We start from the raw sequence: 57,671 nt of genomic DNA on the forward strand, positions 1-57,671 counted from the left end.
TTCTTGTTCACTTCGATCCGCACGTACGGGTTCGTCGCCGAGCCCGTCGCGTGACAGATCACGACCTTCTCGTTGCCGTTGCCCGGGTTGCCTGGACCGGTCGGGCAGACCCCGTTCGGAGGATTCACGATGTCACCTGCGTGATCGCCATGACCGTTCAGACCGTTCTTGTTCACTTCGATCCGCACGTACGGGTTCGTCGCCGAGCCCGTCGCGTGACAGATCACGACCTTCTCGTTGCCATTGCCCGGGTTGCCATTGCCCGGGTTGCCATTGCCCGGGTTGCCATTGCCCGGGTTGCCATTGCCCGGGTTGCCATTGCCCGGGTTGCCATTGCCCGGGCCGGCCGGGCACGTGTCAGACGCAGGGTCCACCAGATCCTCAGCATGATCCTCGTGACCATTGAGTCCGTTGACGCTGACCTCGATCAGAACGAAAGGATTTGTGGCCGAGCCCGTAGCGTGGCAGATGAAGACTTTCTCGTTGCCGCCGCCGTTGCCGCCGCCGTTGCCGCCGCCGTTGCCGCCGCCGTTGCCTGGAGGAACTTCACCCGGAGCACCACCACCGCCGCCGTTGCCGCCGCCGCCGTTACCGCCGCCACCATTGGCCGGAGGCTCGACCGGAGCACCACCGCCACCATTGCCGCCGCCACCGTTACCACCGCCACCATTGGCCGGAGGCTCGACCGGAGCACCACCGCCACCATTGCCGCCGCCACCGTTACCACCGCCACCATTGGCCGGAGGCTCGACCGGAGCACCACCGCCACCATTGCCGCCGCCACCGTTACCACCGCCACCATTGGCCGGAGGCTCGACCGGAGCACCACCGCCACCATTGCCGCCGCCACCGTTACCACCGCCACCATTGGCCGGAGGCTCGACCGGAGCACCACCACCGCCGCCGTTGCCGCCGCCGCCGTTGCCGCCGCCACCGTTGCCGCCGCCACCGTTACCACCGCCACCATTGGCCGGAGGCTCGACCGGAGCACCCGGCGGAGCGCCACCAGGGTTCGGATTGCCACGATCACCGGTGTCGGTGATCGTGCCCGAAGGACCGGGTTCCGCTGATGCTGGTGCCGCAGTGAAGAAGACTCCACTGGAGACAAGAGCGACGGCGGAACCTGCAGCGAGTAAACGATTACGATTGATCATCAGAATCTCCCACCAAGGACCGGAAGGCTCTCCGGAGAGCCTCGGAGAGCCGGGAGCCACTCCCCCGCAGGAGCTCCTACGCCCATGTCACACCCGCTAAATCTCGGGGGTAACCTCTGTGACGGAAGACACGTAGGTCCAGTTGGAGGTCGAGCACATTGCCCCTGGAAGGAAGTACAGAATGCGGATATTGGAGTAGCGTCGACGCAACGACGGGTAGGCGCTACTCGGGACGCGCGGCATCCCCGCCCGTAGGTTTGATGTGTGGGCAGTGCCCACAAATGGAGTCGGCGGCGCTTGGCCTTCCTGAGACCGAGGCCGTCCCCAGCCGCCGCCGGCTCCGTCCACTCTTCCCACCCTGAGTCCCCGGGGGCTGAGGTGGACCAGGAGATGCCCTTTCCCCACCGGCCCGCTTTCCGCATATCGCCGACGCCGCCCAGCGCCACCCTCTGAATGCTTCCCATCGCGTGCTGGTGCCGTGAGGTGGAACGCAGGACGACGCCGACCACGGCTCGAACAGGTCTGCGCCCGCGGGAGTGACGGGTAGGCTCATTACACCGTCCCGTACACTGCTGCCGGCCACTGCGCGCGTCCGGTGGAATCACTGAGGAATTGAGCCATGACAGCGGATACTCCGTTTCGCATTCTCGCCGTGTGCACTGGCAACATCTGCCGATCACCGATGGCTGAGCGCCTCCTGCAGAGCGCGCTCACCAGGATTGCGCCTGGCGAGTTCGAGGTGTCCAGTGCAGGCACGGGCGCCCTTGTCGGCAATCCCATAGACCCTCAGGTTGCCGGCTTCGTTCGCGTCTTCGACGCGGATTCCGAAGGCTTCCGCGCCCGGCAGCTGGAGGAGCGGCTTCTGGACGGCAAGGACCTCGTCCTTACCCTGACGCGCGACCACAGGAGCCGCGTCATCGAGATGGCACCCTCATTGCTACGCAGGACGTTCACGCTCCGCGAGTTCGCGCGTCTTCTCAACGACCTCGAGGGTGACCCTTCATTGACCGGCCCGATGCGCTGGCGCTCGATCATGCCCAAAGTGGTTCGGGCTCGCACCATCCACCCGTCCGATCCAAGCCACGACGACGTCGTCGACCCCTACCGCCGCCCAGATGCCGTGTATCAGCAGATGGTGCGCGAGCTGGTGCCGGCTGTGAAAACCCTCGTGGACTGGGAATACAACCACCGGTTATGACGGCACCAGCTGACGCCGACGGGAGTCGCCACTAGGCGGGCGCGTGGAACTTCTGCTGCGCGTCGACGAGGCCCTTGGTGATCAGCATCTCGACGGCGTCGGCGGCGTCGTCGAGCAGGAACGGCAGTTCCTTTTTCTCCACGGTGCTGAAATCCTTGAGGACGAAGTCGGCGGCGTCCTGGCGCCCAGGCGGGCGCCCGACACCAACGCGCACACGGTAGTAGTCCTTGGTGCCGAGGGCCTTGCTGATGTCGCGCAGGCCGTTGTGCCCGCCCTCTCCCCCGCCGTACTTAAGCTTCAGGGTGTTGAAGGGGATGTCAATCTCGTCGTGCACCGCGATCACATGGTCGGGCGCGATGTCGTGGAAGCGGGCCAGCGCGGACACCGGGCCACCCGTGAGGTTCATGTAGGTGAGGGGCTTGGCGAGGACGAGCCGCGGCCCCCCGATGCCGAGGCGTCCCTCGAGCGTGAGCGCCTGCGCCTTCGAGGACGTGAAGCGGCCGCCCAGCCGGCCCGCGAGCAGGTCGAGGACCATCTGCCCTACGTTGTGCCGATTGCCGGCGTAGCCGGGCCCGGGATTTCCGAGCCCGGCTACGAGCCAGGTGTCAGTGGACACCGTGCAGATCCTGCCTACTTCTCGTCGGCGTCGGTAACGACGGCGTCGGCATCCGCGTGGGACGCCGTGGCGCCCTCGGAGGTGCCCTCGGTGGCGGCGTCGGACTCAGGCGTCTCGCCGAGGTCCTGCTCGGTCTCTCCGGAGAGGTTGACGACCAGGGTCTCGGGATCGAGGAGAAGGGTGACGCCCGAGGGCAGCACGATGTCCGAGGCGAAGACGTGCTGGCCCGCCCTGCGTCCGGCGATGCTGACGGTTACGGTTTCGGGCAGGTTGGTCGCGTCTGCCTCGACGAGGACAGTGTTGGCCTCGAGGTTGACAGCGACATCAGGGGCAGCTTCGCCTTCGACGTGGACGGCGACGTCGACCTCGACCCTTTCGCCCCGGCGGACGGTCAGGAGGTCGAGGTGCTCGACGATCTGCTTGAGGGGGTTGCGCTGGATGTCCTTGACGAGGGCGAGGTGGTCCTCGCCCTCGATGTCCAGCGTGAGCAGGGCGTTGGGGGTGCGCACAGCGAGGGTGGTGGCCTTCGCGGGCAGCAGGATGTGGATGGCTTCGGCGCCGTGGCCGTACACGACGGCGGGGATCATGTTCGCGCGGCGGGCCTGGCGGGCCGAGCCCTTGCCGAACTCGGTGCGGACGTGTGCTGCGAGCTTCTGCTCAGACATGGTTTCTCCTGGACGTTGCGGCTCGTCGCACTTTGCGTGAGCACTGGGACGTTGCCGGGGCGGAGGGAACACGCGAGTGGGGCAGTCGTCTAGAAACCAAGTGCGTCGCTAGCCACCGTCGATCACGGAGTACGGCCGGAATTCGTGCAATCCGGCCCGCTCCCTCGCCTAGGCATCGCGTTCAATCCTACAGGACTGCGCGCTGTTGGCTGTCCCCCAGCCATAATGGACGAAACTCGCCGCCTGCCGTCGGCCCTTCCCGAAGGATTCTCCTGAGCTCTGCGCCGCGTCCCTCCCCCAGATACAAGGCTGTGTCCGCCGCGCTGTGTGCTGCCTGGTTACTGGCCGTTGCGCTCGTTGTCTTCTGGCCGACGCCGGTCGATCGCGCTGGCGGAGGATGGCTGCGCGGGCTGCTGCGCGACCTTCACTCTCAAGGTCTTCCCGCGGTAGTGACGTACGGTGCCGTCGAGTTCCTGGCGAACGTCGTGATGTTCGTTCCCTTCGGCGTCTTCTGGTTCATCCTTGCTCCGCGCGGCTGGCGGTGGGCTGGGCCTCTGGCCGGGATGGGGCTCTCGGCATCGATTGAAGTGGCACAGCTCCTGCTGCTCCCGCAGCGGGTTGCGTCGCCGTACGACGTGCTGGCCAATACGCTCGGCGCGCTGGCGGGGTGCACGCTGGGCTGGGTGATGCTCCTGCCCGAACGGCGACGTCATGCCGCAGGACGATAATTTCATGTGGTGTTTACGCCGGCTCGAGCCCGGCAGCCCGCGTTAGGCGGTCTCCCGGACTAGACTCGGCGTGACTGGGGATCATTACTTGAGGACAAACACATGCGTATATCCGTGATCGGTTGCGGCTACCTGGGGGCAGTACACGCAGCGTGCATGGCGAAGTTGGGCCATGACGTAGTCGGTATCGATGTCGACCCACGGAAAATCGGCGAACTGCAGGCCGGCCGCGCGCCGTTCTTCGAGCCGGGCCTGCCCGAACTGCTTGAAGAGGTACTCGCTACAGGTCGTCTGAAGTTCAGCTCCAGCATGGCCGACGCCAAGGGTGCTGAGGTCCACTTCCTATGCGTCGGCACTCCGCAGCGTAAGGGCGAGTACGCAGCGGATATGCGTTACGTCGATAGTGCCTTCACATCGCTTCTGGACTCGCTCGAGCCAGGCAACGTAGTGGTCGGCAAATCCACGGTACCCGTCGGCACTGCTGCTCGGCTCGCGGACGACCTCGCCGAACACCACCCCGACGTCGTGCTGGCATGGAACCCCGAGTTCCTGCGCGAGGGTTTCGCCGTCAAGGACACGCTGTCGCCGGACCGCTTCGTCTACGGAGTACCGGCCGGAGACCACGGGGCCCGTGCTACCGCCGCCCTCGACGAGGTGTACAGCACCCCGCTGTCGCTCGGCACGCGGCGCTTAGTTGCGGATTACGCAACGGCAGAACTAGTGAAGGCCGCAGCCAACTCCTTCCTTGCGACGAAAATCTCCTTCATCAACGCGATGGCAGAGGTTTGTGAGGTAACCGGCGCCGACGTCACGGTTCTCGCAGATGCCATCGGCATGGACGAGCGCATCGGCCGGAAGTTCCTCAATGCCGGTATCGGGTTCGGTGGCGGTTGCCTCCCGAAGGACATTCGAGCGTTCATGGCCCGAGCTGGCGAGCTTGGGGCGGACCAGGCGCTGACCTTCCTGCGGGAGGTGGACGACATCAACGTCCGACGCCGTAGCCGCACCGTCGAGTTGACCCGCACCCTGGTGGGCGGTTCGCTGCTCGGGAAGCGCATCACCGTGCTAGGCGCGGCTTTCAAGCCCAACAGTGACGACGTTCGAGACTCTCCCGCGCTGAGCATCGCGGCGCAACTACAACTGCAGGGCGCCGACGTCACGGTGACCGACCCCGAGGCCATCGAGGGTGCACGCAAACGCTTTCCAGAGCTGACGTACGAGCAGGATCTGCAGCGGGCGATGAGAGAAGCTGACGCTCTTCTCGTCCTAACCGAATGGCAGGAGTACCGAGACCTCACCCCGGCGAGGGCAGGTGCGCTCGTTCGTACGAAGAGCATTCTCGACGGGCGGAACGTCTTGAACCCAGAAGTCTGGCGTTCGGCAGGCTGGACCTACAAAGGAATCGGCACACCCTAAGTGCACGAGAGGTAGCATCAAAGCAACGCGAATCTCCCTGAGGGGCAGCCTAGTTGGACTCAACAACGCGAATGCCCCGTGATCAACAGTCTATGTACTAATCGGCGCCCCATAGGACTCCGACGCCTTAGCGAGCAACCTGCTCGCTTCAGTCAGTGCATCGAACTGCTTGAGTCGCGACTTCGCGCGATCACCGCTTGTTCCTATACTTTCCACATCTTCTAGGTTTCGTATCACAGGAACGTCGAACCAAATACCGGCAGTGCTTTGAATCTTGTCCGTATGCACGCTGCTCAGTTCATAAGGAAGCGCACCCCTCGCTGCGGATAGTATCGCGACATGCAGGCGGTCGGTAAAGACAACGTCTGCACCCGCATAAGCACTCAAGAGGTTGAGGTATTGCTCGGCGTAATTTCTACTTCCCCAAAGCAGGGACTCGCATGCGAAGTAGGAGGCGAGCTTCTCATGCTGATCGTCATCGCGTCGAACCTGAGAAGCAAAGATGATTGTTTTACCCTCGCCTCTAAAGCGTTGAACTATCCCGGTCAATAGCCTCAAATCGGGCGAGCGATCGTAGCGAAAAGACAGAAGTATGGAATTCCGTGATCCCTCATCCAAGATAGGGGTCGAGGCCAAAGCCAAATCTGGCAGGACAGAAACCGGTTTGGTCAGGAATCTTGCGGAAATTTCGTCGCGCAACGTATAAGTGGTTGAAATACTGCATAATAATCTCTCGAGAGTGGCCGCGATCTTTGAATCCCCTCGCAGAGACCGTCCAAGAGCCACGACTTCCCCTCCACCCAGTCGAACTGCGAGCGCGAGGGTACACATGACTAGGCTCTTAGCGACAGTTCTAGCACTTAGCTCTAGTAGGACTGGCCCCGGCGCAAATAGGAGATCCGCACGACGTCGGGCTATCCGCCTTAGTAGTTGGGCTAGGTATGAGCACTTGCTCGAAACAAACTTCCGGTCCTTCTGGCGCTCAAACAGCCCGAGATAACCTTGCGGCATAGCGCCTACATACAGAATCTGCTTGGGATGCTTGCTTGTTAGCAGTTTCAATGCCAGACGACGTATCTCGACATCACCAAGATTATCTGGCTGAGCCGAAATACTTGCGAAAAGATACCGCACTGAACCCTTATTGCTTGCTGTCATTGATGAAAATCTTTCTCTCCGAAGAAAAAGGCTGCTAGCAGCATCGCGCATTGCAGAACAAAGCCCAGGGACACACCTATTGCCGCCCCTACAATTCCATGATAGTAGACCCCAATGGCACAGAGGCCTAACGAGAGGACTGAAGCGGAAGCGGCGATGTAGCCAACAATCCATTCTCTATTTCCCGCCTGCAGTAACGAGGTCAGCACCGATGCGGTGGCCGCGAAAATGAGACCGGCAACGACTATCTGCAGGGGAACAATTGCAGGGACATATTGCTCTCCCAGGAGCGCAAGAACTACAGGCGGCATCAACAGCACCGCGATTCCATACAACAACACCAAGCTACCCAAGAGAAGTGATACTGGGCGCCGGATGGTTTCCACGCCTGCGCGGCCAGTTCTCACAGCGGCAGGAAGAAGAACAGCCGCGAGAGATGTAGCGAGGATTCGGAAAGGACCGATGGATCGCGCGACTACACCATAGAGACCACCGACGGCATTGCCGCCGATTCCAGTGACAATCAATGTGTCTAAGTTGCGCAGTTGCGAAGCAGCGGTATTGAACCAGAAAGGCCTGCAACGTCTGAGCACACTAGCAAGAACAGCTCCCGAGATAGGCTCCCTGGCAACCAGTCCCGCGCCAGCACCCGATCTCAGCAAGTGCCCCAGCCCAACGAGGGTTCCGGCGGAAAAGGAGACGGCGAACGACAGTAAAACAGACTCACCGATAGAGATGAGGATTATGTACACAGCTAAGGCGACTGAGCGCCTGAGCAGGAGACTCACTGCAACTACATGAGCTCGGCCGTCGGCTAACTCTAATCCTAGCCTTGTTTCAATGAGACGATCTCCACCCACCCACAAACAGATGGGGATGAGAGAGAAATAGGTACTATCATAGATCCACCCAGTTGCAAGGAAAACCGCAAGAGCTAGAAAAGTCAGCGCCCAGCTGGTGTAGGAGTTCACCCGTAGTGCAGCTGTTAGGTGAACGCTTTTGTACTCACGCGCTCTTTCCCGGATGAGATACGTAGAAACTCCCAAATCGGACACAGCTTGCGCTACAAGGACTGCGCCCGCAGTCGCCGCGATGATCGAGAACAAGGCAGGGCCGGCGTCACGGGCGATCAGTAAATAGGTAGCGGCTTGAATCATCGCTGCAGCTATACGCCCACTCGACGCCCAAGCGAATTGGCGACCAACCAGACCCTTAGCCACGAGTATGTGCCCTACTAGTTTCCGGACCTATGGTGCCTCGAGTACGGCTCGCATCGTGCCTTGCCTTGCTGAACGGAACCAGCGCCTGCATTACACCTTATCTCTCACAGCGCGAAGATACTTCGAGTGCACTCGGCGATTGATTTCTTCAGGGAATCGCTGGCTGACCTCCCGGGCGGGATTGCCGGCAACGACTGAGTAGGGAGCAACATCTCGAGTGACGACAGACCCAGCAGCAATGACGGCCCCTTCGCCTATACGTACGCCGCTTAGAACAACACTCGCCGCACCAATCCAGACGTCGTCGGCGATCTCGACGACGTCGCGACCCCTGAGTTCACGATCGCCAATCCAGGTGGAGTACAACATCGGTGTGCCCGGCTCATCCAGGGCGTGATCGTTCCTACCGACGATCTGTACGTTCATTCCAATCATTACATAGTTCCCGATCGACCCATTGACTTGGATGATTGACCCAGGCCCCACGGCTACGTCATGACCTATGGAAAGCTGGTGAGTAGACCCCACTCTCGCGCCAAGGCCAACTCGAAATCGCGACCCAACCGTAACTGGCCCGCGTACTGCTAATCGGCGTAGAGCGAATCGCACGATCCGAGCCAACGGCAGCGGAATCGCGGATCTTCGGGACTTCTGCTGCGCTGAGAGCGTTTCCTCCACTGCCGCGATCAGGCCCGAACTCATCGCTTCCGCGGAGTAACGTTCTCGAACGTCAGAGCTGATATCTCTGAGCGGGACGAGAGCCCGTTCATCCCATGCTTCAACAAGAGCAGCGGCCAACGACGAGGCGGAGTCGGACTCGAACCAGATCACTCCTCCCGTCTGAGCAAGTTCTATCTCTGGCGAATGAGGCTCATCCTTCGCTACGGCCATGGGCACACCGAACCCTAGACTCTGTGTGAGACCAAGACCAGCGAATCCGGGGGACAGCGAACAAAATGCTTCAGAGTAGATACGCCGAAGATCCGATGGTTCGTCGAGCCAGCCCAAAAATTCGACGAATTCCTCTACCCCCTCAATAACCGCTAGTCTCCGGAGCTCATGCTCCATACTTCCAGCTCCGACAATTGCTACCCGCATGTCAGGATGTGATTTGCGGGCAATAGGTAAAGCCTCAATTATCAGGTGCGGCTTTTTCTTCGGCTCGAGACGTCCCACGTATATTGCGACATCTCGATCCTGATCCCTTGATTCGCCGGGCTCAATCTCTCTAGCCAGATAAAGGGAATTAGGGGCAACATACACCGGCTGCCCGGGAAGGTCCCTTTGCGCTTTCCTTTGATCCTCATATGTGTAGGAGATCGTTCCTTCAGCCAATCGTCGCAAGGATCTCCTCAAAACGGCGCTTTTGGATGCGGAGCCAGCCTGCGGATGGATGTGTCCCCAGACCAGGGTTGGCCGCCGGAGCGCTCGCCGTGCCACTAGGACCGCGACCGCGCTCAGGCTTCGGGGATTCAAATCCAAAACTGCTAACCCCGCTGCGATCGACGGTCGCAACGATCCGAGTTGCACGAAGGCTTTGCCTCCCAGCCTCAACATTCGGATTTCCGTGAACCAACCGGAAGGAAGCCCTGTCCTGACGGAAGAATCGAGATGAGCGGAGCTTATCAGAATCGTTAGTCGGTCACCGAAATGACCCCGTATTATACGGATACATTCGGCGCGATATTTCGGCAATACAGCTAACGAAAAGACAACTGTGCTCTTTTCGTCCGTCGAGGTCTGCCTCTCCTGACCCTCACGTGATCGAGCTATCATCGGCCAAACCGCTTTCTTGTGGCCCTCGGCACGTCCAAACCGATCACGTCTTCGGCTTCGATTCGGGAGTTGGGGGGGATGACCGTATTCGGCGCGATCACCGCGGAGCGGCCAATGATTGACCCGCCCAGCACCATCGATCGCGTCGACAGCCAAGCGCCGTCCTCAACGACTACCGGCTTCGTGATTAGAGCCATGTCTGCCGCTAGAGCGTGGCTCCCCGTGGTGATGAAAGCTTCCTGTGATATGGCTACGTCAGCGCCAATAGTGACCAGATCTTGATTATGGATCCAGACACCCTCGCCCAACCAGCTTCGGTGCCCGACTGAAAGCTTCCACGGGCACTTGACACGTGTCCTAGGCCTGATTAGTACCTGATCCCCGACCCTTGCTCCGAACGCTCGAAGCGCTGCGACTCGTAGACGAGAACTGATCTGCCAGGGGTTGTGGAGAATGAGTAACTCCACCACGGCCCACAGGTACACGATGTAAGCGGGCTTGCCCCAAGCTGAACGTTCGCCAGGTGCGGCCGCGAGATTGATCACTCTGGACGTACGTTGCGTGAGTGCGTCTCCGCCGTGTTCGATCATCGAGACCTCCAATGGTGTGAAGCTGATCTGCGTCTAGCCTCGCCTAGTGTTACACCTGTGACGCAAAAAACCACCAACGTGATGATCGCTGGACTCAACTACTTCCCTGAGCAGACGGGCAACGCACCCTACACCACCGGTCTAGCAACGGGACTGCAAGAACGTGGGATCCGCACCTCTGTCATGACCGGGTATCCCCATTATCCGCTCTGGATGCGGTTCGGCGGGTATAGCGGTAGCAGCATGTCCGAAACCATTTCCGGCGTGCCCGTTCGACGCCTAAATCACTACATACCGCGGCGCCCGCGATTACTTGCACGGCTCGGGATGGAAATTTCTTTCGGTCTCCGAATGGCTCTTGCGCACTGGACCGAGTCAGATGTGATCGTCTTCGTCAGCCCCGCCTTGATTTCCTCAGCGATCGGTTTAGGTCGGGCCCGGCTAACTCGACGTAGAGCAAAAGTGGTCGTGTGGGTGCAAGATCTCTACAGCCTGGGCATGAAGGAGACCGGTGCCTCTGGCGAGATAGGGGCCCGGGTCATGCGATACATGGAATCCGTTATCCTTCGCTCGGCTGATGGAGTAGTGGTGATTCACGACCGATTCCGAGTGCATCTGGTATCGCAGCTCAAGGTGGACGTCGAAAAAGTTCAGGTGATTCGGAATTGGACCCATTTAGGACCACACTCGGTGAACGATCGACACACGATGCGGGCATCTTTTGGATGGAGCCGAGATGCGGTGATCGTTCTCCACGCTGGCAATATGGGTGCCAAGCAAGGCCTCGATAATGTGGTTCAAGCAGCGAGAGTGGCGGAACGCTCGGGCAGCCCCGTCCGTTTCATTCTGCTCGGCGACGGTAACCAGAGGAGCCGGCTTGAGACGCTCGCTCGAGGAGTTTCGACTATCGAATTCCTGGACCCACTACCTGGCGCTCGCTTCCAAGACGCACTCTCCTCGGCAGACGTATTGCTGGTAAACGAACTACCAGGGGTGAAGGAAATGTCTGTGCCAAGTAAATTGACGTCCTACTTTAGTTCAGGGGTGCCGGTACTAGCTGCGACGGATCCAGGGAGCGTTACGGCCGAAGAGTTAGCCGCGGCCCAGGCCGGCATACGCGTCGACGCCGGAGTCCCAGAGGATCTAGTGCGTGGAGCTGAGACCCTAGCTTCCGACCCGGAGACTGGGCAGCGCCTGGCAGCGAACGGACTCCGCTTCATGCGAACCGAGTTGTCGGAGGTACACGCGGTGGCAAAGTATGATCAGTATCTAACGCACCTTGCCAGCGGTGACGAACCGCTCAATCGGCAGAGACACCACGGGGACAACAATGCCTAAGCGCGCTCTAATCACCGGTATTACCGGCCAAGACGGCTCCTACTTGGCCGAACTACTTCTGGCAAAAGGATACGAAGTTCACGGCCTCATCCGCCGCGCCTCTACTTTCAACACATCTCGAGTGGACCACCTATACGTGGATCCTCACGATCCCAAGGCTAAGCTCTTCCTCCACTATGGCGACCTCAGTGATGGTTCGCGGCTGGTGACCCTCCTGGCGGACATCCGCCCCGATGAGGTGTATAACCTTGCCGCTCAGTCGCACGTCAGGGTTTCCTTTGACGAACCGGAGCACACCGCGGATACCACTGGTATGGGAACAGTCCGTCTCTTGGAGGCAGTGCGCCAAGCCGGGATCGAGACGAAGTTCTACCAGGCGTCGTCATCCGAGATGTTTGGCGCCACACCGCCACCGCAGAACGAGGAAACGCCTTTCTACCCGCGCTCGCCGTATGGTGCCGCCAAGGTTTACAGCTACTGGATCACGAAGAACTACCGCGAGGCCTACGGGATGTACGCGGTGAACGGAATCCTTTTCAACCACGAGTCACCTCGTCGCGGTGAAACCTTCGTGACGCGCAAGATCACCCGTGCGGTGGCAGCCATCAAGGCCGGCCAGCAGGAGCACGTCTACATGGGCAACCTCGATGCCGTCCGAGACTGGGGCTACGCAGCCGAATACGTCGAGGGCATGTGGCGCATGCTGCAGGCTGACGAGCCTGACGACTTCGTTCTGGCCACCGGAGGCAACTACACGGTTAGGGACTTTCTGCGCATCGCCTTCGAGCACGCGGGCCTGCACTGGGAAGATCACGTGAAATTTGACGAGCGCTACCTGCGTCCTACCGAGGTAGATGCCCTCGTGGGCGATGCCTCGAAGGCGCAGGACAAACTTGGATGGAAGGCAACTGTTCACACGCCTGATCTCGCCCGGTTGATGGTCGATGCCGATATCGAAGCACTCAAACACGCCGGACGCAGTTGGATCGATACAGTCGACCTCGACTGCTGGAAGGCATGATATGACGAGCTTCACACCCGGCGCTCTCGACCGCGACGCAGCGTTCTATATTGCGGGACATCGAGGGCTGGTTGGCTCCGCCATCTGGCGCTCCCTGGAGTCCGAGGGCTTCTCCAATTTGCAGGGCCGCAGCTCTGCAGAGCTCGACCTGAAGGACCGTGCGGCCGTCTTCGCCCATTTCGCCGAGGTGAATCCGCGCTACGTGGTCCTGGCCGCTGCCAAAGTCGGTGGCATCATGGCGAACGAAACCTATCCTGTTGATTTTCTCACCGAGAACCTGCAGATCCAGGTGAACGTGATGGATGCCGCTCTTGAACACGACGTAGAGCGACTCCTGTTCCTCGGATCTTCCTGTATCTATCCGAAGTTTGCGCCGCAGCCCATTCGGGAGGATTCGCTGCTCACCGGACACCTGGAACCTACCAATGATGCCTATGCCATCGCGAAAATTGCTGGGATTATGCACGTTCAAGCAGTCCGCCGCCAACACGGTCTGCCCTGGATCTCGGCGATGCCCACCAACCTGTACGGACCAGGCGACAACTTCTCACCGGAGGGCTCGCACGTGCTGCCCGCGCTCATCCGCCGGTACGACGAAGCGGCACGGAGCGGTAGCGAGTCGGTCACCAACTGGGGCACAGGTTCACCCAGGCGGGAGCTTCTCCACGTCGACGATATGGCTGCTGCCTGTCTCCACCTGCTGGAGCACTACGACGGGCCCGAGCAGGTCAATGTCGGTACGGGAACGGACGTCACTATACGGGAGCTCGCGGATATAGTGGCCACGGCGGTGGGCTATGAAGGCAACATCGAATGGGACACCAGCAAACCGGATGGTACTCCGCAGAAGCTCCTTGATGTGTCCAAGCTGACCGATGCCGGGTGGACCGCGACTATAAGCCTGGAAGACGGCGTTCGAGACACCGTCGACTGGTATCGTACCCACGCCTCGTCCTTGCGCGGTTAGGCTCGAGTTCTCGCGGTAGGCGGTCGACACCGTCTGTCGCACTTCCCTGTGGTGGCCCCGAAGCAGCCGCGGCTCAACGAAAAGCATCTAGAGAGGTCTCCTTTGGAGCTCAGTGATTACCTACGGATTCTGCGGCGTAGCTGGCTGCTCATCACGGCGTGCGCCCTCGTCGGGTTGCTCCTCGGTGCGGTTGCATCATTTGCTGTCAGGCCCACGTACACGGCGCAGACCAAGCTGTTCGTAGCAATACAAAGTTCGGGAAGTGTACAAGACCTGCAGCAGGGCAACACGTTCACCCAGGCGCGCGTACAGTCGTACGTGGAGACGGTGACCGAACCAGTAGTACTGCAGCCTGTGATCGAGTCGCTCGGTCTGGACGTCACGGCCGGGCAGCTGGCGAACAGTGTTTCCGCTTCTGCCGACCTGAACACGGTGATCATCACCATCGCAGCGGAAGACTCTTCCCCTGTTCAGGCTGCAGCGATCGCGCAGGCTACCGCCGACAGCCTCGTGCAATCGGTCAGTGATCTCGAGAGCACTTCAGACGAGAGCGACTCGCCGGTCAACCTCACGGTAATCACGCCAGCGACGGCACCGTCGCAGCCATCTGCGCCGAATACTCGTCTCAATCTTGCCCTCGGCCTTCTTGTAGGGCTGGCGCTAGGCGTTGGGGCGGCTGTGCTTCGGGCGATACTTGACACCCGCGTCCGAGGTGAATCCGACCTCCGGAGAATCAGCGATGCAGCACTGCTAGGGGGTATCTCCTTCGACGCTGATGCGCAGAAGAAGCCCCTGCTCACACAAGCGCCGCCGCAGAGTCCGCGGGCCGAATCCTTTCGCCAGATACGGACTAACCTGCAGTTCGCTCACGTGAGCCACAAGTCGAAATCGGTCCTGGTAACGTCGTCGCTGCCCGGGGAAGGTAAGACCACCACCGCAACGAACCTTGCTATCGCCATCGCGCAAGGCGGCCAGTCAGTTGTGCTGGTCGATGCCGATCTTCGGCGGCCCCGCGTGGATGAGTATCTTGGCCTTGAGCGAAACGCCGGGCTCACCACTGCCCTGATTGGGCGGGCTGATCTTGAGGACCTCCTACAACCGTGGGGGACCGATGAGTTGTACGTCCTCACCGCTGGTCAGATTCCTCCGAACCCGAGCGAGCTGCTGGGCTCCGAGGCAATGAAGGAATTGATCACGCGGCTTGAACGCAAGTTCGATGCCGTAATCATCGATGCACCGCCGCTGCTGCCGGTGACCGACGCCGCAGTTCTCGCTCAGCAGGTCGGAGGAGTCGTGCTCGTCGTTGGATCCTCGAAGGTGAAGCTTCCCGACCTGCAGAAATCGCTGGGCAACTTGGAAATGGTAGGGGCTGACCTGCTCGGGGTTGTCATCAACCTCCTGCCGAGTAAAGGCCCTGACGCTTACGCCTACAGTTACTACTCCTACGCTTCGGTGAGTGAGCCTGAGACGCGTAAAGTACCGGCCGCAGCGAAGCGTCCCGTTCCAAGTAACAATTCGGACTTTGACGCGCGAGTTTTTGGATTACAGTCTCAGGACAAGTGAGTAGATACCAGGGCGCTGATCGCGCCGTGCTACAGGGTATGGGGAACTGGTGTCCGAGATAGTCAAAGGTGGCGGCTGGGCGCAGCGCTACGGACGACGGCTCGCAATCGTCGATGCGGCAGTAGTTTTGTGGGCGACAGTCGGAGCGTTGATCGTACGGTTTGGGGTACCGCAGACAGAGCGCGTCGCTGCAGGTGAACAGCCCTATGTGGTCCTATCGCTCGCGCTGGCTGCAGGATGGTGGGCGATGCTGTCGCTTCGAGGCAGTCGCGAACCCATCGTGCTGGGACACGGCACCGAGGAGTACAAGCGGGTCTTCAGCGCTTCGCTCATCCTTTTCGGAATTGTCGCCATAGTCAGCTACGCGCTACAACTCGACACTGCGCGAGGTTACGTAGGAGTGGCACTGCCGGCTGGTCTAATCATGCTGTTGTTGTCCCGAGTCATCGTTCGGCGCCTCCTGCACATCGAACGCACCCGCGGTAAAAGTTCGCTCCGTGTGCTGGTTATAGGAAGCACCAGTGGAGTGCGGCATCTAGCGGGTTCGCTTCGCGCACAGCCAATGGCGGGTTACCTGCCCGTCGGAGCGTACCTTCCCGGTGTCGAATCCGACTCCAGTGCTGCGGAGAGCTTCGACCTGCCGATTGTCGGCAGGGCAGTTGAAGCGGACAGCATTATCGCTGACATTGCTGCCTTCGATCCTGACGCGGTGGCATTGTCGAGCAGCATGCAACTTGCGCCGGAGACCATCCGCGCCCTGGGCTGGGCCCTGGCAGACCTCAACATCCGACTCATCATGGCACCTGCGCTGACCGATGTTGCAGGACCGAGAATTCATACGCAGCCTGTGGCCGGCCTGCCTCTGATTCACGTTTCTACACCAAACCTCGAGAAGGGTCAGCGCTTCGTCAAGCGGACCACCGACATCCTTGGGGCAGGGCTCTTGATTGTCACACTGTCGCCGGTGCTGGCACTGATCGCCCTGCTTGTGCGGTCCGATTCGCCTGGTCCCGTCCTCTTTCGCCAGGAACGCGTCGGCACAGCCGGTCAGCGATTCGACATGTACAAATTCCGGTCCATGGTGGTGGACGCAGAATCGCAGCTGGAGCAGCTCCGCGAGAACCACGAAGGGAACGACGTACTGTTCAAGCTGAGAAGCGATCCGCGAGTGACCAGAGTGGGCAGCATATTGCGGAGGTTCAGTCTCGATGAGCTTCCCCAGCTGTTCAACGTGCTGGGCGGCTCGATGTCCCTGGTGGGCCCTCGGCCGCCGCTGGCTGCAGAGGTAGAGCGCTACGACATCCGCGCCCATCGACGACTTCTGGTCCGTCCCGGCATGACAGGGCTGTGGCAGGTCAGCGGCAGGTCGCTGCTTTCATGGGACGAGACCGTTCGGCTCGATCTCTACTACGTCGAAAACTGGTCGTTCCTCGGCGACATGACCATTTTGCTCCGCACCTTCAAGGCCGTCGTCACCCGTCACGGTGCGTTCTGATTTTCCCGACCCGCTGCATGAAGGACCTTCTTGATGACTGACGAACTTCCGACGAACCCGCGTCGAAGGCGTTCGAGCACCGCGCCGACTGTTGGCGCAAGATCGAACGCCGCAGGAGGCAACCGCGCCAAGCGGGTCCGTGTGCTGCCTGCGATGAGTTCCCTCGTGGTGCTGCTGCTCGTGGCAGTAGGTGGGTGGCTTGCGTACCGCGCTACAGAGGTACGCAGCCATCTCGAAAGCAGCATTGTTCTGTTGCCTCAACTGCGGGCAGCTCTCGTCGAACGCGACGCTGAGCGCGCTACAGAGATCACTTCTGACTTGCAGGACCACACTGCTGCAGCTCGTTCTGCTGGCACCGATCCCCTGTGGAAAGCCGCCGGCCTGGTCCCCTTTGTCGGGCAGAACTTCAGCGCCGTAGGCGAGGTCACGGTAACCGCCGACGACGTCATGAGCCGAGCGGTGGCTCCCATGGTGGACAAATTCGCGGCGCTGGACTGGAACTCGCTGACGCCTGTCGAAGGACGAATCGACACCGCTCCCCTGTCGGACATGTCACCAACCCTGTCGGCGGCGGCAAACACTGTCGAGTTGTCCTACGGTCGCCTCGAAGGAATCGACCGCACCACACTCCTCCCGCAGATTGCCGCACCGCTCGAAAACGCTCTCGAATCCCTCGAAGAGGCCCGCGGACCCATTAGTGACGCGGCTCGCGCGAGTCAGCTGATTCCCGCCATGCTGGGGGCCGAGGGCCCCCGGAACTATCTTGTCCTGGTGCAAAACAGCGCCGAGGTTCGCGCTACAGGCGGTATCGCCGGAGCGCTGGCCGTGATCACCGTCGACGACGGACGGATTTCCCTGACCGATCAGGGCAGCGCGACCGAGCTGGGCAGATTCACACCCCCACTCGAGGTCGACGCGGAACAGGAGCAGATTTACAGCGCCCGGCTGGGCGCCTATATGCAGAACGTCAACCTCACTCCCGATTTCCCCACTGCCGCCTCCACTGCCCAGCAGATGTGGCAGGACCGCCATCCAGGCTCACGCATAGACGGCGTTATTGCCCTGGATCCTGTGGTGCTGGCCAACCTGCTCCAGGCCACCGGCCCGGTGGAACTCGACGGATTCGGTGACCCTGAGGTCGACGCCCTGCTCGCTGGGACCAAGTTGCCGACCGCGCTCGACTCAACCAACGTGGTGCCCACGCTACTGTCCGACGTCTACGCGCAGATCGAGGAACCTGCCCTGCAGGACCAGTATTTCGCTGCGGTTGCCGGGAGAGTGTTCGAGGCCCTGGCGCGCTCGCAAGGCGACAGCCAACAACTGATCGAGTCGCTGGTGACCAGCGCCGATCAGGGCCGACTCTCGGTGTGGTCGGCGTCATCCGCTGAACAGGATCTGCTTGCCCAGACAGATCTGGCAGGTGCTGCGACGGGGCCCATGGTGGGCGGCGCAACTTTCGGTGCCTACTTCAACGACGGCACGGGTGCGAAGATGGACTACTACATGCGCAGGACCGCACAGCTGCTCAGGCAGTGCTCTGACGACGGGTACTCGCAGTACACGGTGAAGGTCACTTTGGAAAACACGGCGCCAGCCGATGCCGCCATGTCGCTTCCGGAGTATGTAACAGGAGCCGGTGGAGCCGGTGTGGTGCCAGGGAGGGTCCAGACCAATACGATCGCCTATGGCCCAGCGCAGTCATTCCTGCAGACAGCACGGCTGGATGGACAGGAAGTTCCACTCGGCTCCTTCAACCATGGCAATCGACCCGTGGGTGTCCTGACAACCAGGTTGGAACCAGGGGAATCAGCAACGCTCGAGGTCGACTTCACGAAGGTGGTGCAGGAAGGCGACCCGGTGCTGGACATCACGCCCACCGTCCAGGACCCCGCTGAAGTTCTTCTGCCTCTCGAATCATCGGGTCCATGCAACGATCAGGGTGAGTCCGACCTTGACTAGGTTAACAATGCGTTACATCTGTGCCGAGAGCGCTCATCCTCTTCTCGTACCTGATTGCCACTGCTAGTTTGGCAATGGAGATTCTTCGAACCAGGTAATCCAGCGTACCGATTAGAGTAGTTCGGATCGATGGTATAGGGTGCGAAGAGTAGATCCGGGGCGTTTGGGGATTGTCAGCCCGATCACTTCACCTGTTTTTCTTCGTCTCATTCTTTCTTCTGGGGAGCCACCATGAACAAGACCGCCTCCGTCCTGGCAATCGCCGGTACCCTTACCTTCCTCGGAGCAGGCGCGGCTCAGGCCGCCCCCGTCTCCATCCCCGCTTACACGCCGGATGAATCCGGCGCCGTCAGCGATGGAACCGTCGCTCCCGGTGAGACCGTGGTCTTCACCGGCCCCAACGGATACTTCACGCCGGGCGAGACCGTCAACATCTCGGTGGATCGTACCGATGGAGCGCCCGCAGCCGCTGGATTCGGCGCAGGCGGAGCAGCCGCCGCCCGCGGTGGGATAATCGTCCTCAACGCGATCGTGTTGACCGACTCCACCACGGCCGATGCCCAGGGCAGCTTTTCCTACTCCGTGAAGCTGCAGGAGGAGGGCGTCTACACACTTACCGCCGCCGCCGCTGACGGCTCCCCTGCAGAGCCCATCACGGCACGCGTCGTCGTCGATTCGAAGTTCGCTACAGCTGGTGGCACGACGGGTGGCACGACGGGTGGCACGACGGGTGGCACGACCGGCGGGACGACGGGTGGGACGACGGGTGGCACAACCGGTACTTCCGGCACCACGTCCTCGGTCAAGGGCGGGCTCGCCAACACGGGCCTCGATTCCGCAATGCTCCTCTGGGGCGCAGCGGGCATTGGTGCACTCGGCTTGGGTGCGGGCAGCATCTTCGTTGCACGCCGCCGCTCGACCGAGGCATAAGCTTCCGCTTCACTAGGTCCACAAACAATAAAAGCGGGCCGGAGCATTTGCTCCGGCCCGCTTTATTGTTTTTTCAACCGGCTGTGGGGATCTCTCAGAAAGCGCTTTAGCTGTTGCTCATATCGGCCTGCAATCCGACAATTTCTGCCAGTTCATCACGCCCAGTGATGCCGAGCTTCAGGTACATACGGTAGAGATGCCCCTCGACTGTTCTGGGTGAGACGGTGAGCATCTCGGCGATGTCGCGATTCGTTCCTCCCGATGCGGCGAGCACTGCGATTCTGCTCTCCCGGTCAGTGAGGTGGTCAAGGCCCGATCCGAACGGCATGACAGCACTCTCGACCAAGGCTTGCCGGCGCCGCAGCACTCCACAGGCGTGCCGTTGAGACTTGTGGTCCCCTTGGGCGGCAAACAGCCGCACCGCATGCGTCGATGCTCCTACTGCCAGGAGGTAGTCGCCCCGTTGCTCCGCTCGGTCACCGACCTGCGCCAACGCCCCGGCGTCGTTCTCGATCAGCGCGTACGCGTACTCACGGAGCAGCATCGCCTCGCCACCCTCGAAATGCTCGGTCACCTGCGCGAGCCGGTGGGCGTGCTGGCGTTCCCCGAACAGAACCAGGAGCTGGAGGATGTCCTTCTCGCACCCGCCGTACCCGGCGTTAGCGGCTTCATCGGCAAGGGCAGAGAGTTCTGCATCGCTCTCGTTGGCTGGCTCCAGGCGAACCCTTGCCGCTGCCGCGTATGCCGTTGCGGCCAACAGATGGGCGGCGGAACCGCGGGGAGCGAGGAGTTTAAACTCCTGATGAAGGCGTCGGCCGAGATCGACCAGGCCGAGAGCAGCTGCTGTCCAGCAAAGAAGACCGAGTGCGTACGGCAGCATGACGTCCTCGTCGGACTGGCGAAGCGCTGCGACCGCGTGGAGCAGCGTGTCGTGAGCCCTTGTGAACCTTCCGATCCGCACGTCGAGGAGGCCCTGCCATACCGCGAGCGTGCCGCTCCTGAAGAAGAAGTCCCTGCCGTCTCCGGCAGAGTAGGCGCTGATGGCCGTCCGTGCTCGGCCGTATTCCCCGCTGTGGATCAGGAGTGAGATATGACGACCAACCACTGAAGTGCGGATAGCCCCCAAGCCGAAGCGGTCTTTCCGCACCAGCTCCATCGCCTCCTCCAGGTGGTCGAGCCCTTCGACACATCGTCCGGTAGCTCCGAGCGCCTCGCCCAGGAGTGCGTGTCCCATCACTGCCTGCCGGGGTGGCAGCGGCGCGCCGAGGAGATCCCGAAGGTGCTGCTCGGACTCGACGAACGAGCCCGACAGGTTCAGGGCACGCGCGCGGAGGAGAACGATGTCGCGCAGGTTCTCCTGCACCTGGTTGTCCGAGCGGTGCGGATGCAGCCTGCCGAGGCCTTCTTCCCATGCCTCGGCGATGTCGAGGAGACCACGGGCCTGTCCGGTGGCTGCGAGCTCCAGCTGCGCGGAGAGGACCGCGGCGGCTCCGAGGGAATCACCGTCCGGAGCCATTCGGATGAGCGACCGCACGCTCGCCGCCGCAGGGGTCGCCCGCCGCAGCAGGGACCTGGCCCGCGTTGCCTCGACCGCTGCGGCGATGGCATAACCGGAGGACCGCACCGCTTCGGCAAGGCGCAGCGCCACCTGTGGCGTCGATTCCGTGCAGGCCACCCGCGCGGCGTCCAGCAGCACGCGGTCATCGACCGACTCGCCACAGTCCAGCGCCCATTCGAGCTGGGATATCCTTCCCCGCCCGAACGGCGGGAACTCCGTTCCGACCGGAAAAAGCCGGGACCGGAGGTCGGCACGCCGGCCCACCGTGACCAGTGAAGAGAGGACCGTCGCGTACAGCGGCGGATCGACCACGGCAAGTGTCGCATCCCATGGCGCAGTACGAACCAGGCCGCTCGTGAGCAGACGGCGCACCGCCGAATCCCCGGCCATGGCCGACAGCAGGACAAAGGGCGCCGCTCCGGCCAGTGAGAGTGCGTCGAGGGCGTCGCGTTCTAGGGCGGGCAGGTTGCGTAAGTCGCCTGCCACGAGATCAGCCAGGGCTGGGTCGACCCCATCCGGTTCATTGAGGAGGACGGAGATGCCGTCGCTCAGGACGAGACAGCGGCTGCGGACGGCGTGGAGGACGATCGACCGCAGGAAGAGCGGATTGCCGCCCGACTTCTCCGCGAAGTAGTCGCTCGCTCCTCGCACGATGCCTCCTCCCAGGAGATGCCGGCAGGTCGCGGCGACGTCGTCAGGCGTCAGCGGGCCCAGCTCGAAGTGGGTAAGGACTGCGTCGTCGACGAGTGAGCCCAGGTCCATCAGGTCATCTGCGGTACTCCGGGCGAACCCTAGAAGATGGATAGCGCCGGACATGACGAGCTGGGCGAGCAGATGGTTGGATTCCCGGTCCAGCAGATGGACGTCATCGACGGCGACGACGCACCGGTGGCCCTCCGACCGCGCCCGGAGTGCCGCCAGGACGGATCGGAGCACCGCCAGGGGGGTGCCCAGGCTTTCCTCGTCCACGTCGCTGAGCAGTGGTGCCAGCGCCCCGTACGGCAGCGTGGACAAGCCAGTGGTCCCCCGTACCAGGAATGGCTTCGGTAATGCACCGCCGCGCTCCAGCAGCTCCGCTGCCAGCGAGCTCTTCCCCATGCCCATGCCGCCGAAGACGATGGCACCACCGAGATCCTGCCGCTCCCGCACGTGACCGAGCGCAGCCATCAAAGGCTCGCGACCCACGAGACACGGCGTGAGCAGGTTGGTCACGGCTGCGTCCTTCCCGCTGGAATCAGGTTCACGAGCTCGGCCCGGCTGCCCACGTCCAGCTTCAGGTACACCTGGTACAGATGTCCCTCGACCGTGCGTACGGATACGCACATGCTGCACGCGATCTCCCGGTTCGTTGCTCCGGACGCTGCAGCAACAGCTATCTCCCGCTCGCGCCGCGTGAGGCCGAGCAGGCGGGATTCGAGAGTCCCCCACTCCTCGAATTCCGGCATCACCTCCCGCACCCGGCGCTGGACGTGCCGCAGCGCGCGCTTGTCGTCGGACACCAACGCCGCGTGCAGTGCGTGCCGAGCCGCTTCCTTCGCGAGGTCGTCGTCACCCATCGCTCGGGCGGATTCCATGCTGGCGATGAGGAGCTCGTAGTCCTTGTTCAGGATCCCCTTCGCAAACAACCCCGCCAACCGTGCGAACGGTCCCTGCAGGCGAGCGGCCAGGGCAGTGAGCGGCTCGACGGCGTCCCGGTCGCCGAGCCGGGCCGCCCTGAAGAGGGCGAGCAACCTCAGGACGTGCGCTTCCTGCCGTTCCCGGTCCAATACCGCAAGCCTCGTGAACACCTCCCCGCCAGCGGAGCGGGCGTCAGTATGGGATGACGACAGCACCTGGAAGTGCCGAGCGATCTGCCGGACCTTCCACGACGTACCGGCAGCGGATTCGCTCTGGCGTACGTAGTCGATCATCGGCTGCAGGGCGTGTTGTTTCGCGTAGCAGTAGGCAATTCCTGCCGCTGCCGCCGGCAGGACACCCCAAGGGTCATTGTGCCGAAGCTGGTCGAAGGTGGGAACCAGGATGCGGAGGGCCTCCGTGTCGTGACCCTGGGCCGCGCGGGTCAGCGCACGGCCCACCTCCTCGTAGGAGCTCGGCGCGCAGCATGACTCATCGGACCGCCGAAGGTCGAACTCGCGGATATGGAGGGCGCCGTGGACGTCCCCGGCGATGCAGTACGATTCCCAGATCTGGGCGTAGGCGAACTCCCTCGTACGCGCAGTCACGGTGTGGTCGAGGAGGAAGACCGCGATGGAGCGCGCGAGCTCGACCGCTGCCGACTGCTGCTCGCCCATCGACCAGGCCTCGCAGAGGATGGTGTCGATGCGGACCAGCGTGTCATCGCACAGCACTGCCGGACCGTTCTTCCGTCCGCCGAGCAGGTCCTCGGCCTCCCGGTAGCGACCCTGAAAGGCCAGCATCTCGGCGCGCGCGACGAGCACCTCGTCGTGCAGGGTGCCGGCGGTCCGTGGATCGGTGTCCAGGAGGTCCGACGCGATCGCCTCGGCACGTGCCAGCGAGTCCGGGCGCGCACCCGTCCCCGAGCGCTGACTCAGCTCGGCCTCCATCAGGAGCAGGCGGACCTCCTGGTTCGGCGGCGCCCCGCGGAACTGCTCCCGTCGCGCCGTGATCTGGGCGGCGCCGCCGTAGTCCCCCTGACCGAGCAGGGACCTCACCACCTCGAGCTGCACGGCACAGTCCCGGGGGACACCGGTGTCGGCAGGGGCAGCGAGCTCGAGAGCCTCTGCGTACTTCCCGTCGTCGTTGAGAAGCCCTGCAGCCCGAGCGACGAGGGCGGCATCCAGTGGAAGGTCCGCTTTCTGCCGCCACGCAGCGTGGTGGTGGGGGGCGAGCTGCGCCGTGTCCCATCCTCCCGTCGAAGATGTGGCGAGTTCGTAGGCGGTTTCCGCCTCTCCCGAACGCAGGGACGTCGTCACGCCGGCTTCAATGATCGGCGAGGCACACCGGACGGTGTTGTCCCGGTCCCTGCCGACGGTCAGCAACCCGGCACCCTGCAGGGAGTCGACGGCTGTCCTGCCCGTCAGCCGAAGGAGGACCGGGACGGGGATCCCGCCCGACAGCGCCACGAGGATCGACGCCGTCCTGCACGCGGGTCCGAGCGACTCGATCTGCTCAGCCACAGCGGCAGACGCCTCCCGGCACGGTGCGGCAATCCCGTCCCTGAGGATCCAGGAGTTGGAGCTTCTGATCACCAGCCCCTGCCGCCGGAGTTCGCGCAGGCAGCCCCGAACGAAGCCCGGGTACCCGCTGCTCAGCTGGTACACCCTGCGCACCACGTCGCCGGACACCGGCGCCTCCAGTTCCACTTCGGCGAGGAGCTTCGTCTCCCCGAGCGCAAGGGGTCCGATATCGCGGCGAAGGAGACTTCCTCTGCGCCAGAGTGCCATGAACGCCGGATCGGCGAGGTGGAAGTGCCGCGTCGTCAGCAGGGCCTTGCCGACGCCTTCGGCGACCAGCTGGGCCACGATCACCGCAGAGGGCGGGTCGAGCAGTTCGACGTTGTCCACCGCGAGCAGCACTGGTCCGCCCGCTGCCCTGTTGCCCAGCAGCTCCGACAAGGCCCGCACGATCGTCGCCGGATTCCTGAGGCACCTGTCGTCGACGTCGCACAGCAGGCTGTTGAGGGCGTCGTAGGCGGTGCCCGTCCTCGAGGCGAAGCCACGGATGCGGACGACGTGCAAATCCGGGCGATGCTCCTGGAGCGCCTGGTGGAGCAGCGCTGTCTTGCCGATACCGCTCGGACCAGCAAGGAGGACACCCGCAGATGCAGGGGCCTGCAGCGCACTCGCAATGACGTGCAGCTCGTCGGTGCGTCCCACGAATGAAGAGCGCGGGTCGCCGGTTCTTCGACGATCACCGGTTGTCCGGGTAAGACCTTCTGCTGCCACGGGCGCTACCGACTTCGAGTGACCCCATGAAGTCCGTACACCCGTCCTGATCCGTCAGGCGTTCCTCGTGGACCAGGACGGGTGTACGGACGGTACACGTGCTTGGTGCTGACTGACTCGCAAGCCTATCCACTCGAAGCGGCCGGAGAACCGGACCGCACTACTCGAAAGACCGTTCACACCACGTGGTTCAGATCGAACTACTCGACCCGGAGTACCTGCTACCCGGGTGCCACCCGGACTGCGACCTACGCGTTGCCGTCGAACAGGCTGGTCACGGATCCGTCGTCGAACACTTCGCGGATGGCACGCGCGATCAGGGGCGCGATCGACAGGACCGTGAGCTGCGGGAAACGCTTCTCGGACGGGATCGGCAGGGTGTTGGTCACCACGACCTCGCGGGCACCCGACTCCGCCAGACGGCGTGACGCCGGCTCGGAGAACACCGCATGCGTCGCCGCGATGATGACGTCCTTGGCCCCCGCGTTTTTCAGCACCTGGACGGCGCCGGAGATGGTGCCGCCCGTATCGATCATGTCGTCGATGAGCACGCAGGTGCGTCCCTCGATCTGCCCGACGACCTGCTTGGACACTGCCTGGTTCGGCACCGTGAGGTCGCGGCTCTTGTGCACGAAAGCCAGGGGCGCGCCGCCGAGCCGCTCCGCCCACTGCTCGGCCACCCGCACGCGGCCGGTGTCCGGTGACACCACGGTGACGTTGTCGGCATCGACCCGGGTCCGGATGTAGTCCGCGAGCAGCGGGATGGCCATCAGGTGGTCCACCGGTCCGTCGAAGAATCCCTGGATCTGCGAGGTGTGGAGGTCCACGGACATGAGCCGGTTGGCGCCGGCGGTCTTGTACAGGTCCGCGACGAGCCTGGCGGAGATCGGCTCGCGGCCACGGCCCTTCTTGTCCTGGCGGGCGTACGGATAGAACGGCGAGACGACGGTGATGCGCTTGGCCGAGGCCCGCTTCAAGGAATCCACCATGATGAGCTGCTCCATCAGCCAGTTGTTGAGCGGAGCAGGGTGGGCCTGGATGACGAAGACGTCGGTACCCCGGACGCTTTCGCCCGAACGCACGTAGATCTCACCGTTCGCGAAGTCGTAGGCCGAGACCGGCAGGAGCTCGGTTCCCAGCCAGGAAGCGATCTCCTCGGCAAGCTCGGGGTGCGCCCGCCCGGAGGCAAGCACCAGTTTCTTCTCGCCGCGTGCCGTGATCTCGCTCATGACTGACCGCTTTCCTGGGGTTCCGGGTGTTCTGCTGTGGGGGTGGCACTGGCGGCGGCGTCCGCCGAAGCGGTGCCGGGCCTTCGGGACGCTGTCCAGCCGTCGAGGTTCCGCTGGGGAGCGACACTGATGCCGAGCGCTCCTGCCGGCACGTCCTTGCGGATCACCGCGCCGGCTCCGGTGTAGGCGCCGTCCCCGACCGTCACCGGGGCGACGAAGACCGTGTTGGAACTTGTCCTGACGTGGGACCCGATGACGGTCCGGTGCTTGTTGACGCCGTCGTAGTTGGCCGTGATGTTGCCGCAACCGATATTGGTGTACTCGCCGATCTTGGCGTCACCGGCGTAACCCAGGTGTGAGAGCTTCGAGCCGCGCCCGATCGTGACGTTCTTGGTCTCGTAGAAAGCGCCGATCTTTCCCTCTTCGCCGAGGACCGTGCCGGGCCGCAGGTAGGTGAAGGGTCCGACATGCGCGCCGGCGCCGATCCGGGAGCCGCTACCGTGCGTCCGCACGACCTGCGCGCCGCTTCCGACCACGACGTCCGTGAGCGTGCTGTCCGGCCCGATGACGGCGTCACGGGAGATGACGCTTGCTCCGTGCAATTGCGTTCCCGGCAGGATGGTGACGTCCTCGTCGAGCTCGACCGTCGCGTCGATCCAGGTTGCCGCGGGGTCCACGATGGTGACACCGGCCCGCATCCAGCGATCCAGGATCCTGCGGTTCAACTCCGCACCGAGGTGGGCGAGCTGGACGCGGTCATTGGCGCCTTCCACCTGCCACCGGTCCTCCACCACGAGCCCGGCAACGCGGCCGCCATCGCCGCGGGCGATTCCGAGGACATCGGTGAGGTAGAGCTCCCCCTGCGCGTTGCTCGCGTCGATGCGGCCCAGCGCGGAGCGCAGCACCGCGGCGTCGAAGGCGTAGATTCCCGAGTTGACCTCCCGGATGGCGCGCTGGCCCTCGTCCGCATCCTTGTGCTCCACGATGCCGAGCACCGAGCCGTCGGCGGCCCTGACGATCCGGCCGTACCCTGTGGCGTCGTCGAGTACGGCGGTGAGCACCGTCACGGCGTTGCCGTCCCGAGCGTGGGCGGCGACCAGGGCGTCGAGGGTCGACGTCTCGAGCAGCGGGACGTCCCCGTAGGTCACCACGACGGTACCCTCGATCGTTCCCCGCGCGTCGAGGGCCTCGAGGGCTACCTGCACGGCTCGCCCGGTGCCCGGGATGTCGTCCTGGTCCACGAGCAGCGCCTCGGGTTCGATCGCGAGGACGTGCGCGGCCACGAGTTCACGCTCGTGACGGACCACGACGGCGAGTTCCTGCGGCGAGAGGCCCCGTGCAGCTGAGAGCGCGTGCCCGATCATGGAGCGTCCGGCGAGGGTGTGGAGGATCTTCGGAGTGCGGGACTTCATGCGCGTTCCCGCGCCGGCAGCCAGGACGATGACCGCCGCTGGCCCGCTCAGGATGTGCTGGGACGTCGTCGCGGTCTCTTCGCTCTGGGGGCTCACGAAGCGGGCACTCCTACTGTTGTCTCTGGGCGGTCCGGGATCCATCGGGGATGGGCACCGGGGCTTGCGCCGTTCCGCCCATAGGATTCGAACCTATACTCCACAGCTCCAAAGGCTGGGGTGCTGCCATTACACCAGGGCGGACCATGCGGCAGCTACACCTCCAGCGGGAGGCACGTGCGCACGGTTATCTAGTTTGCCATGGAGTTGAAAGGACAGCGGCATTTTCGTTCCGGCAACCGGGGGCGGACGGTCCAGCTAGCGGGTGGAGAGAGCAGCCTCGAAAGCGTCCCGCGCCGAGTCGCTGCTGGTGAACCGCCAGTCGGACTCCTTCCGGTAGTGGAACCAGATGAAGCCCTCGACATCGGGTTGCGCACCGAGATAGGCGACGAACTCGGTGATCCAGTCGGCCTTCGACCCGCCGGACTCGGTCGACGACGTCTCGCCGATCAGGATCGGTTTCTCCGGCGCCAGCTCGCGCGCCTGCCGGAGCCCTTCCGCGAAGAGCTCCTCGGGCGTGAGCCACCGTTCGCCCTCGCGGGTCGTACCCCAGTTGTACGCATCGAGAGCTACGACGTCGACGTAGTTGTTCCCCGGGAAGAAAGCCCGCAACTCGCCGGAGTCGCACGTCGGGGCCTGGGGGTTCCATACCCAGGAGACGTTGGTCACGCCCGCGGCCTCGAACAGGTCGTGCACGTGACGCCAGCTCTCGACGTAGTCGTCAGGCGTGTTGCCGCTGGTTCCGGCCCCCCACGGGTACCACGGGAAGTTCATCTCGTGGGCGAACCGGATCAGGACGGGTTTGTCGTACGAACGGAGCGTGTTCGCCCACTCCCACAGGTAGGGGTCATGATGCCCGTCCACGATCGTCGTCAGGCCGAAGCGGGTCTGATCCGGTCCCGCCGCCGGATCCCACGGCTCCCAGGTCAGGACGGGCGTCGCCCCCCGTGCGGCAACTGCCTCGAGCCCTGCCAGCGGAACGGGCTCGAGGAAGCTGGAGTACGCCATGATCAGCGAAGGGCTCTCGCCGATGGTGCGGGCGACCTCGTCCCACTGCGAGGGTGAACCGAAGCCGCCGTCCGTCGCGACCCCGAATGCCGGACGCTTGCCACTGATGGTCGGCGCGCCGGCTTCGCTTCCGGTGTCGGCAGCCTGGAGGCCCGCGGCGCCCTGCACCGCTTCCGGTGCCGGCGCCGGGACGCTTCTACACGCAGTGTTCCGTGCGGTGCCGGTGTCGGTGCCGGTGTCGGTTCCGGTGGCGGTTCCGGTGGGACGCTGCATGAGGACGACTATCCCCAGACAGAGGATGACCGCCGCGGTCACGGCCAGAATGACCATGCGCTTCATGGGGATGCTCCTGTCTCGGCAGGTGAAGGCCTACTCCCCCAGGATCTCGGCGGCTTCCATCCATTGTGCCTCGAGGTCCTCGATCTCGGCCTGCAATTCCTTGAGGCGGGTGTCGAGCTCGGCGATGTGGCCGAAATCCGCGTCGGCCTTCGCACCGGCGTCGTTCATCTGCTGCTGCAGCTTGCCCTTCTGTGCATCGACCTTAGTGATCTGCCGCTCGATGCGGGCGAGGTCCTTGCGGGCCTGCCGCAGCTCCGCCTCCGAGGAGCCCCCGGTGGAACCGCCACTGATGGCAGGTGACGCTGCGCTTCCGGTGGCCGTCATGGGACCCGCGGCATTGCGCAGCTCGAGGTACTGGTCGACGCCGCCGGGCAGGTCACGCAACCTTCCATCGCCCAGCAGTGCCATCTGGGTGTCCGTGACGCGCTCGAGCAGGTAGCGGTCGTGCGAGACCACCACGAGCGTGCCGGGCCAGCCGTCGAGCACGTCCTCGATGGCGGACAGCGTGTCGGTGTCGAGGTCATTGGTCGGTTCGTCGAGCATCAGCACGTTGGGCTCCCCCACCAAGAGGCGCAGCAACTGCAGGCGACGACGCTCGCCGCCCGACAGTTCGCTGACCCGCGTCCACTGCTTCTCGTTCGTGAAGCCGAGCTGCTCCACGAGCTGACTGGCGGACACCTCCTTGCCGCCTACCGCGAAGACCCGCTTCTCCGACTCGATGACCTCGATGACGCGGCTGTCGCTGACGTCGTCGAGTTCGCGTACCTCCTGGGAGAGCACGGCGGTCTGGACGGTCTTCCCCTTCTTCACTTTGCCCGCCGTCGGCTGGAGCTCTCCGTTGAGGAGCCGCAACAGGGTCGTCTTGCCGGACCCGTTGACGCCCACGAGCCCGAGGCGCTGGCCGGGCGCGAGCCGCAGCGTGATCTTGTCGAACAGCTGCCGGTCCTGGCCCTCGCCGTCGCTGATCGTCAGGCTGACGTCCTCGAGATCGAGGACGTCCTTGCCGAGGCGGGACATGGCCATCTTGCTGAGCGCCAGGGAGTCGCGTGGTTCGGGGACGTCGGCGATCAGTTCGTTCGCCGCCTCGATGCGGAACTTCGGCTTGGCGGTCCGTGCGGGGGCACCACGGCGGAGCCACGCGAGTTCCTTCTTGACGAGCTGCACGCGCTTCGATTCGACCACCGAGGCCATGCGGTCGCGCTCGGCGCGTGCCAGGACGTAGGCCGCGTAGCCGCCGTCGAAGTCGTCCACCATGGCGTCGTGCACTTCCCACGTGTGGTTGCAGATCTCGTCGAGGAACCAGCGGTCGTGGGTCACCACGAGGAGGCCGCCCTCCGTGGGACGCCAGCGCTGCCTCAGGTGCCGCGCGAGCCAGGCGACCCCTTCGACGTCGAGGTGGTTGGTGGGCTCGTCCAGCATGATGACGTCGTCGTCACCGATGAGGAGCTTCGCGAGGGCGACGCGCCGCTTCTGGCCACCGGAGAGCGACGACACCTTCGCGTGCCAGTCCACCTCGCTGACGAGGCCTCCCATGACGTCGCGGATCTTCGGGTTGGACGCCCATTCGTGGTCCGCCTGGTCGCCCACGATCGCGCGGCCGACCTCGAGGTCGCCGTCGAGCACGTCCGACTGGTCGAGGTAACCCACGGAGACGTCGCGCCGCTTGGTCACGCGGCCGGAGTCGGGGACGCTGCGCTGCGCGAGCAGTCGCATGAGGGTGGACTTGCCGTCACCGTTGCGCCCCACCATGCCGATGCGGTCGCCGTCCTCGAGTCCGAGGGACACGTTGTCCAGGATGGTGCGGGTGACGAAGGCGACGCTGAGGCTTTCGGCGCCGAGGAGGTGAGCCAAGGAGATACTGCTTTCGGTTGGAACGGTGGTGCGGTCAGGCCGCGAAGTCTGTGGCGATGCGGGCCCCGTGCGCGGGGCCGTGGACGGACGTCGCCTGCAGCCCCTCGATCCCGAGGAGGGACTCCAGTTCGGCGGCGTGGCCGGAGCTCTGGGCCAGGAAGGCGATGGTGGGACCGGAGCCGGAGACGATACCGGCGAGTGCACCGGCGGCCTTTCCCGTATCAAGGATATCGCCCAGCGCCGGAGCGAGTTCCAGCGAGGCCGCCTGGAGGTCGTTGTGGAGCAGCGGGGCGAGGCCTGCTGCATCTCCTGCTCGCATCGCTCCGAGGATCGCGGGATCGATGTCCGGCTGCGGATCGGGGATCACGCCGTCACGCAGGCGTATCTCGTCGAGCGCCCGGTAGACCTCGGGCGTCGACAGACCGTAGTCGGAGGTCACCAGGACCCAGTGGAGGGGGGTCTTCGAGATGGCCGGTGTCAGTTGGTCCCCGACCCCGAGCCCGACGGCGGTGCCCCCGACGAGCGCGAAGGGCACGTCCGCCCCGAGGTCGACAGCGATCTTCGCCAGCTCGTCACGGGAGAAGCCGCTGCCCCAGAGCGCGTCACAGGCGAGCAGGGCCGCTGCGGCGTCCGCGGATCCGCCGCCCATGCCACCCGAGATCGGGACACGCTTGGTGATGTCGAGATGGACCCCGGTCCGGCCCGGGCTGACCTCCGCCAGGAGATCAGCCGCGCGTACTGCGAGGTTGGTCCGGTCCAGCGGAATCGACGCGGCCGGCAGGTTCAGCGTGCCCTGGCCGTTGACGGTGACGGTGATGCCGTCGCCGGTCGTCTCCGTCGCCGTGACCTCCTCGTACAGGGACACCGCGAGGAAGACGCTGGCGATGCCGTGGTACCCGTCCTCCCGCGGTGGACCGACCTTCAGCGAGACGTTGATCTTCCCGGGGGCCCTGACGCGCACCGAGCGCGTACCGGTACGCATGTCGACTGTTCTGCCCGGGACCATACCCACCAACCTAGCCCACCGGCTCAGTTCGTGGCGGGCGCATCCGCTGCCACGGCTCGGGCTTCCGCGATCCGCGCGAAGGCCCCGATGTCCAGCACTTCCCCCCGCGCCGTGGGGTCCACGCCTGCGGTCCGGAGCGCCTGTTCCGCGAGGACCGGACTGCCGGCCCACCCGGCGAGCGCGGCCCGCAGGGTCTTCCTGCGCTGGGCGAAAGCGGCGTCGATGACGGCGAACACCTGCTCGCGCGTCGCCGTCGTGGCGGGCGGCTCCCTGCGTGTGAAGCGCACGAGGCCGGAGGCGATCTTGGGAGCCGGCCAGAAGACATTCATGCCGATCACGCCGGCCTTGGACATGCTCGAGTACCACGCGGCCTTGACGGAGGGGACACCGTAGGTCTTGGAGCCGGGCGGAGCCGCCAGCCTGTCCGCGACCTCGTCCTGCACCATGACGAGGCCGTGGCGCAGGGAGGGGAAGCGCTCGAGCAGGTTGAGGACCACCGGCACGGCGACGTTGTAGGGAAGGTTGGCCACCAGGGCCGTGGGCTGGTGTGGAAGCTCCGTCACGCGCAGCGCGTCCTTCAGCACGACGTCGAGTGCCGCGGCACGTTCCGGACGCCACTGGGCGATCGTGCCGGGAAGCTTCCCTGCGAGGACCGGGTCGATCTCGACGGCGACGACCCTCTCCGCGGCATCGAGCAGGCCCAGGGTCAGGGAACCGAGACCTGGCCCGACCTCGAGGACGGTCTCGTCCGCCCCGAGGTTCGCGGCAACCACGATCCTGCGGATCGTGTTCCCGTCGATCACGAAGTTCTGCCCGAGCGTCTTCGTGGGCCTGATGTCCACCTCTGCCGCGAGGCGCCGGATGTCTGCGGCTCCGAAGAGCGGTGCGGGCGGGCCGGCGGCAGGGGGAATTGTCACCGTGCCATCGTATCGGTCCGTGGAGCGGCCGTTGCCGCAGGGGCTCCCGACTAGAGGAGACCGAGCTTCCGGGCGCAGGACGGCCAGTGGCCCCAGCCACCACTCTGGCGGAGCACCTCCGCCGTCGCGATCTGCTGCTCGGGTGTGGCCTGGTTCGGCAGCGGCGCATACTGTCCACCGCCGGCTCCGATCCAGCTGGAACGGCTGAACTGCAGCCCACCGTAGTACCCGTTGCCGGAGTCGATCGACCAGTTGCCACCGGACTCGCACTGGGCGAGGGCAGCCCAAGGGCCCCCTGCAGGGGCAGGTCCGGCCGCCGACGCAGGAGCTGCCGCAGCGCCCCCGGACTGCTTCTGGCCGGCGGAAGCAGCCTCCGCTTCCCGTGCTGCGGCTTCCTCCGCCTCCCGCGCCTCGGCCTCCTCGGCTGCCTTCGCTGCTGGGTCCAGCGAGCCGACCCGGACCACGGCGGCCACCGGCTCGCGCGTCACGGTCTCCTGCACCAGGCGCCGGGACACCTCCCTGCCATCGACGCTGTCCACCGCGAAGGTCCGCGTGCGCTCGCCGTCGACGCCCTCCACGTCGACTTCCCTCTCGCCGAGGAGCAGCGTGGCGTCGTCCCTCTCGGTGACCGGGAACGTCATGGCTTCCTTCTCCGTCACGGTGGCCCCCTTCACGACGCGCGTGATCTTGAGGCCGAGGCCGTCGACGACGGCGGAGGACGCCGGGATGGACAGGCGGTCGTCGGCGCCGAGCGTGAGCCCGAGTTCGTCGAGGAGCTCCGGCAGCCACGCCACCATGGTGGTGTGCGTCGAGGTCTTGCCGTCGACGACGACGGTGACGTCCTTTTCCGTCAGCACCGTGATCCGGTTGCTGAGCGTCACGAGCTTCGTGTCCAGGGGAACCGAGACGCGGGCTGCGCCGGCCACGCCGAGTTCGACGACGAGGTCCCCGACCGTCTCGCCCGTGGTGTGGATCGTGGTCCCCGAGCCGTCGAGGAGGAGATCCACGGGGTGCGCGTGACTGACCGTGATGGTGCTTCCGTCGGTGACTGGGGAATCGAGGGCGGGGTTCACCTCGTCCTCCGCGCCCACGTGCACCTCAGCCTTGGCGAGCGCCTCGGCGACGGTACCGCCGTAGGTCTGCACGGTGCGGCCGGCGCCGTCGACGGTGAGGTGCACTTCCTTCCCCGTGCCCACGAAGGCCACGAGGCCGGCTCCGAGGGTCACCATGACCACGGACTGGCCCGTCAACCTCAGCCAGCGCTTGTGCCTGGACCTCGCCGATGTCGCCCTCGTCGCCACAGATTCCTCACGTGTTGAAGCATCCGGGCACGGGGAACCTCCGATCCGGGCTGCGGTGCACGACCAGCCCGGTGGAACTACCCGGGTCAGGGCGCACGCGAACCCGGCCCTGCGCAGCAATCTGCGCGGGCTGGAGGGGCACGACATGGAACGGTTCCCCCTGGCAGGCTGGGACCCCTCGGGGCCCTGCCTGCAGGGAGATACGTCGAATGGACGGTACTAGACCGGATGCCTTCCCCGACCCCGGCTAGTAGCTGCTAACCGTAATCGACCCGTGATTCGGCTGCAAGCACGCCGGTCGCGCGGGCACTGTGCCCCACCCCCAGCCGCTGCGGCGCTCAGTCCCAGTTGCCGTACACGGCTTCGGTGTTCGCCGTCAGCCGTGCACACAGGGCGTCGAGCGGGGTGTCCAGGATCCCGGCCATGGCACGCACGGTGTAGGGCACCGCATAGGACGCGTTCGGGCGGCCGCGGTGCGGGTGCGGGGTGAGGAACGGCGCGTCGGTCTCGGTCAGCACGAGCGCAGGGTCGGCGACGAGCAACGCCTCCCGCAGGTTCTCCGCATTCTTGAAGGTGACCGTTCCGGCGAAGGACATGTACCAGCCCTGCTCGTTGCACGTGCGGGCGAGATCCGCGCCTCCCGAGAAGCAGTGCAGCACCACACGGTCGGGTGCGCCATCCGCGAGAAGCGTCTTCACGACGTCGTCGTGGGCGTCCCGGTCGTGGATCTGCAGCGCCTTGCCCAGCCGCTTCGCGATGTCGATGTGGCTGCGGAAGGAGGACAGCTGGCTCCCGCGGCCTTCCTCGCCCGTCCGGAAGTAGTCCAGGCCCGTCTCCCCGAGCGCCCGGACGCGCTCACCGGAGGCGAGCAATTCGATCTCGGAGAGGGCGTCGTCGAGCGTCCCCGCGCCGGCCAGGAGGGGTGCTTCATTGGGATGGAGTGCGACCGCCCCGAGGAGCCTCGCGTCCTGCTCGACGACGGCCGCCGTGAAGCGCGACGACGCAAGGTCGGTTCCTACCTGTACCGCCCCCCTGACACCGGCCGCTCCAGCGGCATCCAGCGCTTCGCTGATCGACACCTCGACGGATCCTTCCCGGAAGTCGAAGTGCGAGTGGTTGTCGATCACGGGGAGAGGCAACGGCTCCGGCAGCGGCGGATACCCGCCCTTGCGCCGTCGTCGGACGGCCGCGGCGTCGCCGTCGTCGCTCGCGCCCCCTGCTTCACCCGTGCCGCCGGGGGTTGCACCGGCGTCCTCCGGCTCCCGATAGGCCGGCGGCGTCTCGCCCGGCGCGTAGGGGTGGCGGACCGATGCTGCGCTGTTACACATGGTTCAAGCCTAATCAGCACGCGGAACTTATCCCCCGGGGATCAAGTTGAGCTAGTAATCTGTTGAATCATTCAGCCCGGCCTCTGCTCCGTGCAGGACAGGCCGCGGCCGTTACCTGCGTCCCGATCGCACGGCTGTCCGGCCTGCGCTTGCCGCCGCAGCCGCACGCATGGAAGGCACCCATGGACGTCCAGCACAACATCGCCGAGGTCGCAGAGGATCTCCGGCCGGCGGCACCAGCGGACCCGGACGTTCCCGGAGCGCGATTCCACGACGTCAGCTCGCGTATCCTCCGCTCGATCGACACCGTCATCGACGGCAAGCCCGAAGCCGCGCGCCTGGCCCTCACCGTCCTGCTGGCGCAGGGGCACCTGCTCCTCGAGGACGTGCCCGGCGTCGGCAAGACGATGCTGGCGAAGACGCTCGCCCGCACGATCGACTGCACCGTCAACCGCATCCAGTTCACTCCCGACCTGCTGCCCTCCGACGTCACGGGGGTGTCCATTTTCAACCAGGATTCCCGCCGGTTCGAGTTCCGGCCCGGCCCGGTCTTCGCGAACATCGTCATCGGCGACGAGATCAACCGCGCATCCGCGAAGACGCAGTCCTCGCTCCTCGAATGCATGGAGGAGCACCAGGTCACGGTGGACGGACACACACATTCGCTCGGGGAACCGTTCATGGTGGTCGCGACGCAGAATCCGATCGAGATGGAGGGGACGTATCCCCTGCCCGAGGCCCAGCGCGACCGCTTCATGGCGCGAATCTCCATGGGCTACCCGGATGCCCGCGCCGAGGCTGCCATGCTCGAGGCCCATCAGTCGGTGTCCCCGCTCGAGGCGATCCGCCCTGTGGCGAGCGTGGCCGACATCGCAGCCATGATGCGCCAGGTCCGGGGCGTCTACGTCTCGCCCGCCGTGAAGGACTACGCGGTCGCGATCGGACGTACCACGCGCGAGCATCCGCGGCTGCGGCTCGGCGCGAGCCCGCGGTCCCTCCTGCAGCTCCTGAGGGCCGCGAAGGCGGGAGCAGCGCTCGAGGGCCGCGACTTCGTGCTCCCCGACGACGTCGCGGCGATCGCCGACGCCGTCCTGGCGCACCGGCTCCTGCTCGACCGCAAGGCCACCAGCGCCGGGGAGACGGCATCGACCATCGTTGCCGACGTCCTTGCCCGGGTACCGGTGGCCCGCGAGGCCCAGCGGCGCTGACGACCATGACGCACCCCTTCTAGCTCCGGCGGTTCCCGATGGTCCTCCTCGACAAGCTTCCTTCCCGCATCCTCACGGTGCGCGGGTGGGGCTTCGTCCTCACAGCCGTCCTGGCCCTGCTGTTCGCGCAGGTACTCGGCCGCCGCGACCTCCTGTATGTGGGCGTGCTGCTCCTGGCACTGCCGATGGCCTCGATCCTCGTGCTGAGGATCGTCAAACCCCGCTTCACCGTGAGCAGGCGCTTCCAGCCGCAGTCGATGGAGATCGGTTCGACGACGACCGTCACGTTGTCGCTGACCGCGTCCGTGGCGGGCGGCGCCAGCATCTCGATGGAGGAGCAGCTGCCCCCGCGGTTCGGACAGGCACCCCGGTTCACCTATCCGTCGCGCAATCCGACCCGGGAGGGGGTCTCCCTCTACGAGTACCGCCTGCGCTCCGCCTACCGCGGGGTCTACGGCATCGGACCGGTGACCGCCGAGTTCACCGACCCCTTCGGTCTCGGGAAGTCACGCCACGTCCTCGGGGGTGAGGATGCCCTCGTCGTCACGCCCGCGCCCGTCGAGCTGCTCGCCTCCCCGCTGTCCGGGTCCCGGGGGAACGACGGCCTGGCCGCCACGCGCCGCCAGGCGAATCCGAGCGACGACGACGTCATGACGCGCGAGTACCGGCACGGTGATTCCATGCGACGCGTCCACTGGGCCGCGACGGCGCGCCACAGCGAGCTCATGGTCCGGCAGGAGGAATCCGTGACGACACCCCAGGCGACCCTGCTCATGGATCAGCGGCACGGCAGCTTCAGCACCGGGTTCATGGCCTTCGGCGCGGACGGCAACGGGCTCTCCACCTCCCCCACGTTCGAATGGGCCGTCACGGCCGTGATGTCGATCAGCACGCACCTCCTGGAGCGCAACTACGCACTGCGCTTCCTCGACCACCACGGAGCTCCCGCCCTGCTGCACTCCCCCTCCGCTCCGTTCCCGTCGGAGGAGGAACACCAGGGCCAGGGTGCCGTCGCCGGCATCGCCGAGGGGTTGGCGGCACTCGAGCTCGCACCCGAGGGCGGTCGCCGATTCCAGACGGAGGAGCGCGCGGGCAGCACCGTCATCCGCGCGGGTGAAGCGGCGCGCCAGGCCGCCCGCAGAATCCGCCGCTCCGCTGCGGATACGCCGCAGAGCGTTCATCATGCCGCCGCATTCGGGGACGACCTGCTCGACAAGCTCGTGGCGATGCGGCACCGTGGTCCGCTCATCGCCGTCCTCGGCGTCATCACCACCGAGGAGGCGCGCTCCCTCGCCTCGGCCTCCGACTACGGCTCGGCAGCGTACGCCATCATCGTCGCCGAGCGGCCTGCTGAGTGCCAGCGGCAGCTTGACATCCTGCGCGATGCCGGCTGGCACGCCACGGCGGCCTCCCCCGCAGCCCGCCTGCCCGCGATCTGGGCCGGACTTGAGTACGCGGTCGGCCAGGCGCGCAACGGGAGCACCAACAGCTCCAGTACCCCGGGTACATCCGGGACATCTGGTACATCCGGCACCGCACCGTCCCACTCTTCCCGCACCAGGACGCACAGGGGGAACGCATGACCTCGACACTGACCCGCCCGACGCCCGCCGCCGAGGCTGCACCGCGTACGCCGCAGCGCGCCCCCCTCGCCGATCCATGGCACTGGGCCGTGACGGGTGCTTCCCTGCTCGCCGTCCTCGCCGCGGCAACCAGTTTGAACGGGGTCGTGGAACCATGGACCTGGCTTCCTCCCGTGCTCGGTACTCTCGTTCCGGTGCTGCTGGCAATGGCCCTGACCCGGACACTGCGCCTGAGCGGAGCGCTCTCAGCCCTCGTCGGCGTGCTGGCACTCGTCGGTGCGCTCACTGCCCAGTTCTTCCCGCGCCAGAGCATCGTCGGCGTGATGCCGGGGCCAGGAACGTCACGGGAACTGGGGCGGCTTCTCGCGCAGGCCGAGGAGACCGTCGTCTCGCAGGTCGCGCCCGTACTCCCGAGCGCGGGCATCTTCCTGGTCATGTGCGCCGCGCTGGGCCTGATCGCCATCATCGTGGACGTCTTCTCGACGACGATGCGCATGCCGGCCGCGAGCGGGCTGGGGCTCTTCACCGTCATGGTGGCACCGGCCATCGTGAAGCCGAACGGCGTCGGGATGGACGCGTTCATCGTCACGGTGCTCGCCTTCCTCCTGCTCCTCGCCGCGGCGCAGTGGCGCGAGAACCGCCTCGCGTCCGGCGGCGCCCGCGCCTCGTCCGGCTTTGCCGGCCGCAGCATGGCGATCGGCGCGGCGGCCCTCGCCGTGACCATCGTCCTGCCGATGTTCGTTCCGGGCTTCAACTCCGGGGCCTTCCCGCAGGGCTCCCGCATGAATGTCTGGGGCAACGCCACGGGCCTCAATCCCGCGGTCACGCTCGGCAACGACCTTCGCAATCCAACGGGCTTCGGCCGCATCGCGTACTCGACCAATTCGGATGCCCCGGTGTACCTGCGGGCCGTGACACTGGAGGACTTCAGCGGCCGCCGCTGGGAGCCCGATCAGCGCCTCGACGACCGTGAGCCGGGCGTCGCCGAGATCGGGGCGGAGCAGGGCTCCCCCAGCTCCACTCCGGCCGGCAGTACTGTCTTCACCCGCATCACCACGCAGAGCTACGCCAGCCCCTGGCTGCTCTCGCCCTACGCGCCCGTCGCCATCTCGGACCTGACCGGTAACTGGGCGTGGGACCCGGCGAACCTGTCCGTCTTCGCCACCGACGGAGGATCGACCGCGCGCCAGGAGTACGTGGTGGAAAGCCGCTCGGCCGAGCTCACGCGCGAGGGCCTGGGCGTCATCGGCCCGTCGGAGCGCGAGCCGGTGCCGGAGGTGTTCACGCAGCTCCCGGATGACACGCCGGAGATCGTCCGCACGACGACGGAGGACGTGGCCGGCGAGTTCGTGAACCCGTACGACAAGGCGCTGGCCATCCAGAGCTACCTGCGCAGCTCCGAGTTCACCTACTCGGTCGAGGCCCCTGTCGACGGCGGGTACGACGGCAGCGGCATGGACGTCATGGCGCGCTTCCTCGAGTCGAAGTCCGGGTACTGCGTGCACTACGCAGGCACCATGGCGGTCATGGCGCGGGCGGCCGGTATTCCCAGCCGTGTCGCCATCGGCTACACGCCCGGTAGCCCCACGGGTAACACGGAGGAGGGCCCCGACGGCGAGGAGCTGCGCGAGTTCGTCGTCGATTCCCGCAACGCGCACGCGTGGCCCGAGTTGTACTTCGAGGGCGCGGGCTGGGTGCGGTTCGAACCGACTCCCTCCCGCGGCGTCGTCCCGACCTACGCCCAACAGGCCTTCGCACCTGTGGGACCCCGCGCGGACGATTCCGATTCCCTCAACCCCGGCGCCCGGCCGGGCGCCCTCCAGCCGACGGGGTCGGCAACAGCACCGGCCGAGAACTCCGAGGAAAGCCAGGCCAGCGGACCCAGTGACGATACGCAACCCGTCGCCGGTCTGCTCGCAGTCGCCGGGATCGGGCTCCTCGCTCTCCTGCCCCTGCTCCTCCGGACCGCGAGGACTCGATCGCGGCGCCGCTCGGTCATGGTCCCGAGTGCCTCGACGGGCAGCGGGGGCGCCGCGACCTCGGCCTGGGCCGAGACCACGGAGATCGCCGGCGACTACGGGTATCCCCTCGAGGCGACGGACACACCTCGGACCTTCGCAGGCCGCCTGGCCCGCGAGGCGGCCCTCGACGGCGAATCGGCCGGGGCGCTCGTGCGGCTGCGGTCCGCGTACGAGTACGAGGAGTACGCCGACCACGGAGGGCCCCTCGGGTCGTCGCCCGTGGCCGCGGCCCGGTCCTCCGTCCCGACCCTCGTCCGAGCGGTGGCACCCCCGCGGTGGGACGACGTGGACACTGTCACGCGCGCGGTCCGCAGCCGGTCCTCCTTCTCCACCCGGCTGAAGGCGCGCCTGTTCCCGCAGTCCCTCCTCAACCGGTTCCGGTCCGGCTCCCCGCGCTGATCGTCAGGACCACCCGGCCAGCGGGTGTCCTCCACGGCCACCCGGCCCGCGGGGCCCGCCACAGCCACCCGGTCCGAGGGAGCTCGTCAAGACCAGAGCCTGCCTGAAGCAGGAAGGCCGGCACCCTGCGGCAGGTGCCGGCCTTCCGTCGTCGGGCGGGATGTCCCCTAGGACGCGTAGGGGTCCGCGATGCCTACGTACTGCGTGTACAGGTACTCCTCGATGCCTTCCGCGCCGCCCTCGCGGCCGAGGCCGGACTGCTTCACCCCGCCGAACGGGGCAGCCGCATTGGACACGACGCCCGCGTTGAGGCCCAGCATGCCGGTCTCGAGGCGTTCGCCGATGCGCAGGCCCCGGTTGAGGTCGCGGGTGAAGACGTAGGCGACGAGGCCGTACTCGGTGTCGTTCGCGAGGTCCACGGCTTCGTCCTCCGTGCTGAACGTGATGATCGGCGCGACGGGTCCGAAGATCTCCTCCTGCATGATGCGCGCGGTCCGCGGCACGTTCTTGAGCACGGTGGCCGGGTAGAAGTATCCGTCGCCCGTGACAGGCGAACCACCCGTGACCGTCTCCGCGCCGTCACCGACAGCCGCTGTCACCAGTTCGTGCACCTTGTCCCGGCTCTTCTGGTCGATCAGCGGGCCGAGCTTCGACTCGTCCTCCGTACCCCGGGCGGTCGTCATGCCGCCCATACGCTCGGCGAGGGCCGCGGCGAAACGGTCCGCCACCGATTCGTGCACGATGAAGCGGTTCGCGGCGGTGCAGGCCTCACCCATGTTCCGGAGCTTCGCGAGCATGGCACCGGTGACCGCCGCATCCAGGTCGGCGTCCTCGAACACGAGGAAGGGGGCATTGCCCCCGAGCTCCATGGAGGTCCGCAGGACGTTCTTCGAGGCGGCTGCCAACAGGTTCCGCCCCACCGGGGTGGAGCCGGTGAACGAGAGCTTTCGAAGGCGGGGATCCTCGATGAGCGGTCCCGTGACATCTCCCGCGGTGGTGGTGTTCACGATGTTGAGGACACCGTCCGGGAGGCCCGCTTCCTGGAGGACGGTCGCGAACAGCGACGACGTCAACGGCGTCAGGTTTGCCGGCTTGAGCACCATCGTGCAGCCCGCGGCGATTGCCGGAGCGATCTTCCGCGTCGCCATGGCCAGCGGGAAGTTCCACGGCGTGATGAGCAGGCAGGGCCCCACGGGCTTCTTGCTGACGAGCAGGCGGGACTTGCCGTCGGGCGACATGGAGTAGCGGCCGGAGGCGCGGACGGCTTCTTCCGAGAACCAGCGCAGGAACTCGGCTCCGTAGGTGACCTCTCCGCGTGCTTCGGCGACAGGCTTGCCCATCTCGAGGGTCATCAGCAGGGCGAACTCATCCGCCCTGGCAGTGACCAGATCGAAGGCCCGCCGGAGGATCTCACCCCGTTCACGGGGGGCGACGCGCGCCCAGTCGGCCTGGGCGGCAGCGGCTGCGTCGAGTGCAGCCATGCCGTCCGCGGGGGTGGCATCCGCGAGCGACAGGAGCGTGCGTCCGGTCGCCGGATCCTCGACGTCGAACGTGGCACCCGACGACGACGCCCGCCATTCCCCGCCGATGAAGAGCCCAGTGGGCACCTTGTCGAGTACAGCCTTCTCCTGGTCGGCTGTGACAGCCATAGTGAGCTCCTTCGCGAGGTTACGGGGCACGCCCCGAGGGGGCATTCCCGCTCACGCTAGACCCGGCGGCGAAGGAGTGTCCAGTGATTGCTGCACGGCAGGTCGGCACTTCCTCTGGACATCTGCACAACGCCCGCAGCGCCCTCAGCGGGCGGCGATCACCGCCGCATACAGCTCGCGCTTGCTGACGCGGCTCTCGGCCGCCACGGCGGCGACGGCGTCCTTGAGCCTCATACCGCCCGCGATCAGCGCGTTGACGTCCGTCACGTGATCCTGCGGACTGGACGGTGGTGCCTCGGGGGCACCCGCGACGACGACGGCGATCTCGCCACGCACCTCGCTTGCCTGGGCCCACTGCAGGAGTTCGAGGAGCGATCCGCGGATCACCTGCTCATGGACCTTCGTCAGCTCGCGCGCCACGGCGGCCCCGCGATCCGATCCGAATGCCTGCTGCAGCGAGCGCAGCATCGGTTCCAGGCGGTGGGGTGCCTCGAAGAACACCATGGTCCTGCGCTCGGCGGCGAGATCGGCCAGGCGCCCGGCCCGCACTCCCGGCTTGCGGGGCAGGAAGCCTTCGAAGCAGAACCTGTCCGTGGGCAGTCCGGAGAGGGCCAGGGCTGCCAGGACCGCGGAAGCTCCCGGCACCGCCGTGAGGTCGAGCCCCTCGGCGACCGCCGCCTCCACGAGCCGGTAGCCGGGGTCGGAGACGGAGGGCATGCCGGCATCGGTCACCATCAGCAGCGTCGCTCCGTCGCGGACCAGATCGAGGAGTTCCGCGGTCCGTTCCGCTTCGTTGTGTTCGTGATAGCTGATGACGCGGCCCGACACGGTCACGCCGAGCGCCTGCACGAGCCGGTGGAGGCGGCGCGTGTCCTCGGCCGCGACCACGTCTGCCGTGTGGAGGAGTCCGATCAGCCGTTCGGTCGCGTCACCCATGTTGCCGATCGGAGTCGCCGCCAGGACGATCCTTCCCCTGCCGCTGCCGTCCCCGGCTGTTCCCCGGTAGGCGGTGACGGGGGCACGGGTCTCCGCCTGGTCCTCGCCCGCGGCGTCGGGGTGCTCCCCTGCGCCCTCGTCCGTCAGGTCAGGGTCGGTGTCGTTAGGCTGGTTCACCGCTCCAGCCTAGCCCGCGGGGCCCGCGGCCCCTCCCGCCCTGCGGCATCCAGGACAGCTGGAACCCGGGCGCCGGTCCAGCACGAGAGGAGAACGCGCAGACGCCGCCGGTAGCATGTCAGGGTGAGCCACACCGCCGTCCGCCCTGACCAGGACAGTCCGAAGCACCGTGGCTCCTGGGTCGTTCCTCCCACTGAGGCTTACACCCTTGGGGCGCTGACGTCCCGACTCCTCGGCGCGGCTTCGGCAGGCGGCGCTCTCCTGTGGATCCTGCCGCTCGCCATGGCCCTCCTCGGCGGCGTCCTGCGTTTCGTCCGCCTCGGCGAGCCGGGATCACTCGTGTTCGACGAGACGTACTACGTCAAGGACGCCTACTCGATGCTGCAGTCGGGGTACGAGCGCGAGTGGCCCGAGAACGCCAACGATTCGTTCAACGCCGGCAACCCCGACGTCCTGCTCGACACACCCAACTACGTGGTGCATCCTCCCGTCGGGAAGTGGATGATCGCCGTCGGCATGATGCTGTTCGGTGCGGACAACGCATTCGGCTGGCGCTTCTCCGCAGCGGCGATCGGCACGCTGTCGGTCCTCCTGCTGGCCCTCGTCGCGCAGCGGATGTTCGGCTCGGCACTGCTCGGCGCCACCGCCGGCCTGCTCCTCGCCGTCGACGGCCACCATCTGGTCGAATCCCGGACGTCGCTGCTCGACATCTTCCTCAGCTTCTGGATCCTGGCCGCCTTCGCGGCCCTCCTCGTCGATCGTGACGACGGGCGACGACGACTCGCGCGCCGCCTCGCGGCCCTGGCAGGAAAGGGCGACGGCGCCGTACCGTCGCACCGGGATCTCTCCTACGGGCCGTTCCTGGGGTTCCGTCCCTGGCGGCTGGTCGCGGGCGTATGCCTCGGGCTGGCACTGGGCACCAAGTGGTCCGCCCTCCCGTTCATCGCGGCCTTCGGGCTGATGTCGGTCGCCTGGGACATGAGCGCCCGCCGCATCGCGGGTGTGCACCACTGGTTCCTCGGCGGTGCGGTCAAGGACGGGCCGCTGGCCTTCGTCTGCGTCGTCCCGGTGGCGCTCCTGACCTACCTCGCCACCTGGACGGGCTGGCTGCTCTCCGATGACGCCTACGACCGCACGTGGGCGGAGCGGAACCCTTCGGCACAGTGGGGCTGGGTGCCGGATTCCCTGCGCTCCCTCGCCGAATACCACCGCAGCGCCTACACGTTCCACCAAGGACTCGGCTCCGACCACCCCTACGAGGCAACCGCCTGGTCGTGGCTGGTGATGGGCCGGCCGACGTCGTTCTTCTACGAGAAGCCCTCGGGCTGCGGAGCCGAAGCGTGCTCGCAGGCCGTCACCGTGCTAGGCAACCCGCTCATCTGGTGGACCGCGTCGCTCTCCCTCCTCGCGCTGCTGTTCTTCTGGCTCGGACGCCGCGACTGGCGCGCCTCCGCCATCCTCACGGGTGTCGCCGCCGGCTACCTGCCGTGGTTCCTGTACCCGGAGCGCACCACCTTCTACTTCTACGCCGTGGCCTTCGAACCGTTCCTCGTGCTGTCATTGGTCTACTTCCTCGGGGTCGTGCTGGGCGGACCGGGGTCGAGCCGTGCCCGGCGCCGACGCGGTATCGTGCTCGTGGGGGTCTTCCTGGCCGCCGTCGTCGCGCTGTCGGCGTACTTCCTCCCCATCTGGACGGCCGAAGTCATCCCCTACGACCAGTGGCGCATGCGCATGTGGCTTCCGAGCTGGATCTAGGCCTGCAGCCCGCAGCCCCGCACCCCGCACCCCGCAACGAAAGCGAGCAACCGTGCGTGAGTCCATCACGGAACTCCTGGTCCATCTCCCGTCGACCAGCAACACCACGGACCTCCTGCTGAGAACCCACGACGCCGATCCCCGGCGACCGCTGTACGCGTTGCGGGAGGGCACTCTCTGGCGGGATGTCTCGGCCGCCGAGTTCCTGCAGCAGGTGACCGGGCTGGCCAAGGGCCTGATCGCGCACGGCGTGCAGCCCGGGGATGCCGTGGCTGTGATGTCGAAGACGCGCTACGAGTGGACGCTCGCCGACGTCGCCATCTGGTTCGCAGGGGCGGTCACCGTTCCGATCTACGAAACCTCCTCCGCCCACCAGGTCGCCTGGATCCTCGAGGACGCCCGTCCCGCCGTCGTCTTCGTGGAGGACAGGCACATGGCCGACGTCGTCCTCGATGCCGCCGGACGGGCCGGGCGCCTGGACACGACGACGGTCGTGCGCCTGACCACCGGGCCCTTCGACGGCGCGAGCCTCACCTCGATGACCCACGCCGGTGCCGCCGTGACCGACGGTGACCTGGAGACGGCGCGCTCTTCCCGCGGACTCGCCGACACCGCCTCCATCGTCTACACCTCGGGTACCACGGGCAGGCCCAAGGGCTGTGTCATCACGCACGGCAACTTCGCGCTCTTCGCCGTCAACACCCTGGAGTTCCTGCCCGAGTTCCTGAAGGAGGAGCACGCCCGGACCCTGATGTTCCTGCCCCTCGCCCATGTGCTGGCGCGAGCGGTGCAGGTGGTGTGCTTCACCGGCGGCATCACGCTGGCGCACTCGGGGTCGGCAGCGCAACTGCTGGAGGACCTGACGACCTTCCGCCCCACCTTCCTCCTCGCGGTTCCCCGCATCTTCGAGAAGATCCACGCGACGGCCGGGCAGCGAGCAGCCGAGGCCGGCAAGGGACGCCTCTTCGCGGCCGCGGAGCGCACCGCCGTCGCCTATTCGCGGGCTGTGGACGCACGTGGCCGGGGCGGGAGCGGGCCCTCGCCCGTCCTCCGGGTCTCGCACGCGGTCTTCGACCGCATCCTCTACCCGAAGCTGCGCAGTGTCTTCGGCGGCGACGTCAGGTATACCGTCTCGGGTGCCAGTCCGCTCAGCGAACACCTCGCGCACTTCTTCCGAGGTGCGGGCATCATGGTCCAGGAGGGCTACGGGCTGACCGAGAGCACCGCCCCCTGCACCGTGAACACCGTGCGGTTGACGCGCGTCGGCTCGGTCGGCATCCCGATGCCGGGGACGAGCATCCGGCTCGACGCCGACGGCGAGGTCCAGGTCAAGGGGGTCGGGATCTTCGCGGGCTACCACCGCAACGACGAAGCGACAGCGGAAGCGTTCACCTCGGACGGCTACTTCCGCACCGGCGACATCGGCTCCCTGGACGACGACGGCTTCCTCACGATCACCGGCCGCAAGAAAGACCTGCTCGTGACGGCAGGCGGCAAGAACGTCGCACCCGGACCCCTCGAGGAGAAGCTCCGGGAGTGCCCGCTGGTTGCACAAGCTGTCGTGGTCGGCGAGGGCAGGCCCTTCATCGGGGCGCTGATCGCCCTGGACCGCGAGGCCATCGGTGTCTGGGCGGCAGGGCACGGCAAGCCCGGGCTGACCACGCGGCAGGCCACCACGGATGCCGACATCCTGGCCGAGCTGCAGGCCGCTGTCGATGCCGCCAACACCACGGTGTCCCGGGCAGAGCAGATCCGGCGCTTCACCGTGCTGGACGCCGAGTTCACCGTCGAATCCGGGCACCTGACGCCGACCCTCAAACTCAAACGTGCCGCCGTCGTCGCCGACTACGCCGATGCTCTCGAGGAGCTGTACGGCACGGCAGCGCGCTGACGATCCGGCCGCGTCCGGACGCTGCCGGCGGCACTGAACGGCAGGGCGTTCCAGCCGCGTGCTGCGCTCCCGGGGGTGCTTTTCCTACGGCGCAGCGCACGACGGTCAGGACGCGTCGAGCGCCTTCCGGTACCGGGACTGTGCGGCTTCCTGTGCCAGCATCGAGCGCTCGCGTCGCCCCCTGGTGGGCCAGGTGAGGACGAGCGTGAGAAGGGTTGCCGCGAGCACGAGCACGGCGACCGTCACGGCTGAGTCCGTCCAGAACTGTTCGGGGAACAGCCGGATCAGCGTGTCGTCGACGCGGAAGGTCCATGTCCCATCGGCGAAGAACAGGGCGTGCACCTGCGTGAAGAAGGTCTCCCACGCCAGTACCGCGAGGACCGTCAGGACGGCGATGCCTGCGAGCGTCAGGACGGCTCCCGCGAAAAGCGCTCGCCTCACGCCGCCCTTGTACCGCCGGGCGAGGTAGACACACGCGAGGACCGCCAGCACGAAGAGCACCAGCGCGATGGCGAAGGACAGGCCGAGGACGCCTTTGACGTCCGCCATGTGGCCTACTTCCGATGCGAGGAACAGCGGTTCCCCCTCCGGCGTCACAAGACCGCCCAGGTATCTCGGCGGCGCGAAATTCAGGACGTAGTCGAGGGCGTACGAACCGTACGTCATGCGGTCATCGAGGGAGAAGCCGAACTGGTCGGCGGGGAATCCCGGCCGGTGGTATTCGAGCCACAGGAACGACGACGTCGCGACGGCCCGCACGGCGGCTGCGACGACGATAATGGGGAAGAAGAGCGCGACGACCACCTGCAGGAACCGGGCCAGACCTGGTTTCGCCATGACCGCCTGATCGCGTGCTGCGGCCCGTCGCGCGGCTTCGTGGCCTCCCCCGCCCGGTGGTGCGGCGTCGGCGCGGTCCGCCCCTTCACCCACGGACCGATCGTCGTCGGAGTCACCGGTCGTGCCGTCGGTGCCGGACGGAACAGCGACCGACGAACCGGTCGTACCGGTCGTACCGGTCGTACCGGTCGTACCGGTCGTACCGGTCGTACCGGTCGTACCGGTCGTGCCGTCAGGGCCGTCGGAGTGCTCCGCTACGGTCGTGCTCGTCGCATCAGGAGCGGAACTGCCCGCAGCCATCGGCATCATCCGGGTCGCCGGCCGCGTGCTGCCGGTGGTGGCTGCGTCCCCTGAGGAGCTGCCGTCGTAGTCCTCGTTCCGCAGGCCGGACAGGTCCGGCAGGGTACTCGCCCGCCGCCGCGGGAGATTGTGGCGCTGTGCCACTCCGGGCGCTGCAACACCAGGCGCTGCGTCATCGGGCGCTGCGTCATCGGGCGCTGCGTCATCGGGCGCTGCATCACCAGGCGCTGCGTCACCCGATGGGGTGCCGGACCTGCCGATCGCAGAATCGTCGTCGTTCAGGCGCCGAGCGCCGGACGCGTCGGATCGGGAACTATCGATCTCTGCCACTGCACTGTCTCCTCGTTGACTGCCGCCGGCGGTCACTCCGGCGACTCCGACACTACCGGGCTCGAGCATGCCTGGCGGGGAGGCTCCCCGCCCGAAGCCCTGCGCCCGCAGCGCTCAGGAGGTGATGACGGTATCGCCCCGGTCGACGATGCCCAGGTCTCCGCTGTGGCCCGCAGCGAAAGCCCGCCGACCCAGTATCAGCGTGTAGGCCCAGTACGCCGCGAAGACTAGGAATCCGATCGACAACCGCAGCCACGGCGGCAGCGCGCTCGGAGTCACGAACCCCTCGACGAGCCCGGAGACGAGCAGGACCAGCACGAGCCCGAGTGCGACCGTGATCAGGGACCGCCCCTCCTCGGCCAGAGCGACCACTCGCAGCCTGCGCCCTGGCGCCACCCAAGCCCAGAAGATCCGCAGGCCCGCCGCCGTCGCGATGAAGATCGCCGTGAGCTCCATGAAGCCGTGGGGCAGGATGTAGAGGAAGAACACATCGAGCCGGTCGAAGGAGGCCATCATCCCGGCGGTGATGCCGATGCCCTGCGCGTTCTGGTACAGGATGAAGGCCGGCCAGATGCCGGTGACGCCGAAGGCAACAGCCTGCAGGGCTATCCAGGCGTTGTTCGTCCAGACCAGGCCCGCGAAGGAGGCCGCAGGGTTCTCCGAGTAGTAGTTGGTGAAGTCCTCCTCCACATAGCGCCGGAGGTCCTCATCCGTTCCGAGCGCCTGGATGACCCCGGGGGTCCCGGCGACCCAGAGGGCGTAGAGCGCCGTCACCGCGAGGAAGAGCACTCCTATCGCGACCGTGAGCCACCGGACGCGGTAGAAGGCGGCGGGCAGGGAGTTCACGAAGAACTGCGCGATGTCCTCCGTGACGTTCGATCTCGCACCGGTGAACCGCGTCCTCGCCCGCGAGAGGCGCGTGGACAGTGAACCGGACAGGGCGCTCTCCGGATCCACCGAGCGGATGATGGACAAGTGCGTCGACACGCGCTGGTACAGCACGAGCAGTTCGTCCGACTCCGCGCCGTTGAGCCGGCGCCTGCGCACGAGGTCGTCGAGGCGTTGCCAGTCGCTGCGATGCACCGCGATGAATGCGTCCACGTCCATGGGCCAACCCTATAGTCCGGCTCCCGCACCGTGCGGCAGGGTCCGCTCACCCTATTGCGTGCACGGCTCGATGCCTCCCCTGGACACCCGGCGATAGGCTGGGCGGGAGGTCCGGCCGCGAGAACCGCGGCCCACACCGGAAGCGCTTGTCAGCACCTGCCGAAGGGGAACACATGAGTTCGGTCGTCACCGGCGAAGCGGTCGTGCTCGAACTGAGACCGGCCGGTTTCGCGGCGCGCGGAGTGAGTGTCATCATCGACATCACTGCACAGATCATCCTGGCGATCCTGCTCGTGCTGCTGATCGGGAGGGTCTTCGGCGGAGTCCTCGACCCGGCACTGACCAACGCCCTCCTGCTGTCCGTCGTCGTCCTGCTCCTCCTCGTCGTCCCGGTGACCGTGGAGACCGTGACGCGCGGCAAATCCCTCGGACGGCTCGTGATGGGACTGCGGATAGTGCGCGACGACGGCGGGGCCATCCGCTTCCGCCATGCGTTCATCCGCGGAATGGTCGCCATCCTGGAGATCTACATGCTCGGCGGGTCGCTCGCGTTCCTCGTCTCCCTGTTCAACGAGCGGTTTAAGCGCCTCGGCGACCTGCTGGCGGGAACCTATTCGATGCGGGAGCGCGTGGTCGCCACCCCGCGCGCACTGGCCGTCATGCCGCCACGGCTGCAGCAGTGGTCCGAGACCGCCGACATCGGGCGCCTCCCGGATGCACTCGCCCGCAGGATGTCCCAGTTCCTCGCCGAGGCACCCAGGCTCACCCCGCAGGCGCGCCACAGGCTCTCCCTCGACCTCGCGGCCGAGGCCAGTCACCACGTCTCACCGCCTCCGCCGGGCACGACCCATCCGGAGGAGTTCCTGCATGCCGTCATCGCGTCACGCCGGGACCGCGACTACACCGCCATGATGCGCCAGCGCGAACGCTCGGAGAAGACAGCGAAGAGGCTCCACACACTGCCTTTCAGCTAGCGTGCGGAGCCTCGCGAACGATCGGGTGAGCGGGCTTACGGCTGGTTGACCCACTCGTTCCACGGCACGTTCCAGTCGCCGAAGCCGTCCCAGACGTACATCGGTCCGTAGTCGGTGTTGAGGATCTGGACCACATCGCCGGGCCCGAACGTGTTGTAGAAGTACTCCGCACCTTCCGGGGACATACCGATGCAGCCATGGGAGACGTTGATGTTGCCGAGGGCCACCTGCGCCGCCGGCAGTGCTTCGTGGACGAAGGCACCGCCGTTGCTCAGCCGGCTGGCATGGTTGACGACGGTCGGAGGGTAGTAGGCGGGGTCGCCGGGCTTGAGCCCGATCGACTCGGCTGTGAACCTCGTGGTCTCGTAGCGCTCCATGACCACCATGTATCCCTCGGTGGATGGCCACTCGTCGGTGCCGAGCGTGACAGGGAAGGTCCGGTCCAGCTTGCCGTCGAGGTAGACGTTCATAGTCTTCGTGGCGTTGTCGACCACCGCGAGGCGCGTGTTGTGCGTCTTCACCGTCATGGTCTTGTCGAAGTTGCCGATCATGCCGTTGCCGAAGTCGACGCCGAACAGGTTCAGGTCGACCGTGATGGTGCTGTTCGGAGCCCAGAAGGTCTCGGGACGGTAGCGCACCTTGGTGTCCGACAGCCAGTAGAAAGCGCCGGGCTGCCCACTCGTGCTGGTCACCGTGATGGCCTTCTCCACGGCATCGCGGTTGGTGACCGGCTCACTGAAGGTGAACTCGAACGGCTGTCCGGTGCCCACGGTGCTGCCGTCCAGGGGGAACATCGCCGCATCCGCTTCGTTGGCCGGTTCCACGGTGGTGAACCTCGACGTCTCGCGTCGCTCGTTCCCGCCCGAATCGAGCACCGTGTAGGAGAACTCGTACTCGGTGTCGAACGCCAGCCGCTCCGTCGCCGTCCAGCTCGCGCCGTCGGCGGATACGGTTCCGGCGATCGGAGTGCCACCTGCGCGCGGCGCCAGTTCGACGGCGTCGAGCGTGGCACCCTTCACGGTCACGGCAGCTACGGTGACCGGGTTGACGCCGAACGCTCCGTCGGTGGGTGTGAGCCCGACGGTGTACGGCTCGGCCCGCGCCGAGGAGGCCGACGGGCTGGGTGCTGCCGATCCTGGTGATCCGGAGGCCTCCGCGGAGCTGGAGGACGAGGGCGAGGGCGATGGCGACGCGTCGTTCCAGGGCGATGCCGTGGCGATACCCACGCCACCGCCGACCACGACGATCGCCGCGGCACCGATGGCTGCGATCTTCCAGCCCTTCCGGTGCGCCGCGGCCTTGCTCGACTCCTGCTTCATGCGCATGCTTCTGTGCCCCTCGACGTAGCTGCCCTGAGCGATTTTACGCGACCGGGTGAGGCACATTGGGTAGGCGGCATGCGGGTGTCTCTCCGATGCGGCCGCAGCCGGTGCCCGGGTGGCTCCGTCTGCGGCCGATCGGAGACAGCGGAGGAACTCAGTAGCGGTACTGCTCGGGCTTGTACGGTCCGGCGACGTCGATGTCGAGGTACTCCGCCTGACCCTTGGTGAGCTCCGTGAGTTCGACGCCCAGCGCGTCCAGGTGCAGGCGCGCGACCTTCTCGTCGAGGATCTTCGGCAGGACGTAGACCTCGTTCTCGTACTCGCGGTTCCCCTCGGCGTCGTCCTGCTCGAACTTCGTGTAGAGCTCGATCTGGGCGATCGTCTGGTTCGCGAAGGAGTTGCTCATCACGAAGGAAGGGTGCCCGGTGGCATTCCCGAGGTTCAGCAGGCGTCCCTCGGACAGCATGATGATCGAGTGCTGCTTCACGCCCTCGGTCTCGTCGGCGGGGATGACCCACTCGTGCACCTGCGGCTTGATCTCGATCTTCTCCACACCGGGGATCCGGGCGAGACCTGCGATGTCGATCTCGTTGTCGAAGTGGCCGATGTTGCCGACGATGGCCTGGTGCTTCATACCCGCCATGTGGCGTGCCATGATGACGTCCTTGTTGCCCGTGGTCGTGATGAAGATGTCGCCCTGTGCGAGCACCGTCTCGAGCTTCGCGACCTGATACCCGTCCATCGCGGCCTGGAGTGCGCAGATGGGATCGATCTCCGTGACGATCACGCGCGCGCCCTGGCCACGCAGGGCCTCGGCGGCACCCTTGCCGACGTCGCCGTAGCCGCACACCACGGCCACCTTGCCGCCGATGAGCACGTCCGTGGCGCGATTCAGTCCGTCGGGCAGGGAATGGCGGATGCCGTACTTGTTGTCGAACTTCGACTTCGTGACGGAGTCGTTGACATTGATCGCCGGGAACAGGAGCTTGCCCTGGGCCGCGAGCTGGTACAGGCGATGCACGCCCGTCGTCGTCTCCTCGGTGACGCCCTTGATCCCTGCGGCGATGGTGGTCCACTTCTGCGGCTCGGACTCGATGGTCGAGCGGAGCGTGTCGAGGAAGACGGTGTACTCGTGCGAGTAGTCCGCATCACCCTCCTGTGGGTTGGCCGGGACTGCTCCGAGAGCCTCGAACTCGACGCCCTTGTGGACGAGCATCGTCGCGTCACCGCCGTCATCGAGGATCATGTTGGGGCCTAGGCCCTCCGCCTGGCCCGGCCACGTCAGGATCTGGGTCGCGGTCCACCAGTAGTCCTCGAGGCTCTCGTTCTTCCAGGCGAAGACGGGGACACCCGCGGGCTCCTCGACGGTGCCCGCTCCCACGACGACGGCCGCGGCGGCTTCGTCCTGCGTGGAGAAGATGTTGCAGGATGCCCAGCGGACCTCTGCCCCGAGGGCGATGAGCGTCTCGATGAGGACCGCTGTCTGCACGGTCATGTGCAGCGACCCGGCAATGCGGGCGCCCGCCAGGGGCTGCGCCTCGGCGTACTCGCGGCGCAGGGCCATCAGGCCCGGCATCTCGTGCTCCGCGAGGCGGATCTGGTGGCGCCCCGCCTCCGCGAGCGAAAGGTCGGCAACTTTGTAGTCGAACGTCATGGTCTGCTGTTCCTTGCTTCGGGTTCGGGGAGTACGGGGGCGATGCGCGGAGAAGTGCGTCGGCCTAGGAGGCGCGGGCAGCACCATCGAGGAGTTCGGGGCGCAGCAGCACAGGGATGCCCTCATCGAGCCCGTACGTCAGCGGCTCCCCATCGGGGCCCGGAGATGATGACCGGAGCACGTCGCCGTCCTGAACGAGCTTCGACCCCGTGACGGGGCATCTGAGGACGTCGAGCAGCTGTGCTGGGATATTCGCCATGGAGAAGCTTTCGCTCGGGAGGGGTGGATTTTGTACCTCCAAGTCTAACGCGGAGGCTCCACCCGTCCTTCATCCGGCGACGCCGATGAGCGCCCAGTCAGGGCTCGCGCAGGATCCTGAGGTGGCCCCGACGGGGACCGTTGACGGCGGCAGGCGGCTCGATGGGTGACCTGCTCCCGCGCTGTCCCGTCGTCAGCTGCTCCGGCGAGGGCTCGGCCGCCGCTTCGCGCACCGCATTCGCCAGGGCAAGCAGGTCGTCCGAGTTGTGCTCGGGCGCAGCGTCCGGGAGCGTCAGACGTACTACTTCCCATCCGCGCGGAACCGTCAGCCTTTCCGCGTGGACGGCGCAGAGATCGTACGTGTGGGGCTCGGCGTACATGGCGAGCGGGCCGAGCACTGCAGTCGAGTCGGCGTAGACATACGTGAGGGTGGCCACCGCCGGCCGCTGGCAGGCTGATCTGGAGCATTGACGGAGTGATCCCACGATGGGAAATCCTACCGGGCATTGCAGCAGCGGGCTGGCAGGACGCGCACCAGGGGCAGAAGCTAGACGCACGTGAACTCGATTGAGCCTACGGCGCGCAGTCAACCCCTTGTTGCGCAGCATCGAATACCTCGGGTCCATGCCACGCCACCTGGCACTCCCTGATGGCGCTGGCGGCCTAGGGCCGCCCTTCGACGGGCATCCCTGTGGACAGTACCAAGTGCCACCGTTGCACGCGCTGTCCCAGCACGGCCACTTTCCCCCGTTGCCTCACCATCAGAGAAGCTAGCCCGCTTCCTCGACTTCGGGGGCGGATTCCAGCGAGGCGCTGTGGCCGGCGACTCGACCCTGAACGACGGAAACGCTCCTCCCCGTAAGGCGCTGCTCCGGTTGGGGCAGCTCACCCAATCCGGTGTGGGCATGCAGGACCAGCAGTGGAGTACGTCCACGAACGCTTACGCGGCGCCGACTGTGGTGAAGTCGGGGACGACTACGCCGTCTGTTGGTGGGACGGTCCTGACGGATAACTTCAACCGTGTCGCTGCTGAACTGGTCGGTTCGACGACGAGCGGCGGGCAGGTGTGGGCTGGGGCAACCGGTGGCTGGTCCTCTGACGGCACCGTAACAACGGCGAATAGTGGGATCTCGTCGCTGGGCTTCCACTGCGGCACAAAGTCGATCACTTCGACCGCACAGTACAACATTGTTACCACCAGCCCGGCAGCTAGTTCCCAAGCGCGACTAGCAGTGGGGACGACGCAAGCAAACTTCGCGGGCGGCGGCTCATACGTCTGGGCGCAGCTCCTACTGAGCACTGCCGGCGCGCTATCGGTAAGCGTCTGGAAGCGGATCAGCGGCACTCCTCAAACCGAGTTGATCTCAAAAACCCCCGTCACTGGGGTTACGTCGAATACCGCAACCATCCAACCCATAACCCTGAAACTCGACATCGCCATTCAGGCAGTCACCCTCACGATGACAGTCAACGGGGCGAACCAGGTTCTCACGACGTCCGTTACCGAAGCGGACACTGGCATCCTTGGCACATTCTCCGGTGTCGCTATGCCCGCCAACGCGAGCGGCAGTTTCAAACTCGACAACATCACCATGGCAACGCGGTTTACGGCCGGCACCTACACCGGGTTGGAGATATGGAACGCCGCAGTCGGTGGGACCGGGCTCTCATACCAAAAGGACCGGCTCGCGACCATGTACCCGACTGCCACGAAGTTCGATTGGTTGCTGGTCTCGGGTGGGCACAACTTTGGGACGCAAACCCCGGAAGCGTTCATCGCGGACGTTGACGCGTTCATCACCGCGTTCCGTGCCGCGCACCCCGAAACGCTCATCGTTGTAAGTTCTCAGAACCCGCAGCTTGCGCCAGCGACTACGATCACCGCCCACGCGAGAAGGCAAGCAGCACTCCGCGACTACGCGATGGGAAAAGGCTTCGAGTACCTGCCCGTCTTTGAGGCGTTCACGAACCAGCCAGACGGCGGTGCGTCACTGGTCAACCCGGCTGACAGCATTCATCCGACCGTGTCGACCACAACCGACATCACAACGTGGTGCGGGAACCTTCTGTGGACTGCGGTGTGGTTGAACGTGATCGCGTCTCGCCGTCAAACGGTGGTGATCGCACCGATCACAGCGCTGCCATAGCCACTGCTTCTCCGAAGTGATGATCACCGGGTCAAACGGACGGGCCTGCTCTTCACAGCCTGCTTACCAGCTTGCCGCGTTGGGGTTCATCACGAACAGCAGTAGCTAAACGGCGCTGAAGTCGCCTCGCTTCTTCGGAATCGGGGCGACTTCTAGTGGGGTCCACCAACGACAGGGCAACGAGGATCGGCACCCAGTAGTAAGCCTGTTCCAAGGCCGCGGAAGTAAGTGAGAAAGACGCTGTCATTGAGAGGAGTGCTGCAGCCAAAGCATCCCGGCCTCTGCGAATCGCTCGCAATGTAATCCAAAGAATGAGGACGGCGATAGTCGCATAAGCCAGTCCAAGAGCTAGTCCACCCTGGAACCAGGTGCGAAACATGACGCTATGCGTGACGGTTCGTTGATCCCCCGTCAAGCCGGACAGATGATCCAGTCCGCGCCCGAACCAGGGATCGCGCTGAATTCCCTCCCAAGCGTATTGAACGGTCTGCTCGCGTACATCTAACGTACTTACGTTTGACGTTTGACCCGTTACTTGGCGAATACGCTCGAGTGGGCCTCGGAGCAGGCCTTCAGGTGCGACAGTCGAAAGGATCCATAGGGCGGCAGCAGCAGCTGCGCTAAGAAGGACTGGCCCTTTGAGCGGGACACGCCGCGACACCAGTAGCACGAGGATGCCGACCAAAGTGGCGATCATCGAGCTGACGCTTCCACATGCGATGAGAGCTGTGACGTTTACCAGCAGCAGGATCACAAGGACTAGCTTGCGCCCGGATCGCCCAACAACTGCAGCTGTGAGGATCAATACGGTCATTCCTGCGAGCAGCCCAAGGACGTTGGGGTGACCGGCTAGGCCTGTGGCTCGCCCTAAGAGAACGGCTTGGTTGAACGTTGAGATCCCTGAAGTTTGAGCGATCGCGGCGCTACTGGAGATGGATTGTCCGATCAGGAACGCTATACCGAGCAGCCGCGCGCCGCCGTCGAGCGAGGCCAGATAGCGAATGACGAAAGGCCCGAGCGTGACGAAGAACCAGATTTGCGCGCCGATAAAGATGTGGGCCGTAAGTGATTCGGCGCTTCCGGAGGAGCTCACAACACTGATGATCACAAGCCCGGAGACTGCTGCCCACCAGCCGCCACCGATGGGCCGCCGTACTTTCCACGTCAGTAGGCAGATGAGGAACAGCACGAAGATCGCCACGTTCCATACCAGTCTTACCGTTCCGGGTAGCGCTTGGGAGAAGGGCAGCACCAAAACAAGGGCTGCCATTGCACCTAAAGCTAAGTCTTTGCGTGGTCGCGGTGTAGCCGAAGCACCCTTGTAGGTCTTATATGTCGAGGGCAACTGTTATTCACTCCTGCGCAGAGAGGGGGTTCGA

Annotated in this window: 43 protein-coding genes, 1 tRNA gene and 1 pseudogene (1 of these 45 running past the window's edge); 18 read left to right on the forward strand and 27 right to left on the reverse strand. The window is 65.6% G+C overall.

What is annotated here, in order from left to right; all coding sequences use genetic code 11:
* Positions 1-1,154, reverse strand: a pseudogene (locus CXQ96_RS18625) (hypothetical protein); the annotation flags it as partial.
* 619 nt (positions 1,155-1,773) lie between these two features.
* Between CXQ96_RS18625 and CXQ96_RS09660 the strand changes: the two are divergent.
* Entirely contained in the window at positions 1,774-2,352 is a 579-nt protein-coding gene (locus CXQ96_RS09660) for a low molecular weight phosphatase family protein (protein WP_104117829.1), read from the forward strand.
* Between the two features lie 31 nt (positions 2,353-2,383).
* Here the strand turns inward: CXQ96_RS09660 and pth are convergent, their stop codons facing one another.
* Both pth and CXQ96_RS09670 read right to left on the reverse strand, forming a co-directional pair.
* Positions 2,384-2,968 carry an aminoacyl-tRNA hydrolase gene (gene pth, locus CXQ96_RS09665; RefSeq protein ID WP_104117830.1) on the reverse strand — a complete coding sequence of 195 codons (585 nt, stop codon included), beginning with the start codon at positions 2,966-2,968 and terminating at the stop codon, positions 2,384-2,386.
* 14 nt (positions 2,969-2,982) lie between these two features.
* A complete protein-coding gene (locus CXQ96_RS09670) occupies positions 2,983-3,633 on the reverse strand; it encodes a 50S ribosomal protein L25/general stress protein Ctc (RefSeq protein ID WP_104117831.1) in 651 nt (216 codons plus the stop codon).
* A gap of 449 nt (positions 3,634-4,082) precedes the next feature.
* Between CXQ96_RS09670 and CXQ96_RS18410 the strand changes: the two genes are divergently transcribed.
* Together CXQ96_RS18410 and CXQ96_RS09680 are read left to right on the forward strand one after the other, a co-directional pair.
* Positions 4,083-4,361 (forward strand): VanZ family protein, encoded by a 279-nt coding sequence (locus CXQ96_RS18410; protein ID WP_368783604.1) that lies wholly within the window; start codon positions 4,083-4,085, stop codon positions 4,359-4,361.
* A gap of 102 nt (positions 4,362-4,463) precedes the next feature.
* Positions 4,464-5,777, forward strand: coding sequence for a UDP-glucose/GDP-mannose dehydrogenase family protein (locus CXQ96_RS09680; protein ID WP_104117832.1), 1,314 nt, complete (start codon positions 4,464-4,466; stop codon positions 5,775-5,777).
* A 90-nt stretch (positions 5,778-5,867) separates the two neighbouring features.
* Here CXQ96_RS09680 and CXQ96_RS09685 read toward each other — a convergent pair whose 3' ends face one another.
* The 3 genes from CXQ96_RS09685 to CXQ96_RS09690 all read right to left on the reverse strand — a co-directional run bounded on the left by CXQ96_RS09685 (position 5,868) and on the right by CXQ96_RS09690 (position 9,490).
* Positions 5,868-6,986, reverse strand: a complete 1,119-nt coding sequence (locus tag CXQ96_RS09685; RefSeq protein WP_146070848.1) for a polysaccharide pyruvyl transferase family protein — start codon at positions 6,984-6,986, stop codon at positions 5,868-5,870.
* On the reverse strand, positions 6,932-8,092 hold the full coding sequence (locus CXQ96_RS18050; protein WP_146070849.1) for a lipopolysaccharide biosynthesis protein: 1,161 nt from the start codon (positions 8,090-8,092) through the stop codon (positions 6,932-6,934). The genes CXQ96_RS09685 and CXQ96_RS18050 overlap by 55 nt, the downstream gene beginning before the upstream one ends.
* A 153-nt stretch (positions 8,093-8,245) precedes the next feature.
* Positions 8,246-9,490, reverse strand: a complete 1,245-nt coding sequence (locus CXQ96_RS09690; RefSeq protein WP_181036419.1) for a glycosyltransferase — start codon at positions 9,488-9,490, stop codon at positions 8,246-8,248.
* A gap of 1,088 nt (positions 9,491-10,578) precedes the next feature.
* Between CXQ96_RS09690 and CXQ96_RS09700 the strand changes: the two genes are divergently transcribed.
* The 7 genes from CXQ96_RS09700 (at position 10,579) to CXQ96_RS18415 (ending at position 19,794) form a co-directional block, all read left to right on the forward strand.
* Positions 10,579-11,859 (forward strand): glycosyltransferase family 4 protein, encoded by a 1,281-nt coding sequence (locus tag CXQ96_RS09700; protein WP_258059009.1) that lies wholly within the window; start codon positions 10,579-10,581, stop codon positions 11,857-11,859.
* Positions 11,852-12,880: a GDP-mannose 4,6-dehydratase gene (gmd, locus tag CXQ96_RS09705; protein ID WP_104117836.1), complete on the forward strand. Its 1,029-nt coding sequence runs from the start codon at positions 11,852-11,854 to the stop codon at positions 12,878-12,880. The genes CXQ96_RS09700 and gmd overlap by 8 nt, the downstream gene beginning before the upstream one ends.
* Position 12,881: 1 nt before the next feature.
* Positions 12,882-13,847 (forward strand): GDP-L-fucose synthase, encoded by a 966-nt coding sequence (locus CXQ96_RS09710; RefSeq protein WP_104117837.1) that lies wholly within the window; start codon positions 12,882-12,884, stop codon positions 13,845-13,847.
* 102 nt (positions 13,848-13,949) lie between these two features.
* A complete protein-coding gene (locus tag CXQ96_RS09715; RefSeq protein WP_104117838.1) occupies positions 13,950-15,410 on the forward strand; it encodes a polysaccharide biosynthesis tyrosine autokinase in 1,461 nt (486 codons plus the stop codon).
* Between the two features lie 49 nt (positions 15,411-15,459).
* Positions 15,460-16,905, forward strand: a complete 1,446-nt coding sequence (locus CXQ96_RS09720; RefSeq protein WP_308662728.1) for a sugar transferase — start codon at positions 15,460-15,462, stop codon at positions 16,903-16,905.
* A 33-nt stretch (positions 16,906-16,938) separates the two neighbouring features.
* A complete protein-coding gene (locus tag CXQ96_RS18850; protein WP_258059010.1) occupies positions 16,939-18,864 on the forward strand; it encodes a DUF4012 domain-containing protein in 1,926 nt (641 codons plus the stop codon).
* Positions 18,865-19,095: 231 nt separating this feature from the next.
* Positions 19,096-19,794: a peptidase gene (locus CXQ96_RS18415; RefSeq protein WP_181036420.1), complete on the forward strand. Its 699-nt coding sequence runs from the start codon at positions 19,096-19,098 to the stop codon at positions 19,792-19,794.
* 106 nt (positions 19,795-19,900) lie between these two features.
* Here CXQ96_RS18415 and CXQ96_RS09735 read toward each other — a convergent pair whose 3' ends face one another.
* The 10 genes from CXQ96_RS09735 to CXQ96_RS09780 form a co-directional block, all read right to left on the reverse strand.
* On the reverse strand, positions 19,901-22,564 hold the full coding sequence (locus CXQ96_RS09735; protein WP_104117840.1) for a LuxR family transcriptional regulator: 2,664 nt from the start codon (positions 22,562-22,564) through the stop codon (positions 19,901-19,903).
* On the reverse strand, positions 22,561-25,188 hold the full coding sequence (locus CXQ96_RS09740) for a LuxR C-terminal-related transcriptional regulator (protein WP_146070850.1): 2,628 nt from the start codon (positions 25,186-25,188) through the stop codon (positions 22,561-22,563). Before CXQ96_RS09740 ends, CXQ96_RS09735 begins: the two co-directional genes overlap by 4 nt.
* Before the next feature lie 317 nt (positions 25,189-25,505).
* Positions 25,506-26,486: a ribose-phosphate diphosphokinase gene (locus tag CXQ96_RS09745; RefSeq protein ID WP_104117842.1), complete on the reverse strand. Its 981-nt coding sequence runs from the start codon at positions 26,484-26,486 to the stop codon at positions 25,506-25,508.
* Positions 26,483-28,039 carry a bifunctional UDP-N-acetylglucosamine diphosphorylase/glucosamine-1-phosphate N-acetyltransferase GlmU gene (gene glmU, locus CXQ96_RS09750; RefSeq protein ID WP_104117843.1) on the reverse strand — a complete coding sequence of 519 codons (1,557 nt, stop codon included), beginning with the start codon at positions 28,037-28,039 and terminating at the stop codon, positions 26,483-26,485. Before glmU ends, CXQ96_RS09745 begins: the two co-directional genes overlap by 4 nt.
* A 27-nt stretch (positions 28,040-28,066) precedes the next feature.
* Positions 28,067-28,138: transfer RNA gene (locus tag CXQ96_RS09755), tRNA-Gln, on the reverse strand.
* Positions 28,139-28,252: 114 nt separating this feature from the next.
* Positions 28,253-29,341, reverse strand: coding sequence for a glycoside hydrolase family 26 protein (locus CXQ96_RS09760; protein ID WP_104117844.1), 1,089 nt, complete (start codon positions 29,339-29,341; stop codon positions 28,253-28,255).
* Between the two features lie 30 nt (positions 29,342-29,371).
* Positions 29,372-31,192 carry an ABC-F family ATP-binding cassette domain-containing protein gene (locus tag CXQ96_RS09765; RefSeq protein ID WP_104117845.1) on the reverse strand — a complete coding sequence of 607 codons (1,821 nt, stop codon included), beginning with the start codon at positions 31,190-31,192 and terminating at the stop codon, positions 29,372-29,374.
* 34 nt (positions 31,193-31,226) lie between these two features.
* On the reverse strand, positions 31,227-32,174 hold the full coding sequence (locus CXQ96_RS09770; RefSeq protein WP_104117940.1) for a 4-(cytidine 5'-diphospho)-2-C-methyl-D-erythritol kinase: 948 nt from the start codon (positions 32,172-32,174) through the stop codon (positions 31,227-31,229).
* Between the two features lie 47 nt (positions 32,175-32,221).
* Entirely contained in the window at positions 32,222-33,115 is an 894-nt protein-coding gene (gene rsmA, locus CXQ96_RS09775) for a 16S rRNA (adenine(1518)-N(6)/adenine(1519)-N(6))-dimethyltransferase RsmA (RefSeq protein WP_104117846.1), read from the reverse strand.
* A gap of 50 nt (positions 33,116-33,165) precedes the next feature.
* Entirely contained in the window at positions 33,166-34,344 is a 1,179-nt protein-coding gene (locus tag CXQ96_RS09780) for a resuscitation-promoting factor (protein ID WP_104117847.1), read from the reverse strand.
* Here CXQ96_RS09780 and CXQ96_RS09785 point away from each other — a divergent pair.
* Positions 34,343-34,639, forward strand: a complete 297-nt coding sequence (locus CXQ96_RS09785) for a hypothetical protein (RefSeq protein WP_104117848.1) — start codon at positions 34,343-34,345, stop codon at positions 34,637-34,639. The two genes, CXQ96_RS09780 and CXQ96_RS09785, sit on opposite strands and share 2 nt — an antisense overlap.
* Positions 34,640-34,754: 115 nt before the next feature.
* Here CXQ96_RS09785 and CXQ96_RS09790 read toward each other — a convergent pair whose 3' ends face one another.
* On the reverse strand, positions 34,755-35,744 hold the full coding sequence (locus tag CXQ96_RS09790; protein ID WP_104117849.1) for a TatD family hydrolase: 990 nt from the start codon (positions 35,742-35,744) through the stop codon (positions 34,755-34,757).
* A 182-nt stretch (positions 35,745-35,926) separates the two neighbouring features.
* Here CXQ96_RS09790 and CXQ96_RS09795 point away from each other — a divergent pair, with 182 nt between their 5' ends.
* From CXQ96_RS09795 to CXQ96_RS09805, 3 genes are read left to right on the forward strand one after another with little or no spacing between them, the layout of a single operon-like run.
* The gene (locus CXQ96_RS09795) at positions 35,927-36,952 is read left to right on the forward strand and encodes a MoxR family ATPase (RefSeq protein ID WP_104117850.1); all 1,026 of its coding nucleotides are present in this window, start codon (positions 35,927-35,929) and stop codon (positions 36,950-36,952) included.
* Between the two features lie 38 nt (positions 36,953-36,990).
* On the forward strand, positions 36,991-38,535 hold the full coding sequence (locus tag CXQ96_RS09800; RefSeq protein WP_104117851.1) for a DUF58 domain-containing protein: 1,545 nt from the start codon (positions 36,991-36,993) through the stop codon (positions 38,533-38,535).
* The gene (locus CXQ96_RS09805) at positions 38,532-40,955 is read left to right on the forward strand and encodes a DUF3488 and transglutaminase-like domain-containing protein (protein WP_104117852.1); all 2,424 of its coding nucleotides are present in this window, start codon (positions 38,532-38,534) and stop codon (positions 40,953-40,955) included. The genes CXQ96_RS09800 and CXQ96_RS09805 overlap by 4 nt, the downstream gene beginning before the upstream one ends.
* Positions 40,956-41,122: 167 nt before the next feature.
* On the opposite strand, the gene CXQ96_RS09810 is transcribed toward CXQ96_RS09805, so the two are convergent.
* Entirely contained in the window at positions 41,123-42,604 is a 1,482-nt protein-coding gene (locus CXQ96_RS09810) for an NAD-dependent succinate-semialdehyde dehydrogenase (RefSeq protein ID WP_104117853.1), read from the reverse strand.
* A gap of 144 nt (positions 42,605-42,748) precedes the next feature.
* The gene (gene rsmI / locus CXQ96_RS09815) at positions 42,749-43,570 is read right to left on the reverse strand and encodes a 16S rRNA (cytidine(1402)-2'-O)-methyltransferase (RefSeq protein ID WP_258059024.1); all 822 of its coding nucleotides are present in this window, start codon (positions 43,568-43,570) and stop codon (positions 42,749-42,751) included.
* Positions 43,571-43,999: 429 nt separating this feature from the next.
* Between rsmI and CXQ96_RS09820 the strand changes: the two genes are divergently transcribed.
* Together CXQ96_RS09820 and CXQ96_RS09825 are read left to right on the forward strand one after the other, a co-directional pair.
* Positions 44,000-45,472: a dolichyl-phosphate-mannose--protein mannosyltransferase gene (locus CXQ96_RS09820; RefSeq protein WP_258059025.1), complete on the forward strand. Its 1,473-nt coding sequence runs from the start codon at positions 44,000-44,002 to the stop codon at positions 45,470-45,472.
* A gap of 52 nt (positions 45,473-45,524) precedes the next feature.
* Entirely contained in the window at positions 45,525-47,363 is a 1,839-nt protein-coding gene (locus CXQ96_RS09825; RefSeq protein WP_104117856.1) for a long-chain fatty acid--CoA ligase, read from the forward strand.
* 105 nt (positions 47,364-47,468) lie between these two features.
* Here the strand turns inward: CXQ96_RS09825 and CXQ96_RS09830 are convergent, their stop codons facing one another.
* Together CXQ96_RS09830 and CXQ96_RS09835 are read right to left on the reverse strand one after the other, a co-directional pair.
* Positions 47,469-48,830, reverse strand: coding sequence for a DUF1461 domain-containing protein (locus CXQ96_RS09830; protein ID WP_258059011.1), 1,362 nt, complete (start codon positions 48,828-48,830; stop codon positions 47,469-47,471).
* 114 nt (positions 48,831-48,944) lie between these two features.
* Positions 48,945-49,937, reverse strand: coding sequence for a stage II sporulation protein M (locus tag CXQ96_RS09835; RefSeq protein WP_104117858.1), 993 nt, complete (start codon positions 49,935-49,937; stop codon positions 48,945-48,947).
* Positions 49,938-50,110: 173 nt separating this feature from the next.
* Here CXQ96_RS09835 and CXQ96_RS09840 point away from each other — a divergent pair, with 173 nt between their 5' ends.
* Positions 50,111-50,911, forward strand: a complete 801-nt coding sequence (locus CXQ96_RS09840; RefSeq protein ID WP_104117859.1) for an RDD family protein — start codon at positions 50,111-50,113, stop codon at positions 50,909-50,911.
* A 35-nt stretch (positions 50,912-50,946) separates the two neighbouring features.
* Here the strand turns inward: CXQ96_RS09840 and CXQ96_RS09845 are convergent, their stop codons facing one another.
* The 4 genes from CXQ96_RS09845 to CXQ96_RS09860 all read right to left on the reverse strand — a co-directional run bounded on the left by CXQ96_RS09845 (position 50,947) and on the right by CXQ96_RS09860 (position 54,630).
* Complete coding sequence (locus CXQ96_RS09845; protein ID WP_181036421.1) at positions 50,947-52,230, reverse strand: Ig-like domain-containing protein; 1,284 nt, start codon at positions 52,228-52,230, stop codon at positions 50,947-50,949.
* A 157-nt stretch (positions 52,231-52,387) separates the two neighbouring features.
* Positions 52,388-53,887, reverse strand: a complete 1,500-nt coding sequence (gene ahcY / locus CXQ96_RS09850) for an adenosylhomocysteinase (RefSeq protein ID WP_219816121.1) — start codon at positions 53,885-53,887, stop codon at positions 52,388-52,390.
* A 64-nt stretch (positions 53,888-53,951) separates the two neighbouring features.
* A complete protein-coding gene (locus CXQ96_RS09855) occupies positions 53,952-54,146 on the reverse strand; it encodes a hypothetical protein (protein ID WP_104117862.1) in 195 nt (64 codons plus the stop codon).
* Between the two features lie 97 nt (positions 54,147-54,243).
* Complete coding sequence (locus CXQ96_RS09860; protein ID WP_104117863.1) at positions 54,244-54,630, reverse strand: DUF3499 domain-containing protein; 387 nt, start codon at positions 54,628-54,630, stop codon at positions 54,244-54,246.
* Between the two features lie 330 nt (positions 54,631-54,960).
* Between CXQ96_RS09860 and CXQ96_RS09865 the strand changes: the two genes are divergently transcribed.
* Positions 54,961-56,292: an SGNH/GDSL hydrolase family protein gene (locus CXQ96_RS09865; RefSeq protein ID WP_104117864.1), complete on the forward strand. Its 1,332-nt coding sequence runs from the start codon at positions 54,961-54,963 to the stop codon at positions 56,290-56,292.
* A 52-nt stretch (positions 56,293-56,344) separates the two neighbouring features.
* Here the strand turns inward: CXQ96_RS09865 and CXQ96_RS09870 are convergent, their stop codons facing one another.
* Together CXQ96_RS09870 and CXQ96_RS09875 are read right to left on the reverse strand one after the other, a co-directional pair.
* The gene (locus CXQ96_RS09870) at positions 56,345-57,562 is read right to left on the reverse strand and encodes an O-antigen ligase (protein ID WP_146070851.1); all 1,218 of its coding nucleotides are present in this window, start codon (positions 57,560-57,562) and stop codon (positions 56,345-56,347) included.
* Between the two features lie 78 nt (positions 57,563-57,640).
* A protein-coding gene (locus tag CXQ96_RS09875) for a hypothetical protein (protein WP_104117866.1) crosses the window boundary here: on the reverse strand, positions 57,641-57,671 show its final stretch. The gene runs 887 nt beyond the window's last position; only the last 31 of its 918 coding nucleotides appear in the window; its start codon lies off the right edge, out of view — the gene reads right to left on this strand; its stop codon occupies positions 57,641-57,643.

The sequence above is a fragment of the Arthrobacter sp. B1805 genome, from assembly GCF_002929745.1.
Classification (GTDB): Bacteria; Actinomycetota; Actinomycetes; order Actinomycetales; family Micrococcaceae; genus Arthrobacter_D.

Coding starts and splice junctions, on each gene's coding strand:
- CXQ96_RS09660 (WP_104117829.1), top strand. CDS start 1,774: ATGACAGCGGATACTCCGTTTCGCATTCTCGCCGTGTGCACTGGCAAC.
- CXQ96_RS09670 (WP_104117831.1), bottom strand. CDS start 3,633: ATGTCTGAGCAGAAGCTCGCAGCACACGTCCGCACCGAGTTCGGCAAG.
- CXQ96_RS09680 (WP_104117832.1), top strand. CDS start 4,464: ATGCGTATATCCGTGATCGGTTGCGGCTACCTGGGGGCAGTACACGCA.
- CXQ96_RS09685 (WP_146070848.1), bottom strand. CDS start 6,986: ATGCGCGATGCTGCTAGCAGCCTTTTTCTTCGGAGAGAAAGATTTTCA.
- CXQ96_RS18050 (WP_146070849.1), bottom strand. CDS start 8,092: ATGATTCAAGCCGCTACCTATTTACTGATCGCCCGTGACGCCGGCCCT.
- gmd (WP_104117836.1), top strand. CDS start 11,852: ATGCCTAAGCGCGCTCTAATCACCGGTATTACCGGCCAAGACGGCTCC.
- CXQ96_RS09710 (WP_104117837.1), top strand. CDS start 12,882: ATGACGAGCTTCACACCCGGCGCTCTCGACCGCGACGCAGCGTTCTAT.
- CXQ96_RS18850 (WP_258059010.1), top strand. CDS start 16,939: ATGACTGACGAACTTCCGACGAACCCGCGTCGAAGGCGTTCGAGCACC.
- CXQ96_RS18415 (WP_181036420.1), top strand. CDS start 19,096: ATGAACAAGACCGCCTCCGTCCTGGCAATCGCCGGTACCCTTACCTTC.
- CXQ96_RS09745 (WP_104117842.1), bottom strand. CDS start 26,486: ATGAGCGAGATCACGGCACGCGGCGAGAAGAAACTGGTGCTTGCCTCC.
- glmU (WP_104117843.1), bottom strand. CDS start 28,039: ATGGATCCCGGACCGCCCAGAGACAACAGTAGGAGTGCCCGCTTCGTG.
- CXQ96_RS09760 (WP_104117844.1), bottom strand. CDS start 29,341: ATGAAGCGCATGGTCATTCTGGCCGTGACCGCGGCGGTCATCCTCTGT.
- CXQ96_RS09770 (WP_104117940.1), bottom strand. CDS start 32,174: ATGCGTACCGGTACGCGCTCGGTGCGCGTCAGGGCCCCCGGGAAGATC.
- CXQ96_RS09785 (WP_104117848.1), top strand. CDS start 34,343: ATGACCACGGACTGGCCCGTCAACCTCAGCCAGCGCTTGTGCCTGGAC.
- CXQ96_RS09780 (WP_104117847.1), bottom strand. CDS start 34,344: ATGGTGACCCTCGGAGCCGGCCTCGTGGCCTTCGTGGGCACGGGGAAG.
- CXQ96_RS09790 (WP_104117849.1), bottom strand. CDS start 35,744: ATGTGTAACAGCGCAGCATCGGTCCGCCACCCCTACGCGCCGGGCGAG.
- CXQ96_RS09795 (WP_104117850.1), top strand. CDS start 35,927: ATGGACGTCCAGCACAACATCGCCGAGGTCGCAGAGGATCTCCGGCCG.
- CXQ96_RS09800 (WP_104117851.1), top strand. CDS start 36,991: ATGGTCCTCCTCGACAAGCTTCCTTCCCGCATCCTCACGGTGCGCGGG.
- CXQ96_RS09805 (WP_104117852.1), top strand. CDS start 38,532: ATGACCTCGACACTGACCCGCCCGACGCCCGCCGCCGAGGCTGCACCG.
- CXQ96_RS09810 (WP_104117853.1), bottom strand. CDS start 42,604: ATGGCTGTCACAGCCGACCAGGAGAAGGCTGTACTCGACAAGGTGCCC.
- CXQ96_RS09820 (WP_258059025.1), top strand. CDS start 44,000: ATGGCCCTCCTCGGCGGCGTCCTGCGTTTCGTCCGCCTCGGCGAGCCG.
- CXQ96_RS09835 (WP_104117858.1), bottom strand. CDS start 49,937: ATGGACGTGGACGCATTCATCGCGGTGCATCGCAGCGACTGGCAACGC.
- CXQ96_RS09840 (WP_104117859.1), top strand. CDS start 50,111: ATGAGTTCGGTCGTCACCGGCGAAGCGGTCGTGCTCGAACTGAGACCG.
- CXQ96_RS09845 (WP_181036421.1), bottom strand. CDS start 52,230: ATGAAGCAGGAGTCGAGCAAGGCCGCGGCGCACCGGAAGGGCTGGAAG.
- ahcY (WP_219816121.1), bottom strand. CDS start 53,887: ATGACGTTCGACTACAAAGTTGCCGACCTTTCGCTCGCGGAGGCGGGG.
- CXQ96_RS09855 (WP_104117862.1), bottom strand. CDS start 54,146: ATGGCGAATATCCCAGCACAGCTGCTCGACGTCCTCAGATGCCCCGTC.
- CXQ96_RS09870 (WP_146070851.1), bottom strand. CDS start 57,562: ATGGCAGCCCTTGTTTTGGTGCTGCCCTTCTCCCAAGCGCTACCCGGA.